This window comes from Halorubrum yunnanense, assembly GCF_026586675.1.
GTDB lineage: Archaea > Halobacteriota > Halobacteria > Halobacteriales > Haloferacaceae > Halorubrum > Halorubrum yunnanense.
Genome location: NZ_JAODIX010000006.1, coordinates 1 through 48,952 on the forward strand (window position 1 = coordinate 1; position 48,952 = coordinate 48,952).

The 48,952-nt window shown below is 64.5% G+C and carries 52 protein-coding genes and 4 pseudogenes; 35 read left to right on the forward strand and 21 right to left on the reverse strand.

Annotation, left to right across the window (positions count from 1 at the left end; translation table 11 throughout):
• The first annotated feature begins 413 nt into the window (after nucleotides 1–413).
• Entirely contained in the window at nucleotides 414–1,310 is an 897-nt protein-coding gene (locus tag N5096_RS01350) for a hypothetical protein (RefSeq protein WP_267662547.1), read from the forward strand.
• A gap of 4,061 nt (nucleotides 1,311–5,371) precedes the next feature.
• Nucleotides 5,372–6,043: an HNH endonuclease family protein gene (locus N5096_RS01355; RefSeq protein ID WP_267662548.1), complete on the forward strand. Its 672-nt coding sequence runs from the start codon at nucleotides 5,372–5,374 to the stop codon at nucleotides 6,041–6,043.
• 15 nt (nucleotides 6,044–6,058) lie between these two features.
• Here the strand turns inward: N5096_RS01355 and N5096_RS01360 are convergent, their stop codons facing one another.
• Entirely contained in the window at nucleotides 6,059–6,328 is a 270-nt protein-coding gene (locus N5096_RS01360; protein WP_267662549.1) for an AbrB/MazE/SpoVT family DNA-binding domain-containing protein, read from the reverse strand.
• Between the two features lie 77 nt (nucleotides 6,329–6,405).
• On the opposite strand from N5096_RS01360, the pseudogene N5096_RS16460 reads away from it, so the two are divergent.
• From N5096_RS16460 to N5096_RS01380, 5 genes and pseudogenes are all read left to right on the forward strand, one after another.
• Nucleotides 6,406–6,575: pseudogene (locus N5096_RS16460) on the forward strand (sugar phosphate nucleotidyltransferase); the annotation flags it as partial.
• Between the two features lie 309 nt (nucleotides 6,576–6,884).
• On the forward strand, nucleotides 6,885–8,081 hold the full coding sequence (locus N5096_RS01365) for an orc1/cdc6 family replication initiation protein (protein WP_267662550.1): 1,197 nt from the start codon (nucleotides 6,885–6,887) through the stop codon (nucleotides 8,079–8,081).
• Nucleotides 8,082–8,510: 429 nt separating this feature from the next.
• A complete protein-coding gene (locus N5096_RS01370; RefSeq protein ID WP_267662551.1) occupies nucleotides 8,511–9,101 on the forward strand; it encodes a DUF7342 family protein in 591 nt (196 codons plus the stop codon).
• A gap of 3 nt (nucleotides 9,102–9,104) precedes the next feature.
• A complete protein-coding gene (locus N5096_RS01375; protein WP_379789776.1) occupies nucleotides 9,105–9,587 on the forward strand; it encodes a toxin-antitoxin system TumE family protein in 483 nt (160 codons plus the stop codon).
• Nucleotides 9,588–9,870: 283 nt separating this feature from the next.
• Complete coding sequence (locus N5096_RS01380; RefSeq protein ID WP_267662553.1) at nucleotides 9,871–11,250, forward strand: ATP-binding protein; 1,380 nt, start codon at nucleotides 9,871–9,873, stop codon at nucleotides 11,248–11,250.
• Between the two features lie 41 nt (nucleotides 11,251–11,291).
• Here the strand turns inward: N5096_RS01380 and N5096_RS01385 are convergent, their stop codons facing one another.
• Genes N5096_RS01385 through N5096_RS01395 form a run of 3 tightly spaced genes read right to left on the reverse strand, consistent with a single transcriptional unit; the run spans nucleotide 11,292 to nucleotide 12,929 of the window.
• A complete protein-coding gene (locus N5096_RS01385) occupies nucleotides 11,292–12,365 on the reverse strand; it encodes an RNA ligase family protein (protein WP_267662554.1) in 1,074 nt (357 codons plus the stop codon).
• Between the two features lie 27 nt (nucleotides 12,366–12,392).
• Nucleotides 12,393–12,662 carry a hypothetical protein gene (locus tag N5096_RS01390; protein WP_267662555.1) on the reverse strand — a complete coding sequence of 90 codons (270 nt, stop codon included), beginning with the start codon at nucleotides 12,660–12,662 and terminating at the stop codon, nucleotides 12,393–12,395.
• A 15-nt stretch (nucleotides 12,663–12,677) separates the two neighbouring features.
• Nucleotides 12,678–12,929: a hypothetical protein gene (locus N5096_RS01395; RefSeq protein ID WP_267662556.1), complete on the reverse strand. Its 252-nt coding sequence runs from the start codon at nucleotides 12,927–12,929 to the stop codon at nucleotides 12,678–12,680.
• A gap of 413 nt (nucleotides 12,930–13,342) precedes the next feature.
• Between N5096_RS01395 and N5096_RS01400 the strand changes: the two genes are divergently transcribed.
• From N5096_RS01400 to N5096_RS01430, 7 genes are all read left to right on the forward strand, one after another.
• A complete protein-coding gene (locus tag N5096_RS01400; protein WP_267662557.1) occupies nucleotides 13,343–13,876 on the forward strand; it encodes a DUF7342 family protein in 534 nt (177 codons plus the stop codon).
• Nucleotides 13,877–13,884: 8 nt separating this feature from the next.
• Entirely contained in the window at nucleotides 13,885–14,319 is a 435-nt protein-coding gene (locus tag N5096_RS01405) for a toxin-antitoxin system TumE family protein (protein WP_267662558.1), read from the forward strand.
• Between the two features lie 86 nt (nucleotides 14,320–14,405).
• On the forward strand, nucleotides 14,406–15,236 hold the full coding sequence (locus tag N5096_RS01410; protein ID WP_267662559.1) for an IS5 family transposase: 831 nt from the start codon (nucleotides 14,406–14,408) through the stop codon (nucleotides 15,234–15,236).
• Nucleotides 15,237–15,406: 170 nt separating this feature from the next.
• Nucleotides 15,407–16,231 carry an SWIM zinc finger family protein gene (locus N5096_RS01415; RefSeq protein ID WP_267662560.1) on the forward strand — a complete coding sequence of 275 codons (825 nt, stop codon included), beginning with the start codon at nucleotides 15,407–15,409 and terminating at the stop codon, nucleotides 16,229–16,231.
• A 69-nt stretch (nucleotides 16,232–16,300) separates the two neighbouring features.
• Complete coding sequence (locus N5096_RS01420; RefSeq protein WP_267662561.1) at nucleotides 16,301–16,576, forward strand: hypothetical protein; 276 nt, start codon at nucleotides 16,301–16,303, stop codon at nucleotides 16,574–16,576.
• Nucleotides 16,573–17,016, forward strand: coding sequence for a type II toxin-antitoxin system VapC family toxin (locus N5096_RS01425; RefSeq protein ID WP_267662562.1), 444 nt, complete (start codon nucleotides 16,573–16,575; stop codon nucleotides 17,014–17,016). The genes N5096_RS01420 and N5096_RS01425 overlap by 4 nt, the downstream gene beginning before the upstream one ends.
• Nucleotides 17,017–17,098: 82 nt before the next feature.
• Nucleotides 17,099–18,010, forward strand: a complete 912-nt coding sequence (locus N5096_RS01430; RefSeq protein WP_267662563.1) for an NAD-dependent epimerase/dehydratase family protein — start codon at nucleotides 17,099–17,101, stop codon at nucleotides 18,008–18,010.
• 1 nt (nucleotide 18,011) lies between these two features.
• Here N5096_RS01430 and N5096_RS01435 read toward each other — a convergent pair whose 3' ends face one another.
• Both N5096_RS01435 and N5096_RS01440 read right to left on the reverse strand, forming a co-directional pair.
• Nucleotides 18,012–18,338, reverse strand: a complete 327-nt coding sequence (locus N5096_RS01435) for a DUF5615 family PIN-like protein (protein ID WP_267662564.1) — start codon at nucleotides 18,336–18,338, stop codon at nucleotides 18,012–18,014.
• Nucleotides 18,338–18,613: a DUF433 domain-containing protein gene (locus tag N5096_RS01440; protein ID WP_267662565.1), complete on the reverse strand. Its 276-nt coding sequence runs from the start codon at nucleotides 18,611–18,613 to the stop codon at nucleotides 18,338–18,340. Before N5096_RS01440 ends, N5096_RS01435 begins: the two co-directional genes overlap by 1 nt.
• 166 nt (nucleotides 18,614–18,779) lie before the next feature.
• Here N5096_RS01440 and N5096_RS01445 point away from each other — a divergent pair.
• A pseudogene (locus tag N5096_RS01445) lies at nucleotides 18,780–18,944 on the forward strand (NAD-dependent epimerase/dehydratase family protein); the annotation flags it as partial.
• 120 nt (nucleotides 18,945–19,064) lie between these two features.
• Nucleotides 19,065–20,327: a saccharopine dehydrogenase family protein gene (locus N5096_RS01450; RefSeq protein ID WP_267662566.1), complete on the forward strand. Its 1,263-nt coding sequence runs from the start codon at nucleotides 19,065–19,067 to the stop codon at nucleotides 20,325–20,327.
• A 92-nt stretch (nucleotides 20,328–20,419) separates the two neighbouring features.
• Here N5096_RS01450 and N5096_RS01455 read toward each other — a convergent pair whose 3' ends face one another.
• Nucleotides 20,420–21,391 (reverse strand): phosphoadenosine phosphosulfate reductase family protein, encoded by a 972-nt coding sequence (locus N5096_RS01455; protein WP_267662567.1) that lies wholly within the window; start codon nucleotides 21,389–21,391, stop codon nucleotides 20,420–20,422.
• A 126-nt stretch (nucleotides 21,392–21,517) separates the two neighbouring features.
• Here N5096_RS01455 and N5096_RS01460 point away from each other — a divergent pair, with 126 nt between their 5' ends.
• Nucleotides 21,518–22,864: an alkaline phosphatase family protein gene (locus N5096_RS01460; protein WP_267662568.1), complete on the forward strand. Its 1,347-nt coding sequence runs from the start codon at nucleotides 21,518–21,520 to the stop codon at nucleotides 22,862–22,864.
• 70 nt (nucleotides 22,865–22,934) lie between these two features.
• Here the strand turns inward: N5096_RS01460 and N5096_RS01465 are convergent, their stop codons facing one another.
• The 3 genes from N5096_RS01465 to N5096_RS01480 form a co-directional block, all read right to left on the reverse strand.
• Nucleotides 22,935–23,702, reverse strand: a complete 768-nt coding sequence (locus N5096_RS01465; RefSeq protein WP_267662569.1) for a hypothetical protein — start codon at nucleotides 23,700–23,702, stop codon at nucleotides 22,935–22,937.
• Between the two features lie 46 nt (nucleotides 23,703–23,748).
• Nucleotides 23,749–24,594 (reverse strand): DUF7847 domain-containing protein, encoded by an 846-nt coding sequence (locus tag N5096_RS01470; protein WP_267662570.1) that lies wholly within the window; start codon nucleotides 24,592–24,594, stop codon nucleotides 23,749–23,751.
• 148 nt (nucleotides 24,595–24,742) lie between these two features.
• Nucleotides 24,743–27,484: a nucleotide sugar dehydrogenase gene (locus tag N5096_RS01480; RefSeq protein WP_465261737.1), complete on the reverse strand. Its 2,742-nt coding sequence runs from the start codon at nucleotides 27,482–27,484 to the stop codon at nucleotides 24,743–24,745.
• Between the two features lie 121 nt (nucleotides 27,485–27,605).
• On the opposite strand from N5096_RS01480, the gene N5096_RS01485 reads away from it, so the two are divergent.
• The 5 genes from N5096_RS01485 (at nucleotide 27,606) to N5096_RS01505 (ending at nucleotide 30,278) form a co-directional block, all read left to right on the forward strand.
• The gene (locus tag N5096_RS01485; RefSeq protein WP_465261738.1) at nucleotides 27,606–28,262 is read left to right on the forward strand and encodes a TIGR04206 family protein; all 657 of its coding nucleotides are present in this window, start codon (nucleotides 27,606–27,608) and stop codon (nucleotides 28,260–28,262) included.
• A gap of 47 nt (nucleotides 28,263–28,309) precedes the next feature.
• Nucleotides 28,310–29,218 (forward strand): ZIP family metal transporter, encoded by a 909-nt coding sequence (locus N5096_RS01490; RefSeq protein WP_267662571.1) that lies wholly within the window; start codon nucleotides 28,310–28,312, stop codon nucleotides 29,216–29,218.
• Between the two features lie 51 nt (nucleotides 29,219–29,269).
• Nucleotides 29,270–29,479 carry a hypothetical protein gene (locus N5096_RS01495; protein ID WP_267662572.1) on the forward strand — a complete coding sequence of 70 codons (210 nt, stop codon included), beginning with the start codon at nucleotides 29,270–29,272 and terminating at the stop codon, nucleotides 29,477–29,479.
• Between the two features lie 77 nt (nucleotides 29,480–29,556).
• Entirely contained in the window at nucleotides 29,557–29,808 is a 252-nt protein-coding gene (locus tag N5096_RS01500) for a hypothetical protein (RefSeq protein ID WP_267662573.1), read from the forward strand.
• Nucleotides 29,805–30,278, forward strand: coding sequence for a PIN domain-containing protein (locus N5096_RS01505; protein ID WP_267662574.1), 474 nt, complete (start codon nucleotides 29,805–29,807; stop codon nucleotides 30,276–30,278). The genes N5096_RS01500 and N5096_RS01505 overlap by 4 nt, the downstream gene beginning before the upstream one ends.
• 64 nt (nucleotides 30,279–30,342) lie before the next feature.
• Here N5096_RS01505 and aroC read toward each other — a convergent pair whose 3' ends face one another.
• Nucleotides 30,343–31,530 (reverse strand): chorismate synthase, encoded by a 1,188-nt coding sequence (gene aroC / locus N5096_RS01510; RefSeq protein ID WP_267662575.1) that lies wholly within the window; start codon nucleotides 31,528–31,530, stop codon nucleotides 30,343–30,345.
• Nucleotides 31,531–31,682: 152 nt separating this feature from the next.
• Here aroC and N5096_RS01515 point away from each other — a divergent pair, with 152 nt between their 5' ends.
• From N5096_RS01515 to N5096_RS01530, 4 genes are all read left to right on the forward strand, one after another.
• The gene (locus tag N5096_RS01515; protein ID WP_267662576.1) at nucleotides 31,683–31,904 is read left to right on the forward strand and encodes a hypothetical protein; all 222 of its coding nucleotides are present in this window, start codon (nucleotides 31,683–31,685) and stop codon (nucleotides 31,902–31,904) included.
• Between the two features lie 59 nt (nucleotides 31,905–31,963).
• Complete coding sequence (locus N5096_RS01520; RefSeq protein WP_267662577.1) at nucleotides 31,964–32,743, forward strand: enoyl-CoA hydratase/isomerase family protein; 780 nt, start codon at nucleotides 31,964–31,966, stop codon at nucleotides 32,741–32,743.
• A gap of 676 nt (nucleotides 32,744–33,419) precedes the next feature.
• A complete protein-coding gene (gene hpt, locus N5096_RS01525) occupies nucleotides 33,420–33,989 on the forward strand; it encodes a hypoxanthine/guanine phosphoribosyltransferase (RefSeq protein WP_267662578.1) in 570 nt (189 codons plus the stop codon).
• A 483-nt stretch (nucleotides 33,990–34,472) separates the two neighbouring features.
• Complete coding sequence (locus tag N5096_RS01530; protein WP_267662579.1) at nucleotides 34,473–35,150, forward strand: DJ-1/PfpI family protein; 678 nt, start codon at nucleotides 34,473–34,475, stop codon at nucleotides 35,148–35,150.
• Nucleotides 35,151–35,177: 27 nt separating this feature from the next.
• Here the strand turns inward: N5096_RS01530 and N5096_RS01535 are convergent, their stop codons facing one another.
• The 3 genes from N5096_RS01535 to N5096_RS01545 all read right to left on the reverse strand — a co-directional run bounded on the left by N5096_RS01535 (nucleotide 35,178) and on the right by N5096_RS01545 (nucleotide 36,532).
• Entirely contained in the window at nucleotides 35,178–35,462 is a 285-nt protein-coding gene (locus N5096_RS01535; protein ID WP_267662580.1) for a transcriptional regulator, read from the reverse strand.
• A gap of 56 nt (nucleotides 35,463–35,518) precedes the next feature.
• Complete coding sequence (locus N5096_RS01540; RefSeq protein ID WP_267662581.1) at nucleotides 35,519–36,067, reverse strand: DUF2249 domain-containing protein; 549 nt, start codon at nucleotides 36,065–36,067, stop codon at nucleotides 35,519–35,521.
• A gap of 99 nt (nucleotides 36,068–36,166) precedes the next feature.
• Entirely contained in the window at nucleotides 36,167–36,532 is a 366-nt protein-coding gene (locus N5096_RS01545) for a DUF5658 family protein (protein WP_267662582.1), read from the reverse strand.
• Nucleotides 36,533–36,666: 134 nt separating this feature from the next.
• On the opposite strand from N5096_RS01545, the gene nth reads away from it, so the two are divergent.
• Complete coding sequence (gene nth, locus N5096_RS01550; protein ID WP_267662583.1) at nucleotides 36,667–37,350, forward strand: endonuclease III; 684 nt, start codon at nucleotides 36,667–36,669, stop codon at nucleotides 37,348–37,350.
• 83 nt (nucleotides 37,351–37,433) lie between these two features.
• Here nth and N5096_RS01555 read toward each other — a convergent pair whose 3' ends face one another.
• Nucleotides 37,434–38,642 (reverse strand): threonine synthase, encoded by a 1,209-nt coding sequence (locus tag N5096_RS01555; protein WP_267662584.1) that lies wholly within the window; start codon nucleotides 38,640–38,642, stop codon nucleotides 37,434–37,436.
• Nucleotides 38,643–38,753: 111 nt separating this feature from the next.
• Here N5096_RS01555 and N5096_RS01560 point away from each other — a divergent pair, with 111 nt between their 5' ends.
• From N5096_RS01560 to N5096_RS01575, 4 genes are all read left to right on the forward strand, one after another.
• Nucleotides 38,754–39,833, forward strand: coding sequence for a glutamate--cysteine ligase (locus tag N5096_RS01560; protein WP_267662585.1), 1,080 nt, complete (start codon nucleotides 38,754–38,756; stop codon nucleotides 39,831–39,833).
• Nucleotides 39,834–39,957: 124 nt separating this feature from the next.
• A complete protein-coding gene (locus tag N5096_RS01565; RefSeq protein WP_267662586.1) occupies nucleotides 39,958–40,569 on the forward strand; it encodes a winged helix-turn-helix domain-containing protein in 612 nt (203 codons plus the stop codon).
• 87 nt (nucleotides 40,570–40,656) lie between these two features.
• Nucleotides 40,657–41,151, forward strand: a complete 495-nt coding sequence (locus N5096_RS01570; RefSeq protein ID WP_267662587.1) for a phosphopantetheine adenylyltransferase — start codon at nucleotides 40,657–40,659, stop codon at nucleotides 41,149–41,151.
• A complete protein-coding gene (locus N5096_RS01575) occupies nucleotides 41,148–41,645 on the forward strand; it encodes a hypothetical protein (RefSeq protein ID WP_267662588.1) in 498 nt (165 codons plus the stop codon). The genes N5096_RS01570 and N5096_RS01575 overlap by 4 nt, the downstream gene beginning before the upstream one ends.
• Nucleotides 41,646–41,660: 15 nt before the next feature.
• On the opposite strand, the gene N5096_RS01580 is transcribed toward N5096_RS01575, so the two are convergent.
• The 5 genes and pseudogenes from N5096_RS01580 to N5096_RS01600 form a co-directional block, all read right to left on the reverse strand.
• Complete coding sequence (locus tag N5096_RS01580; protein WP_267662589.1) at nucleotides 41,661–43,118, reverse strand: FAD-dependent oxidoreductase; 1,458 nt, start codon at nucleotides 43,116–43,118, stop codon at nucleotides 41,661–41,663.
• A 191-nt stretch (nucleotides 43,119–43,309) separates the two neighbouring features.
• Nucleotides 43,310–43,741: pseudogene (locus N5096_RS01585) on the reverse strand (RNA-binding protein); the annotation flags it as partial.
• 21 nt (nucleotides 43,742–43,762) lie between these two features.
• Nucleotides 43,763–43,951: a DUF1918 domain-containing protein gene (locus tag N5096_RS01590; protein ID WP_267662591.1), complete on the reverse strand. Its 189-nt coding sequence runs from the start codon at nucleotides 43,949–43,951 to the stop codon at nucleotides 43,763–43,765.
• Between the two features lie 88 nt (nucleotides 43,952–44,039).
• Nucleotides 44,040–44,621, reverse strand: coding sequence for a DUF7524 family protein (locus tag N5096_RS01595; RefSeq protein ID WP_267662592.1), 582 nt, complete (start codon nucleotides 44,619–44,621; stop codon nucleotides 44,040–44,042).
• A 69-nt stretch (nucleotides 44,622–44,690) separates the two neighbouring features.
• Entirely contained in the window at nucleotides 44,691–44,885 is a 195-nt protein-coding gene (locus N5096_RS01600) for a methytransferase partner Trm112 (protein WP_267662593.1), read from the reverse strand.
• Between the two features lie 128 nt (nucleotides 44,886–45,013).
• Between N5096_RS01600 and N5096_RS01605 the strand changes: the two genes are divergently transcribed.
• Together N5096_RS01605 and N5096_RS01610 are read left to right on the forward strand one after the other, a co-directional pair.
• Complete coding sequence (locus N5096_RS01605) at nucleotides 45,014–45,292, forward strand: ribonuclease P protein component 4 (protein WP_267662594.1); 279 nt, start codon at nucleotides 45,014–45,016, stop codon at nucleotides 45,290–45,292.
• Nucleotides 45,293–45,338: 46 nt separating this feature from the next.
• Nucleotides 45,339–46,364 (forward strand): aldo/keto reductase, encoded by a 1,026-nt coding sequence (locus N5096_RS01610; protein ID WP_267662595.1) that lies wholly within the window; start codon nucleotides 45,339–45,341, stop codon nucleotides 46,362–46,364.
• A 39-nt stretch (nucleotides 46,365–46,403) separates the two neighbouring features.
• On the opposite strand, the pseudogene N5096_RS01615 reads toward N5096_RS01610, so the two are convergent.
• A pseudogene (locus N5096_RS01615) lies at nucleotides 46,404–46,625 on the reverse strand (DUF7992 family protein); the annotation flags it as partial.
• A gap of 116 nt (nucleotides 46,626–46,741) precedes the next feature.
• On the opposite strand from N5096_RS01615, the gene N5096_RS01620 reads away from it, so the two are divergent.
• Together N5096_RS01620 and N5096_RS01625 are read left to right on the forward strand one after the other, a co-directional pair.
• The gene (locus N5096_RS01620; RefSeq protein ID WP_267662596.1) at nucleotides 46,742–47,620 is read left to right on the forward strand and encodes a site-specific integrase; all 879 of its coding nucleotides are present in this window, start codon (nucleotides 46,742–46,744) and stop codon (nucleotides 47,618–47,620) included.
• A gap of 515 nt (nucleotides 47,621–48,135) precedes the next feature.
• Nucleotides 48,136–48,597: a site-specific integrase gene (locus N5096_RS01625; RefSeq protein WP_267662597.1), complete on the forward strand. Its 462-nt coding sequence runs from the start codon at nucleotides 48,136–48,138 to the stop codon at nucleotides 48,595–48,597.
• Nucleotides 48,598–48,952: the final 355 nt, after the last annotated feature.

Consider the following 48,952-nt stretch of genomic DNA (forward strand, 5'->3'; position numbering starts at 1 on the left):
CGGGTTAATCTGGCGGAATATTACAGTAAGAGCGTCCGAGACCGTCGTCACTAGGCGGTAAAACAAGGCAACCGACGTTCAATTCGGTCGAACCGATCAACGTCGACACCCCCGCAGAGTTCGGATACGGCGAGGGCCGTGACGACGCTGCCACCGAGACAACCGTCGAAAACGAGGGCGGCCCTGCCCATGATGCGCTCGGTCAGTTCTCCCGGCGCGTCTTCACTGAAGGTGGCGACGACATTGAAGAGGTCGAACAGACGACTGAGAATCTCCCAGACAATCGTCTCACCACATTAAACGGGACCATCGACACACTCGGCATCGAAGCCGATTCAGAAATCGCTCCTGTCGAGGTGGAAAGCAAAAATGCCACCAAAGCGGCGAATACCCTCCGGAACGCTGAACGAGGGATGGCTGCCGACCGGCACGTCATCTTCGTGTATAACCAATCTGACGTTGAGCGTGGGTACAATCACCTCGATGAGCCGTACAAAAAACGGCTCGAAGACAGAGTATCCCTCTACAACGGGACCGATCGCGCAACAGCCATCGATGGCCGGCCCCTCGTCCGCCGTGGCGACGGCGCCACTACCTACCATCTCAAATCGCAGACGCTCATCGCAAGCGATGATCAGGGTGAACTTACGCGGGGGCCAGCCCCCGACGACGTTGGAACCTTCGACTGGCCGATCATCGGCGAGAGCGACTCGATGGCGACCGAGGACGCACCGTCGAACCGGTGTGGCTACTACCGGAAGACCGACGACGGTGACCATCGTGTCGAAACAGCCGACGGCGACGCGATCGCAACGTACAGCGAAAAACAGGCATTTCTCGCCGACTGGACGTGGATTCGTGAACCGCACGTCCCGGTGGCACCGAGTTACCTGAACCACGTGACCATCACGTACCGCGACGAGGAGACGAATCAGCTCCACGTGTACGATCCATCCCCAGAGTGGGAGACGCACGATCGGACGGACTCGCAGGAGGCTGGTGTCCTCGCTTTCCATGACCGCCTCATCGTCGAGCGGAATGGCCCAGAGTTGACCTACGAGGAACTTGACGACACGTTTAGCTCGTGGTTTGAGGGCCAGTCGCAGTTTGACGCCCCGGTGCGGTCGGTGCTTGGCGGGTATCTCCCCGATCCGTTCAAAGACGCGAAAACGGGCGGGACAGGCAACGACTATCGCTACTTCGATGGGTACGACTGGCTGTTTGCCCCTGGGATCGACTCGCCCCATCAAGCAGGACCGCCCGCTGATTACGATCCGGACGATACGGAAGCACAATCCGAGACTGAGTAACAGAGCTTCGCCGCGTGAAGCACGACCACCGTTGCGGAGTCGACTTTCGACCCACGGAGGAACCGACATCCCATTTTTCGACCGCACTGTGAATTCCACACCAACCGAGACCAATAACATCATTAACGCCCATTATGTACAATACAGACCACACGTGGCAAGCGCTCGAGATTGTCCGCGATCCGCGAGCGTCGCGGCCCCGCCACGCCACAGCACTCCAGACAACGCTCGCCACGATCGTCCATAACGCGATTTGGACGTACGATTGTGGACCAGTCACCTACCTCTCGCTCCCCGGCGTTACTCGCCAGCGGACGCTGCTGCGGGCCGGCACACCCCCCGACCGGTCACCACCGCCACTCGCGGAGGTCGACACGAGCGACATCGCACCCGGGACACAGACCCTTGCGGCGCTTGCCGATCAGCATACCGCTGGTGACATCGGGCTTGCAATTGCCGATGTCGAAACGGCCCCAATTGGCCAAACGAGCGCGTACACCCAACGGCTACTCGCAGCAGACGCGAGCGCACCCGACTCATTCTCGACAACCCCAGCAGCGCTGGCGCCAGTCCTCGACAGCGTCAGCAGCCAGCCGCATGCGTTCAGTGTCGTCGCCGAGCGTGGCTCAGACGATCAGATCGAACTAGCGATTCGACTCGGTGAGTTTCCACCAGCTCGCCAGATTTACTCTCGAAAACGGCTGGCCCAGACAGAGCCCGGATCGCTCAGCAACGTGATTGACGCCCCCGGTCTCCTCACTAATTGGGACCTCCCAGCCCGAGCCGGGTGGACGCAACGGCACGAAGATCGACTCGCAACTGACCGCCCACTACTGCGACAGCGCCGTCACTCTCGGTTCACTGACACCCCGACGAAGCAAGCACTTGCCCAGACTGCGTCATTCCACGAGTACGCCCAACTGTGGCCCCGGGTACCCGCAGATCCCCTCGAACAAGTGTACACCAAGTGTGGGGTTACCGGGCGATTGACAGCGACAACGAGCCAGCTTCCAGCCGTCTATCCCGTTGTAGGCCGGCTTTACCCGACATCCGTCTGGGAGCAGGTGGATGGGCGCGCTCCCATCCGGATAACCCCCGTCACAACGATTGCGGTCCCACACGGGATGCGCATCGCAGAGACCGATCCGACCGCCCATGCAACGCGATCAACACCAGTGTCAGAGACAACATCGACGTTCGAACAGGCGGTGCGACGGTGGTGTCTCGAACATGGTGAAACGATCGCGTCGGTAGAAACGGCCCCGCCAGGCGGCGCGTTTCTCCGAACTGCAGCCGATGGCACCCGGACGCTCGCGTATCTTGCGACGACGGAGTCGCTTGCTCCGGGACGACTCCTTGCCGCCGTGTGGTGGGCATACCACGAATCAACTGTCGCAGGCGTGAGCGTCTTTGCCCCGTCACAGGCCCGCGCGACGGCAGCGGCGAGGATCATCGGCCGGCCATTCAAACCGGCCAGTCCGGACGCGTTGACCGAGCTATATCGCCAGCCAACGGCGCTCTCAAGGGGGGAAACGGTTGCAGTCCGTCCACTCGAACTCCCACCAGAACGATGGCACCTGACCCCGGACAACGACCTTCGCTGTGTGATCGATGGGACGGTTGTTGCACGGGGATCGCTGACGGCGCCGCTTGAGACGTTTCTCAAGCAGGTGACCCGCGTGACTCCAACCGACAAACACATCACCCTCACGTACCCTGACGGCTCAACACGGACCTATGAGAGCCGCGACGCGGTCCAGGACGTTGCGGCCCCACTCCGCGCTCCGGCCCGGCCCGTCCACCTCGCTATGGGGCGTGAATCAGCCAGTGTCTTCGCACAGGACGGACCGAATTTTACCGGGGTGCGATATCCGCCGACCGCCCGTGCGCTCTCGAACCGTGATCGGCAGGCCATCGCTACCGCGTTTTGGGAGACGTACACTGTTCCAGACACAACCAGCACCCTACAGCGGCAGACGATACGACCAGAGATTGTCTCGTACGCTCGTCACCAAACTGACCGGCCGGCTCGGCCGCCGGGATGGGTTCAGCTTCGTGATCAATATGGTGACACGTCCTCGGTGCCTCCGTCCAACTTATCGATCAGCATCGAAGGCCGAAGGCTCCGATATACACCACCTGCTCGCGACGATTGCGAGTAGATGTATCAGTTTTAGAATGTTCTTTCGTGTTGGCGGGACTGCCGTTGATACCGATCCTTCTAGAGGGCTGGCCGACAAAATAAAGGCACATATCGGTTCCGGTCTAATATATTAGTATCTTGGTGGATAGAGGTTAGTAAGTAAGAGATTGGTAGGCTGTTGCAGCGGTGGCGACGCAAATAAGAAGCATGATTGTCGGTTGTCTACGAGTGAGAGGGGGTACAATATGGGTGAGATGGACGGAGGGGGTATCAACGGGAGATCGACATCCCGTCAGCCAATTAGTGGGGTCAATTTCCGACTGATAAGAAGAATAAGCCCCTCCAACGGAATCATACTGAGACCTAACCAGTTGCGGCACGCCAGGGCGGAGCCACGAACATGACTTCCTCAGAGAGATCCCCAACAGAAGGTGGATACTTATTATTGGGTACGTGATGATTCTCCGTATTATTTGGTGTTTTCTCAGTCTCCGATCGGAGGCCCTCCGATCTGAATCGCTTGGTCCGTCCAGCGAGAGCGATCATATCTATCTGATTTTCTATGTATGATGAGTTGCCTGGTCATCGGTGTCGATCGATCTGTAACCGGTGTCTGAGAGGTACCGAAGCGCATTCGTCTTTAGTTAAGAGCAAAATCGCGGTACAGCGACGGGATTAGTTAGCAGAGAGCAGTCTTCTATTCGCCTAAGGCGGTGCCGATATTAACACAGTCAATTTGCGATTTCGGATAACGCTCTAAGAAGTTCGTGCACCGAGTGCACGGACTTCTCTACGAGTCAGATCGTTTCCGATTGCGGATAACCAGCTCTCGGGTCTTTTCTATTCTCTCTTCGTCATTCTGCAAATATGCTGTGAGGATCGCTTCAACGACCTCGGAGCGGCTTGCTCCGAGATCTGAGCATTCATCCACGAGTGTATCGAGCTCTTCGACGAGTTCAGTTCGTACGGAGACACCCATTTTGGTTCGAGCCATAATATTAGACGCTCTTAGAAACACGTGCACCAAGTGCACGGTAAGCTTATCGGCTTATCGCAATTCAGATCAAAATATTATCATAATAAATCTCAGCCGCTACTTGCACAGCAAAGTAATCGTGCTGCTGTCTTACGATTCCTTAACTAAAGACGAATGGTACCGAAGCGCGCCGTGTCGGATAGCGACTTCTTTCTGATCGAACGGGTGGTCGTCGGTCTCGCCTCCGCGCTGGACAGTGTCCCTGTACTCACACAGTCGGGGCTTTTTTGATCTGATCTTGTTCTTCTTATCAGCCGTATCTATACCCCTCTAACCGGCCCCCGTACGCGGGTTTGTCGTGATATCCCCTATCTCTTGATGGACTTCATCTAACTGGGGATCTAACTCTCTGACTAGTCGATTATCTTTCGAGAGTAGATCGGAAAGTGGTCAATAAGCCCGCTACACTGCTGTGAGCATGGGTAGTAGCCAACCTCATGTGTCTCCTTCAGAGAGATTTCTGCTTGTTCTCCCCGTAAACCTCTGGGTTGATGGCTTCGTCACAACCCGGTCCGGTGAGTGGGATTGTTATCTCGTATTCAATCGGCCACAGATAGTGTGAAGCACCCCATCATTGAGATTTAGCCTACTATCTGCATATCCGTGGATATCCCGTATTTTGAGATCGGTCCAGCCGATCTGTTTGTATCCCTCGCTAGGAGTGAGAGGGCGAAAGAGAGGGGAAGCAAAGCCTCCCGTTCGTCCGCTCAGTGCAATTATGAGTTGGAACACCCAGCAAGTCACGCCTCAAATCGACAGCGAGCCCTCTGTATCGTTTCGCTTGTCGATTCCGGGCGTGCCATGGACACCTGAATCGACATCAACCAACGCGACCGGTACCGTGTGGAGCTCAGATCTGAACGGCTCACTATCTCGATCACGATGACAGACGAATTCCGACAAGCAGTGTATGATGCATGGGGTCGTGAGTGCTTGATCTGCGGGCGGTCGCCGGAAGGTTGGCTCCAAGCGGCTGTCGGCGGTGGGCACCAGGACAAACTCTCGTTACACCACCTCAACGGCGACGATACAGACGATCGAGTCGCGAACGCCATCCCGCTGTGTCAGAGTTGTCATGTCCACATCCACCGGGTAGACGAGCCGCCGTACCGGCAGTGGCACCGCCAGCTCCCAATCGCGGATCGGCATGCGTGGAACGCCCACCGGGAAGAATACGCCGAGACACCACAGCTAACGGCAAAAGAAGCTTCGTGGCGGTACGGAGACGACGACGGCACCCCGCGGAGTACGTCGTATCTCCGGTACGAACGAGACGTCACTGACTCCGATGACGGGTTCAATACGGAGGCAATCTGGAGTGACGGCGGCCACCGTGAACAGCCAGCAGATATCCAGGAAGCCACCATCGAGTACACACTCGAAGACTCCGGACGCTACCGAATACGGTTCGTTGAACGTCACGACGGCCCCGGGTGGTGGCGTGTCGTCGATAAATGGACCGACAGTGTCTGGCACCCCGTCGACCGTAAACCGATCGCTGATGTCGACGTCATCCTCGAGTACGGCGCTAACGATGGCAAGCGATCGAACTGAACAGTAGGATAGTCATCAGTTGGTCTCCGAGAAGACGGGATCGTCCTCGTGACCTGCGAGGTCATGGGTTTCAGACCCACCGCCCTCCATCGAGACTGGATCGAAGTCGTCGAACGCGCCGTACCGCTGCTTGACGATTTCCACAGAGAGGTTCCCTTTTTCATCAGCGTTCCACCGGAGTTTGTCGCCCGGCTCGATGTCGAGCCGTCGACGGAGGTCCGCTGGGATCGTGACCATCCCTCGATCGCTGACCTTGGTTTCTGTGGGAGTTTCTTCAGTTGCCATACTCAGCGGTATACGTTCACGCACAATACATATTGCGCCGCATGTGGATGTTTGGAGAACGGTCAGACCTCGCTCCCATGCAAGCAGTCGTCCTCGCCGCGAGCAAGAGTACGCGCCTCCAGCCCTCACGGAAGACAAGCCGAGGGTGCTCGTCGAAGGTATCGGAACGTCCCTGATAGAGGATATCTTCGAGAGCCTGATCGACTCGGAAGCCACCGAACTCATCGTCGTCGGCTACGAGGTCGAGTAGAGTATGGAACTTACAAGGCTAAAACCCCGCCTTCAGGGCGGAGAGGATGCCAATTCGTCTGTTTCCGTGTTAGTAACCGAGAGTCGGAGCATGTCGGGCAGACACCCCTCATTTCGTCTGTTCTCGCAGTAGAGCGATGGGCGCTCCATGGGTAGCTATCGACCACACCCCTCATTTCGTCTGTTCTGTATCACATAGTTCGGGTACTGATCCTCCCGCCGGCTGCAACGAGAAAACAGACGAAACATAGTAAACAGACGAACGTTACTTTTAAGTTAGTAAGTAGTGTTACTCAAAATATCAACGATGTCTAAAGATCTCTTTGCGGAGATGACTGAGACGCTCTTTGAGGACAAAGCCATTCTCTCGGAGGAGTATCGTCCGGACGTTATCGTCGAACGAGACGACGAAATCGATGCGTATCGATCGGCGCTCAAAGACGTACTTTTCGGCCGGAATCCCGCGAACGTGTTTATTTATGGAAAAACTGGTGTCGGAAAGACGGCCGTCACGGAGTACATGATGAACGCTCTCCAGACGGAAGTACAACGACGGGACGAAGCCGAAGAACTCCACGTTCATTTCCGGAACTGTAACGACGACAGCGTCTACAGAACGGTTCGATCGCTCATAAATAGCATCCGTGAGGACGACGGAGAGACGTTTCCGGAAACCGGCCTCTCGACATCGCATGCCCTCGAAACGTTATACGAAGAAATGGAGACACGTGGCGGTACATTTCTGTTCATTCTTGACGAAATCGACCACCTTTCTGACCCTGATACACTACTGTACGAGCTCCCGCGCGCCCGAGCAAACGGTCATCTTGACGCTTCCCGAGTCGGCGTGATCGGGATCAGCAACAACTACACGTTCCGTTCGTCACTGAGCCCGAAAGTCAAAGACACGCTGATGGAGAAGGAACTGGCCTTTTCGCCGTACGACGCAGATGAACTCCAGTCGATTCTCACCGCTAGAGCTGAGAAGGCACTTGTTGATGGAGCATGTGAAGACTCCGCTATTAAGCTCGCAGCCGCGAAGGCCGCGAAAGATACCGGAAGCGCACGGCAGGCGATTGACCTCCTCCGCGAGGGCGGCGATGTCGCCGAAGAACAGGGAGCGACGGCGATCACCGACGACCATATCGAGGTAGCTGCCGCACGCGTTCAGCGAGGTCGTGTCCAAGACAAGCTGCGCGACCAGACCATGCACGGGCAGCTCATCTTAGAGTCGCTCGCACGGATCGAAGTGAATGGGGATGTTCCTGCACGGTCAAAAGAAATTCAGGCGGCGTACGAACGCGTCGCACGAAACTGGGGTCACGATCCACTAACCACGTTAAAAAGTATCCAGAACCATCTCGCGGATCTCACGATGCTCGGGTTTCTCGAACGGACCGAACAGAACGAGGGACGCGCAGGTGGTGTTCACTACCGATACGAACTCGCGTTGGATCCCGACATTATCTTGGAGACGCGCGAGTCGATCGAGAATCAGCCGTAGCCGTTTAAAACTGAAGAACAGACGAAACGAGGGGTGTGGTTCGAGTGAGACGGAGCCACCACTCACTGTAGAGACCAGAACAGACGAAATGAGGGGTGTCCGAGACCTCGAGACCGCTGTCGATCGGCGGTGGAGTGTCGTATTCTTTGAAAATAAAGTACTCTCTCACTCTTGGGTGACACGTTGTCCAAAGCCGAGAAACACTCCACCTTTGCAAGTGAAGTCAATTCTTCGGGCCCACTCGTCCCAGTTTCACCTGCGAAACTGGTGTGTGTCTAGCTTGTTCTTCCCATGCTGACCGAATTCGATCGAAGCATATCACACGAGTTCTATACGGGAGAACAGACGAAATGAGGGGTGTCCGAGAGCTACTAAAAGAATATAAAACTGCACCAAAATACTATTTTCCTCTATTTTGTATGTACCTGCATGAACGACCGACGCCCACCAGAGGAGTTTACAGATGTTAATGAGGCGGTCGGAGCGGAATGGGAGTCCGAAACGACGCCCTACGAGCGCATTCGACACGTCATTAGACGTAGGTACAGCCCGGTGTCAGCTGATGCGGTCGCTGACGATGCACGGACCGCTCCGAAGACCGCCCGAAAACACCTGAACACACTCGCGGACGAGGGATTCGTCGAGACGACACCCGGCGAGCACGGCAGCACGCTCTATCGTCGCTCACCCGAATCACTCGTCGTCCAACAGGCTGCCGATATCCTTGCGCATGTCTCGACTGATGAACTGGCCACACGTATCCAGGAGATGCGCGAGCAGCTCACCGAGTATCAGGCTGAGTTCGATGTCGATTCCCCTGAGGAGTTAGCCGTCAACCAAACGAACCAGGCTCTCGCCGAGTCTGGGTCGCAACCGGACGAGGTTGATCCAGAGCGGATTCGTGAGTGGAAGACGCTCCGTCGGAATCTCGCATTCGCGAACGCTGCCCTCTCGATCGGCAACGCCGAGCAGTTCGTCGACGGTGACCGTCGTTCGACTGACGAGAACGTCCCGGCCTGAGCGATGGAAGGCCCTCCAGATCAAGCGGAATCCCATACGCTTCGCGGAGCGACGGATCGGCCGGCACTCCTAACGATTCGCGACGTTGTAGAGGAAATGGAGCCGCTTGCGACAGCCGAACTCGATAACTACCTCCATCCGTCTGTCCTCGAAGTTGTGCTTGACGACGGGCTCTGTGCGGCCGAGGAGGCTCGGATTGACATCCAGTGGACGACACGGGCTGACTACAAATTTCACTACACGGACACGGAAGGCGTGAATTTCCGGTGGGGAAAGCATCCACATGCTGGAGACTACATCGACGTCAGTGGGCTCGAACACTATCACCCGCCGCCGACTGCGAGCTCAGATCCAGACGAGGTCGAAGAGTCCCGTATCAGACAATCTCTCGAAGCGTTGGTCACTCGCGCAGTCCTCAAACTCTGGCGGGTCGCCTACCACACGGATTCGTATGCGCCGCTCAATGCTGGCCGCAACCCACCGTGAACTCTTTTAGGGAGCATCCGGTCGTCTGGTTCACTCAGCCTCTAGCCCCCGTTCACACCCGAAGTCGTAGTCGCAGTCACGAGCGTCAATATATGCGCTGTTGCCCGTCCGATCGGGGACTTGACATCCTCCCCGCGCTGAAGCGCGAGGCTTTCTCCTCGATTCTCGGTAACCGGTAGCACTGCCGACCCTGTTCACAGTGTCCTAAAAAAGAAATCGTGAATTCAGAAATCGCAATTTCAAAAATCGTGAGTTCTATTTATGAGGAGATGGAACCGGGTGTATGGAGCACTTTGTTGATCGAGAGACTGAATTCAATCAACTCACGGACTGTTATCAATCTGAGACAGCCGACTTCGTCGTGATCTATGGACGACGCCGTCTAGGAAAGAGCGAACTCGTTCGTCAGTCTATTGCCGATCGGGACGACGCCGTCTACTATCAGGCTGTCGAGTCTACAGCAGAAAATCAGCTTGAACAGTTCGTGGAGACAGCGAGTGCACAGTTCCCTTCGTTGCGGAACGTCCGTCGCGACTGGGAAGCACTTTTCGAAGCACTCGGCGAGCAAGATGCCGTCGTCGTCATTGATGAATTCCCCTTCCTTATCGAAGAAGACGAGTCGCTTCCGTCCCGGCTACAACGAGCGTGGGATCTGAAATTACAGGAGACCGGGATGACGCTCGTGCTTGTCGGGTCCTCGATTAGCGTCATGGAAGACAAGGTACTGTCGGGGAGTGCACCACTGTATGGCCGGCGGACAGCAACTATCGATCTCAAACCTCTCTCAGTAGGTGACGCACGGGAGTTCTTCCCTGACTACGATGCTGAAACTGCAATTACAGCGTGGGCAATCTACGGTGGCACACCGTACTACCTCCAAACAATCGACCCTGGCCAAGAAGTCAGTCAGAACGTCCAAGAGTCAATCCTGTCGGAGCGTGGACTCTTGTATTCTGAACCGGAATTTCTCCTCCGAACTGAACTCCGTCAGCCGAACACGTACTACAGTATTCTCCGGGCACTTGCCCATGGCCGTCGGACGCCGAACGAGATCGCGGGGATGGCTGGCGTCGAGTCAGCCTCACTCAGTACGTATCTCCAGAAACTTCGCCGCCTACGCCTCGTTGAACGCCACATCCCAGTGACCGAGTCAGCAACCGCGTCGAAGCGCGGCCGCTATCGAATCTCAGCCCCGTTGTTCAGGTTTTGGTTCCGGTTCGTCTACGGCAACCAAGATCAGCTCCGCATACTCGGCGAGAAAGCCTACGAGGAGCTTGTTGCGTCTGAGCTAGCGGATTACGTAAGCCCGCTATTCGAACGACTCTGTCAACGAATGCTCCCCACTCTCGTCGATCGACAGTTCCGTGACGTCGGGCAATGGTGGTTTAAAGAACACGAACTGGATGTGCTCGGACTGACAACTGATGGCCTTGTTGCTGGAGAGTGTAAGTTCACGTCAAATCCCGTTGGTGAGGGGGTATTGGCTACTCTTGAGCAGACCGCCACAGAAGTACAATGGTCACAGGCCCCCACCGATGGGAAGCGCCTGTACGTGCTGTTCAGCCGAAGCGGATACACAGATGATCTCCGGCAAACTGCGAACACACGAACTGATGTTCGCCTCTTCGACCTCGACGATCTTTTGATCGCTCCTCACGCCTGAGCGGGATGGCCGAATACCTCAGGGGTCCACCTCAAGGCGGTTCACGAGAGGTGCCGCCAGATTGTCGTCGGATCGGCATCATTCAGTTCTGCGTTCGTCTCCATCTTCCGGAGTTCTGTGACACACCGCTTGGCGACGAGTGGGTAGACATTTGCGGGCGTGAACTCGAACTCGAGTCGCATGATCTCTCGCCAGTGTTCGGCCCAGATATCCTCAACAACGCGAGGATACAGGTCTTCCACGAGGTGAAGCCCGAACTCACGGTTCTCTTCGATGACGAGTGACCGAACCGTCTTGCGAATCCGGGCAGACGTACAGTACATCGCGACGAACTGTTCGGCGCCCATCTCCGCGTCGTCCGGATCACGACCGAACTGCTCGCGATTCAACTCCTCGAACGCGTCGCGGACCACTTTCACGCGGCGGTCCTGGCTGTCACTACGGATGACGACACCCTCCGCACGGAGATCGTCGGCAAGCGACGAACGCGGAATGGCGTAGTTCTCCGGATCCAGCTCAGTCATCTCGTCAAGGATCGTCGCAGGAACGAACGCTCGATCAGGCGACACACTCTCGATTCGGATCCGATCGAAGACACGCCAGGCCGCCTCTGTCGAGAGGAATCCCTCGAAGGTTTCAGCGTATGGACTTCCCGGTGGCGTCATCGAGTCGATGGCTGCGTACGGAAGGACATCGAAGCCGACGAGAGCGGGGAGGTCGCGTTCGGTGTATCCGTAGTCCAGCGTCGAGTACACCAAGTTCTCTGCGTACACGATGAGCGGCCCATCGTGTTCGTCGTGGACCCGACGGAGTGCGTTCGCGTCGATCCCATCACGGAGACACCGGACGGCTCGGTGAAGAGCCCCATCGATTTCCTCGAGATCGTCGCGATGACTCCCCATGATGGAGCGCCGCGTCCCGAAGACCAGACTTCCGTCTCCGTCGGCGGCGTCCACGACGGGATCGGGATACGACGACGCGTGACGCTCGTCATAGAGCGTGAAGCGGAACGAACTCCCGTCGAACTTCTCTAGGACGACCAAATCCTCGGCGTCGAAAAATGACTCGGGGACGACAGGATGATCGTATCGTGGAATTTTGGGATACACTTTCATTGGCTACTGGCAGAGTCCTGTGAGCGGTCAGGTGTCGCCGTTCGGTGTCCACTCAACTCCCTCCCACGTTCGAACGGCGTCGCCGACGACCGTCCGAAACTCATCGAGAGGCAGAGTACGGACATGAGAGGGCATCGGGCCATAGTCGTCCCACTCCGTCGCATAGCGGACGACTCTCGATCGGAGACGGCCGTCTGCCGAGTCCGGATCGTACGTTTCGAAGATGTGGTGAACGCCGAGTACGAGTACGGCTCTACGTTCGTCGTGGCGGTAGATTGTGTTCTCGGTGAGGTGCATGTGCGTTTGATGTGATCATTCGAGTTCCACATCCGGCCGATCGATACCATCTTCGAGATCGGCGAGATCGCGTTCAAGTCGATCGATATGCGTTTCGAGGTCGTCGACGCTCATCAGGGCGAGACGAAGGAACGCCTCGTCTCGGTCTGGCATCAACGGGAGGCGACTCTCCGATGATGGCAGGTCGCCCGATTGTCGTGTACGCTTACGGACGAGTTCTTCGCGAGCGCTTCGCAGTTCTCGACGGAGGAGTTCGTCGTCGTTCATGGGTAGACACACACCGGAGTACAGCCCGCTACGGCCCCGGAAGGGCGGTCGCACGGACCGTCTCACCGAGTGTGTGGCTTTCCGACCAGCGCTCGGAAGTTCATGTTAGCTAGCACCGAGAGCCACGGTAAATGCTTTCTGTGGTTCACACCGCATGTGTCATCCAATTCGATTCCCAATCAGCCATCCAACATGTCACAGTAAGAGTATAACTTCCAGACATGTCGAATGGCTCGGACTCCCGCAATAGGGTGGAATCCACCGTCAACGACAGCTATGGAACGACGATCGCGGTAGAGGTTCATCATGCGCTCGATAGCGTGCTTGAGCCGAGAGATACAGTTCGATGGGTCACTAATCGGGAAACTATTCTGTGAAGAAAGAATTATATCTGTCGTCTTGCAAGAACACGTATGTCCGACATAGCGTCCACGGACGGTCCCCCCGCTTTCGATGATCCGTTTAGCGGGGACGACGTCGAACAGCGTATCTACGGAACTATCCTCCAGATCCGGGACCCAACAACGGCAAGCGCTATCGCCGAGCAGGTAGAGTGTGACCCCAAAACTGCCCGAAAATACCTCCGCTGGTTCGCGGATCTCGGCATCGTCACACGCCATAACGGTCATCCGACCACCTATGAACGCAACGACGCGTACTTCCAGTGGCGACGCATCAACCAGCTCGCCGCAGACCACTCCGTCGAAGAACTACAGGCGCACGTCCGCGAGTTGACGACACGAATTTCGGACTACGAGGACGCGTACGACGCCGCAACACCGGCTGCGGTTGACGCCGTGGCCATGGCTGAGGCGAGTGACGAACGGACGATCGACGCCGTGTACAGTGACTTCGCCGACTGGGCAACCGCACGGGAAGCACGTGGGCGCTACGAACGTGCTCGCCAACAACGTGCCAGTGCCGACGGCGAACAAGCCTCCGGGTAGCTCGCTCGATGGTACCGCCAACAGGCGATGGGGGGAGCCCTGCCCCCATCGATCGCCCGATCCTTGAGTTCCTCCAGACGCGTCTCCGGGCGACAGAACAAGTCGAACAGGCGACTATCACGAACGGCAGTGGCCACCTCGAACTGCAGGTCTCACTCGCACTGCGATACTATCCAGCGACCGTCAGCGAGGCGATTTTGACTGTTCGCTGGTACACGAATGACGACTTCAAAATTCAGTATCGTGAAATACATCCTGAGAACGCCTGGGAGTGCCGGTGGGACCGTCACCCGAATTCCCACAACACACGAACTCACTTCCATCCCCCGCCCGATGCTTCGACGCCCGGAAACGATGCCTCCTGGCCGACCGACTATCGCGACGTGATCTCGCTTGTCCTCGATGAGATTGAAGAACGGATCGCGGCTCTCTGGAATAAATGATTACTGTCGAGACTGCTCTGTTGAATCCGCAGAAGGCGACGGGATAGCGTCGCTCTGAAGGTGAAAGCGAAGCGGAAGAGCCGAATGTGACTAACCTACTCTTCCGCTTCGTTAAGCAAGCCGCGTCGCTGGCTCAAAAGCGCTGTGCCGCCAGTCCAACGGCGGTAAGTGATCCGACTGGCCACGGATTTCCCGGCTGGAAGCATGTGACGCTGCACTTTTTGCGGGTTCACATGGATGCGACGTACCGCGAAATCGTGGACTGGGCGAGTGAAATGGATCGAGTTCGTGGTCTGTTACAGCTGTCGCGGACGGCATTTCCCGCACCCTCAACGCTGTACCGGTCGTTTGAGAGGGTGCCCATGTCCATATGGCGTGGCTTCCTTCGTGAGTCCGCGAACATCTGCGATCCGGGCTCGCACGGTGCCATCGATGCCACATTCTTCGACCGCGAAACGGCATCGAGACACTACCAACACCGCTCGGATCGCCACATACGCACGCTCAAAACGACGGCACTCGTCGATACGGACTCGTGTGCCATTCTCGATCTTCACTGCTCGGCACACTGGCCTCACGACACGCAAACCGGCCGTCGAGTCGCACTTCGTAACACCGAGAAAATCGAGAGTCTCGCCGGTGACAAAGGCTATGACGACCAATCTCTCCGGGACGACCTCCGATCAGAGGACGTCCGGCCCCTGCTGCGTCATCGGTTGTTCGCTGCGTACGATCACGCGCACAACGCACGGTTGGACAGCGGGCTATACGGCCAGCGCTGGATGGCCGAGACCGCCTTTTCGGCCATCAAGCGTCGATTCGGCCCCGCTGTCCAACCTCGCGCATGGTACCGCGAGTTCCGCGAACTCGTGTTGACCGCCGCAGTCTACAACCTCGAACAAGCACTCAAACAGTGACCCCGACGCCGTCATCGGATTCAACAAAGCAGTCGAGACTAACGCCAGTGTAGTGCAGAGAAAACAGCCAGTCGCCGAAGAGGACGTAACAAAGACGACACTGACCGTGGTGGCTGCTGCCGATCCAAGCGCAGATTTTTCGGAGTACCGACGAAAGGCTTCGTCCATCCATGGACGTGACAGAGGACGGGGTCCAAGACATCTGCACGAACGCGGTCTTCGAGCGCGGCGAGAGCTACCTCTCCGAGAACCGTATCCGCGAGATCCACCGCGTCGACAGCATCGTAAGCGCTGTCGTGAGCGGCAGTCGCCAGTACGACGTTCACGTCGACCTCGCGGCCGACGGGTTCGACCCGTGGTGCGATTGTCCGTACGACGGACCGGGAGCGTGCAAGCACGTCGTCGCCGTGCTGCTTCAGTGTCTCGACGAGGTCCCGGCGGACGAAGGCGACCGGCTCGACGCCGCACTCAACGCCGCCGACGCGGACGATCTACGAGCGTTCCTGCGCGACACGCTGGCGACCGACGCCGCCCTCCGCGAGCAGTTTTTCGCCCGGTTCGGCGAATCCTCGACGCGCTCTGTCGACGAGCTACGCGCCGCCATCGACCGGCGGTTCGAGGAGACGAACCCGGAGTACTACGTCGTCTTCGAGCCGATCGACTTTTCGGAGTGGTTCGACCTCGCGACCGAGTACCGCGAGCAGGGTCGGAACGCGTCGGCCGCCGCGGTCTACCGGGCACTCGCCGAGTCGCTCGACGACAACATGGAGCGCGTCGACGGCGCGTACGACAACTTCTCACAGGCGTTCACGCGAGCGCTCGACGGATACGTTGACTGCGCCGCGGCCGCAGACCATCAGGCCGACGGAGCCACAGACGCTGTCGACTTCCTTGAAGAACGGGTGGAGTCGGGAACGCCGTATCTCGCCGGCCAGTTCGAGCGGGCAGCGTCCGAACTGCAAGAGGAACTGACAACAGGATCGGATGGTGAGTGAATACGTTTGACGAGGTCAACGCTCGGATCAGTGGAAAAGTTAACTACGTTAGAGGAGAAACCATCGTGTATGTCGACGGCCGTGAAAATGGACGAGGAGGCGAAATCGAAACTAGAAGAGCTTCAGGCAGAAATTCGGCTGAAGACCGGGAAGAAAGTCACACAACAGGCGATTCTCACGCAGCTGATCGAATCGGCCGTCGATTCCCGGACAGAATTCGTCGACTCGTTTCGCGACGGGAAGACGAGTTTGAGCGAGACAGAGATTCAGCAGTTCAATGAGGGGACGATCGCGTCCGGCGTGGAGACGGACGAAGAGGACATCGACGACGTGCTGTACGGATGAGCATCTTCGTCGATACCGGAGTGTTTTACGCGCACCATGACACCGATGCCAGCCGACACGGGACCGCGACGGCAGCACTGAACACCGTTCTCAAATCGCCCGAGTACGGCCACGTAATGACGAGCGATTATATCTACGACGAGACGGTAACGCTGACCCAGCGACGAACGGGTGACGTTGACGCCAGGCTCGAGATCGGCCGGCGAATCCGAGGTGAGGGATACCCGTCGGCTATCGAGCTCCTCCACTCGTCCGCGTCACTTTTTGACCGTGCGGTGACGATACAGGAGGAATATGCCGAACACCGGCTGAGCTTCACCGACGCGATGAGTGTGGCCCACGTCGAACACCACGAGATCGACTCCGTGTTGAGTTTCGACGACGATTTCGACGGCATCGTCACCCGACTCGTGCCGAACACGCCCTCTTCCGGGAAGTAACAGCTGATGACCTTCAGTCGAGAGGATCTATCGGCGACGGCGAACCGAAGCCATAATCCTCCCGCCCTGACGACACATCCCCATGCAGAACAAACGCGTCCTCGTCACGGGCGGCGCGGGCTTCATCGGCTCAAACCTCGCGAACCGCCTCGCGGCCGACAACGACGTGATCGCCGTCGACGACACCTACCTCGGCACGCCCGAGAACCTCGACGACGACGTCGAGTTCGTCGAGGCGTCCGTCCTCGACGACGACTTCCCCGCCGACGTCGACGTGCTCTTTCACCTCGCCGCGCTCTCCTCGCGGAACATGCACGAGACCGACCCCCAGCGCGGCTGCCGCGTCAACGTCGAGGGGTTCGTCAACGCCGTCGAGCGCGCCCGCCAAGAGGGCTGTGAGACCGTCGTCTACGCCTCTACCTCCTCGATCTACGGCAGCCGCACCGAACCCTCCCCCGTCGACATGGACGTCGAAGCGCACACCGCCTACGAGGCCTCGAAGCTCGCCCGCGAGCGCTACGCCGAGTACTACGCCAACCACCACGAGATGAACATGGCGGGCCTGCGCTTCTTTTCCGTCTACCAGGGCTTCGGCGGCAACGAGGAACACAAAGGCGAGTACGCGAACACGGTCGCGCAGTTCGCGGACAAAATTGCCAGCGGCGAGGCGCCCGAGCTGTTCGGCGACGGCACCCAGACCCGCGACTTCACCCACGTCTCCGACGTCGCCCGCGCCTGCGAGCTCGCCGCCGACCACGAGATCACCGGCGTCTACAACGTCGGCACCGAGGAGGCGTACACGTTCAACGAGATGGTCGCGATGATCAACGACGCGCTCGGCACCGACGTCGACCCCGTGTACATCGAGTGTCCCTTCGACGGCTACGTCCACGACACGATGGCCGACTACTCGACGTTCCACGAGGCGACCGGCTGGGAGCCAGAGGTTAGCTTCGAGGAGGGCGTCGAACTGGTATGTGAGCCGTACAAGTAGATCAAATCCACCCGTCCGGGACGACCTCAACGATCTCCGTTCGGTCGGCGTACGCCTCGTCGATCCGGCGGATCGCAGTTAATACGTCACCGACAGGCGGCTGATCGAGCTGATGGAAGTACAGACAGCCACATCGATTTGAGAGTTCGAAGAAGTCATCGTCCGCGGTCAACACGACGTACCCGTTTTTGCGAGCGTACGCCGCGATGTCGGGATCGGTCGCACGCGGATCGAGCGCGTCACGAACGGTAACTGCCTGAATATCGGGCGCTTGAATGCAAGCGTCGATATAGCGGCGTGCGACGTTCTGGTCGCAGAGCAGCCGCATCACTGCGGCGCGCGACTCACGTCGGCCAGCCGGTCACGAGTCGCTACCGCTTCTTCGGCGATCGTTTCCATCTCGTCGGGGTTCGATTCGTAGTATTCGAGAGCGGCGTCAATCTCGTCGGCCGTCAGACCGAACTCCTCGGCCACGGCCGCCGTCGACCAACCGTGCTCGCGGACCAGCGATCCCATGTGGTAGACGCCGACGCGTGTCCCCTCCACTCGCGGCTTCCCACCGAGCACGTTCGGCGTCGAAACCACGGGAATGGTCACGCTCATAGCTGTACTTCTCCGTGAAGCGTCATAACGCTTTGGCGAAGGTCTCGTTCACCCGGGGTGATCTGCTCTGCATATCTATGGTCCTCCAACTGCGTGACCAAATTCGCTGAAACTCGGTGAATGTTTCTACGATCGGTGGTGGAGTCTCATCAAGTGGGTCATGTCGGTGAACAACGCGCTCGGCACCGACATCGACCCCGAGTACATCGAGTGCCACTTCGACGGCTACGTCCACGACACGATGGCCGACTACTCGACGTTCCACGGGGCGACCGGCTGGGAGCCCGAAATCGGCTTCGAGGAGGGCGTTGAGTTGGTGTGTGAGCCGTACTCCGAGGACGCTCCCGAAGAGGCGTGGCTCCCGCCCAGCGGGGAGGAGTGGATCCACCGACCGACGGGGGCTCCGCTGGACCCCACCGGTTTACCGCGTCGCCCCCGTAGCGGCACCTGAATGACCGACGCCGACCGGACACACGATATCGTGGTGTGGGGCGCGACGGGCGTCGCCGGACGCTTCGTGGCGGAGTACCTGACCGAACGGTACGCCCCGGACGAGCTCTCGCTGGCCGCCGGCGGGCGGAGCCCGGAGCGACTCGACGACGTCGTCAGCGACCTTACCGCCCGCAGCGACGCGTGGGACGACGTACCCGTCGTCGTGGGGGACGCGACCGATCCCGAGAGCCTGCGCGCTATCGCTCGGGACACCCGGGTCGTCTGCACGACCGTCGGCCCGTACACGACGTACGGGACCCCGCTGGTCGAGGCCTGCGTCGAGGCCGGCACGGACTACTGCGATCTCACCGGCGAGGTAAACTGGGTGCGCGAGATCGTCGACCGGTACCACGAGGCGGCGGTCGACGCCGACGCGCGGATCGTCCACAGCTGCGGGTTTGACTCCGTGCCCGCGGACCTCGGAACGCTCCTCGCCCAGTCGTTCGCGGCGGAGACGTTCGACGCGCCCTGTCAGACGGTCCGGATCTACCTCGAAGACGGGAGCGGGAGCGTCAGCGGCGGCACCCTCGCGAGCTTCGGCGAGCTGTTCGACGCGGCCGACGCCGACCCGCTGGCCCGGCAGACTCTCCAGAACCCCTACTCGCTGGCGCCGCCCGGCGAGCGGAGCGGCGTCGACCCCGGCGAGCAGCGACGCCCGCGGAAGGACTCCCTGCGCTCGGCGTGGACGGCGCCCTCGCCGATGGCGGCGGTGAACGAACGGGTGGTGCGACGGAGCAACGCGCTCCTCGAGTACCCGTGGGGACGCGAGTTCCGATGCACGGAGGTCGTGCCGACCGGAGACGGGCTCACCGGAGCGGTCACCGCCGGCCTCGTTGCCGGCGGGCTCGGCGCGTTCACGGCCGCCATGTCCGTCGGACCGCTGCGCTCGGCGCTCCGCGAGTACGTCTTCCCGGACCCTGGTGAGGGACCGACGAGAGCGGAGACCGAAGCCGGGCACTTCCTGATTCGCGTGCTCGGGCGGGGGATGGCTGCGGACGGCCCGTTTACCGTCGAGGTCGAGTTCGGCGCCGACCGGGACCCCGGGTACGGGGCCACCGCGCGGATGCTCGGCGAGGCGGCGACGTGTCTGGCGACCGGCGACGTTGACTCGCCGCTCGACGGCGGCGTGTTGACGCCGGCGTCGGGGATCGGACGCCCGCTCGCGGACCGGCTCCGCGACGTCGGCTTCACCGTGTCGGTCGGCGAGCCGTCCGACGACTGACGCGGAGGCTAAAGCCGAGACTGGGGCTAAGACCGGACAGGGAATCGAAACGGACTGCGAAACCGACTCGGAAGAGAGGTCCGAGGCCCGCCTTACATGTAGCCGAGGTCGCGCAGCCGCTCCATCAGGTCCTCCTTGTCCTGGGCGCGGCCGGCGCGCTCGGTCGTGCCCTCGAGGTCCTGTAACCACGCGGGCTCCTCGGTCGTCTTGTCGGTCGAGACCTCGCTGCCGAGCGAGCGGAACCCGGCGAAGTACTTCGGCGAGATGGGGACGTCTTCCTGCTCGACGCCCTCGGGCAGGTCGTCGTCGCTCTGCGGGACGTAGCCGTCGTCGGGGAAGGCGTCGACGGTGTCCGGGACGACGTAGTTCCAGAACGCTTCCCACACGTCGGCCTCGGCGAACTGCAGGATGGGCTGGATGCGGTCGTGCGGCGGGAACAGGTCGGGGTCGTGGCGCGGCGAGAAGAACGTCTCGTCGGCGCGCGCCTCCTGCTCGTCCCAACGGACCCCCGAAATGACGCCGTCGATGTCGTGGGCCTCGAGGGCGTTGTTGAGCGCGACCGTCTTCAGCAGGTGGTTCCCGACGTAGGTGTCGAGCAGGAACGGGAAGGTGTCCTCCTCGAACTCGAGGATGTCGCGGATGTGGTGCTGGTTCTGCTCGCCCAGCTCCGCGACCGGGATGTCGTCGCCCGGCTCCAGGCCGTGTTCCTCGACGTACGCGCCGACGTCGTCGTTGCGGGCGTACACGAGGTCGATATCCCACTCGTCGGCCCAGTGCTCGACGAAGTCAGTGATGTCGTCGAAGTGCTGGAAGTGGTCGATGAAGACGGCGGTCGGCTTCTCGTAGCCGTACTCCTCGGCCACCTGGTTGATGAAGTACAGCGTCAGCGTGGAGTCTTTGCCGCCCGTCCACATCACCGCGGGGTTGTCGTACTGTTCGAGGCCCTGGCGGGTGACCTCGATCGCCTTCTCGAGTTTGTGTTGCAGCGACGGGTAGTCCGCCGGATCCTCGCCCTCGCCGTCGGCGTAGTCGACGTCGACGCTCGCTGGGAAGTCGTCGGTCATACGCCGGATATGTTTCCGCCGATGGGAATAGGCCTTCTGAATCGGTGCGGTTTGCCAGGACCCACGGATAGCGGCGTCACTCGCCAGAACGCAAGGGATATGTCGGCGGCACCGGACGTTCCGCTTATGGGACTGTTCGACCGGCTGCGCGGCGACGACGACGAGCGCGTCGTCTTCCTCGGCATCGACGGCGTACCGTACGACCTCGTCCAAGACCACCCCGAGGTCTTCGAGACCCTCACCGACATCGCCGAGACCGGGTCGGCCGGACGCTTGGAGAGCATCGTGCCGCCCGAGTCGAGCGCGTGCTGGCCGAGCCTCACCACCGGCGTCAACCCCGGCGAGACGGGGGTCTACGGCTTCCAAGACCGCGAGGTCGACTCCTACGAGACGTACGTCCCGATGGGGAAACACGTGAAGGCGACGCGGCTGTGGGACCGCGTCACCGACGCGGGGCGAGACGCGACCGTCCTCAACGTCCCCGTCACCTTCCCGCCGTCGACGCGGATCCAGCGACAGGTCTCCGGCTTCCTCTCGCCCGGCCTCGACGCGGCCGCGAGCGACGACGCGGTCGAAGGCGTGCTCCGCGACCGCGACTACCGCATCGACGTGAACGCGAAGCTGGGCCACGACGACGACAAGAGCGACTTCGTCGAGAACGCCCACGCCACCCTCGACGCCCGCTACGACGTGTTCACGCACTACCTCGCCGAGGACGACTGGGGCCTCTTTTTCGGCGTCTTCATGAGCACCGACCGCGTCAACCACTTCCTGTTCGGCGACTACGCGAACGACGGGGAGTACGCCGAGGAGTTCCTCGAGTTCTACCGCACGCTCGACGGGTACATCGGCGAGATCCGCGACTCGCTCGACGACGATACGACGCTGATCGTCGCCTCCGACCACGGCTTCACCGAGCTGGAGTGGGAGGCGAACTGCAATCAGTTCCTCGCCGACGAGGGGTGGCTCTCCTACGAGGCCGACGACCCCGACTCGCTCGAGAACATCGACGACGAGACGCGGGCGTACTCGCTCATCCCCGGGCGCTTCTACCTCAACCTGGAGGGCCGCGAGCCCGAGGGAGTCGTCCCCGAGTCGGAGTACGAGGCGGTCCGCGACGAGCTCAGGAGCGACCTCGAGTCGCTCACCGGCCCCGACGGCCGGCAGGTGTGCAAGCGGATCGTGGACGGCGAGGACGCCTTCGACGGCGCCCACGACGAGATCGCGCCGGACCTCGTCGTCATCCCGGCCGACGGCTTCGACCTGAAGTCCGGCTTCGGCGGGAAGGAGGCCGTCTTCACCGAGGGCCCGCGCAACGGGATGCACAAGTTCGAGAACTCGCTTCTGTACACCACCGACCCCGCTATCGACGTCGCGGGCTCGAACCTTTTCGACGTGACCCCGACGATCCTCGACCTGCTGGACGTCGACGCCGACGCCCAGTTTGACGGCGAGAGCCTCCTCGCTGAGTAGCGCGGTCGGCGTCGTCGGCGGTCGGAATCAGGGGCAGCCGGAGTCGCCGGCGGTCGGCGTCGACCCCGAATCAGCGGGTTTCGGTCGGCGTCGAACAGCGCATACAGAGGACGTCGGTGCCCGCCCAGTTGACGTCGTTCGACCCGCAGTTCGGACACCGGTGCGTCTCGTTGCCGTACTCGGTCGTCCCCCGCGGCGCCGCGAGGTGGCCGTCCGCGACCGCCTTCTCGAGGAGCCCTGCGAACCGCTGTTTCTTAAACCGGGCGCGGTGCGCGAGGAAGTCGCCCGGGCGCGACGGGTCCGACCCGTGGAGGTCCTCCCACTCGATCGCGATCTCGCCGTTCGCCTGCCCGCGGGCGACCTGCTTGATCGTCGCGGCCGCGGCGCCGAACAGCGGGGTCGTCGCGAGCGCCTGCGGCGAGTCGATCGCGTCGCCGGCGGCCGCGTACCGCTCCGCGGCGTCGTCGTACGCCGCCTCGGCGCCGTCGAGCCCGCCGGCGACCCGGAAGTCGGCGACGAACTCCGCGAGGCAAGCGCCCTGTCCGGGCGCGTCGAGGACACGCTGGAAGTCGCGCGTCGCGGCGATTCCCTCGACCGCGCGCTGGGTGGCGCGGGCGTCGATATCGGCGACCCGATAGGCGACGGTCGCCGCGAGGAGCTGTTGGAGCCCCTGGCCGATCCAGCCCTTCTCGTCCGCCGCGAAGGGGTCCAAGTCCCGGCGGGGGTCGGCGAGCACTCGCCGCCCGCCGCGGGTGTATCGGTTCCCGGCCGTCTCGTACTCGCGAGCCGCGAGCGCGTCGACCGCGGCGTCGTGGTGACCGCCGTCCTGCGTGTTCATACCAATTCGAGGGCCTACGGCGGATTAGGGGTGGCGGTCGCGGCTGTTAACCGGGGCCGGCTTCCGGCCGAGTCGACTCGTAGAACGCGACCGAGTAGGTCGCGTAGAACGCGGCGAACGCGCTCGTTAAGAGGAGGTACGCGACCCCGGCGACGACGAGGACGGGGAGGGTCGGCTCGACCGACGCGAGGTCGGCGAACGGCGTCGCGGCCGCCCCCGCCGGCCGGGGGGCCAAGAGTATCGACGCGACCGCGGCCAGCGTCCCGAAGACGACGCTGCCGACCAGGAGGATCAGCGTGTAGCCGAGGACGCTCAGGAGGTTCGACCGGACGAGGCCGACGCTGCGACGGAACCCGTCGACCAGCTCCGCGTCGTCGAGGACGATGGCGTGGGCGTAGAACTGGACCAAGAAGGTGACGAGGAGGTACGCGAGGAGCAGCCCGCCCCCCACGACCGCGAGGAGACCGAGCAGCGTCGGATCGATACCGGCCCCGGGCGCGCCCGTGGGCATGGACGCGGCGCCGCCGACGACGACGACCAGGCCGCCCACGAACGCGACGAACCCGAAGGCGAGGTTGATCGCGAGCAGGACGAAGTACGCGAGCAGCAGCGCCAGGTAGTTGTCCGTCCCCTCGGCGACGAGCGTGCCGAGCCGGGTCCGGCCCGCGACCGCCTCGCTCGCCATCCCGAGCAGCCCGCCCTGGACGAAGGGGAGCGCGAGGACGACGACACCGAACGTGGCGAGCGAGACGATCGCCGACAGGATCGGCTGCGTCGGGGGCACGAAGAAGCTCGGAGCCTGCGCGAGCCCGTACAGCGCCGTAACGAGCAGGAGGACCGGGTTGCGAGCGATGCCGCCGACTGCCGGACGGAGGGCGTGGAGGGCCGCCATGGGCGCATATTTCACCCCTGATATATAAATTGGACTGTACGTCTCTCGACGCGTCGCCGGCGGCGTGGGCAGGAGTGGCGAAGTGTGCGGGAGCGGCGGCGTGTCCGAGATCGGCGTACCGGCGATCGGGACGGGGCCGGAGACGGCCCTACCAAGTCAGTCCTTCGTACGTCAGCCCGTCGCGCCGCTCGATGATCCGCCGGCCGTCGATCACGACGGGCTCGGCCATGGCGTCGAACGCGTCGTCGAGCGCCGCGAACTCGTCCCAGTCGGTGACGACGAGCGCGGCGCTCGCCCCGTCGAGCGCGGCGGCCGCGGACTCGGCGTACGCGACGTCGGCGAAGCGCTCGTGCATGTTGTCGGTCGCGACGGGGTCGTACCCCACGACGTCGGCGCCGCGCGCCTGCAGCCCCTCGATGATCGGGATGGCCCGGGAGTTCCGGACGTCGTCGGTGCCGGGTTTAAAAGCGAGGCCGAGTACGGCGACGCGCTCGTCCGCGACGTCGACGTGGGCGTCGAGGAGCTCCAGCATGCGCTCCGGCTGGCCGTCGTTCACCGCGACCGCGGCGTCGAGGAGGGCGGGCTCGTAGCCGGCCTCGCGGGCCGCGGCGCGGATGGCGTCGACATCTTTGGGGAAGCAGTTGTGCACCGCGAGCCCATCGGTCGTGACGAACGTGTGGTCATCGGCAACTTCGAGAGAGTAGACGGGTACCGACTCGTCCGGATCGAGCGTCTCAATGTCTCGAACGCGAACCGTCGTGTGCGTCCCGCCGTCGGTGTGCCCCGTGGGGGCGACTTGCCTCGCGTAGCTGTCGAGTCGGCGGTCGATCTTCGCGGTGTCGGCGTCCAAGAACAGCTCTTTGAGCTGGTCGATCTGCTCGCTGGAACTCACTCTGAGGAAGTGCGCCGGCTTGGTGGATTTCTCGGACGTCGAGGTCTTGTAGCTGGGGATGACACCGATGCTGTGCAACAGCAGCTGCATTCCCGCGATCAGATCTTCGCTCACTGAGCCGTAGTCGTACACGACCGCGTTCGAGTGACTCGGATACTCAATATGGCCGTCACCGCGGAACAGTCCAGACAGTACGGCTTTCCGGTGCGACTCCGGCTCTTGGTAGACGGCGTCGGGGAGCGCTGCGGTGTACGACCCCGTTCCGCAACCCAGAGACTCGAGGAACCGTGCGAAGATTCGGCTCGACACTTCAATCTGCATCGCGGTCTCCTGCTGCCGCGTTGTGTGCCGGATCCCCAGTGACTCAAAGTACGACTCCACGTCTGAGACGTATTCCGGTTCGTCCGTCGGGTGGAAGCTCAAGGCAACGCGTCGCCGCGTCGTCGACCCGTGTCCGGACTCGTCATCGTTGACGTGTCCCTCGCTGAGATAGTAGCCGATGAACCGCCAGAAGGCTTCATCAGCGGAAACGATCGCCGGGACGTAGGTCTGGCCGCCGCCTCTCGTCGTGTACAACGACACGTCTGTTCGACTGATCTCGAGTTCGTCCTCGAATTCGAGGAAGACGTCGAGTGAGAGGTAGTTGTTCCGAGCGAATTCGTGCACGCGGTCGTAGCTATGCCGCCGGTTGTAGCCGTCGAGTACGTTCCGCAGGTGATCTTTCCGGTCAGAGAGGTCGATGTCGGGTTTAAGATACACCTCGTCAGTCGGAAAGTCCGGATCGTCGACGACGAGATCGATCAGATCGAAGTGCCCGACCGGATCGACGGTGACCTCAGTTTGTACGGGAAGCCGATCCGTTTCTGTAAGCGATCCCGCTTCTCGAACGGCGAGGTCACCGTCTTCGACGACGAGCATCGGGTGGTCGTCAGTGACCGTCACCTCCTTGCTCATCTTGGTCTGGATGCGACGCAGTTCGCCGTCGTACTCACGGCGGGTCGCACCGAGCACTGATTTGAACGTGCTGTTCCCGTTGTCGTCATAGCTGAGCACGGCGACGTCGTCGACGAGCGCCGCATCCTCGTCCACGTATCGGTCGAAAAACGCCTCGAACGTCAGGAACCGCGTCCCCTCATCGTCCTTCGCCAGCACTCGCTGATCTCCGGTGAGACAACTCCCGCCCCAGCCGACCCCCGAGCGCAGGAATTTCGCCCCGATCCGGTCGTCGAGTCCGACCGCGTCCATCACCTCGTAAGCGTCGATCCCGAACTGCTTGCAGATGTTCCCCAAGTCGTTCGCCAGCGAGATCTTCGACGCGAGGAAGGCGTTGTTGGCGTACTTGATCATCACGGCGGTTTCGGGGTCGGTGCGGATGACCGAGACGTCGCCGTCGGTCGCGGCGACGAGCGGCTCGTAGAGGATCTCCAGCCGCTCCGTCGCCCACTCGGAGTCGGTTCCGAACACGAGCTTGTCCGGGCGTTGGAAGTCGTCGACGGCCGAGCCCTCGCGGAGGAACTCCGGGTTGGTCGCGAGCTCGACGCGATCCGCCGCGTCGCCGGCGCCCGCGCGGAGCGCCTCCCCGATCTCGCCGACGCCCGGCGGCGTGATCGTGCTCTTGACGACGACGGGGTGGCGGTCGTCGGGGGTCGCTCCCGAACCGCTCCCCCCGCCCGCCAGCGCCTCGCCGGTCATCTCGGCGGCGGCCGTGAGCGGCCCGAGGTCGATGCTCCCGTCCTCGCGGGAGGGAGTGCCGATCGCGAGGAACGTCACGTCGGCGTCGGGGACGCTGTCGTACTCGGTCGTCGCGCGGAGGCGGTCGTCGACGTGCTCGGCCAAGAGGTCGTCGAGGCCCGGTTCGTGGATCGCCGCGCGGCCGTCGTTCAGCGCGTCGACGACGTCCCGGTCGATGTCGATCGCGGTGACGTCGTGGCCCGCGTCCGCGAGGCAGGCCGCGAGGGTCGTTCCGACGTATCCGCTGCCGACGACGGTGACTCGCATACCGAGGCAAGCGCCCCCCGACACAAAGAGCGTTGCGCGTCCAGCCGCCGCCGAGTGCGTCGCGGGGACACGGCGGGCCCGTCCCGGGCGATTCTTACCGCCGCGACCCGGAGAGGTCGATATGTCGACGGGGCCATCGCGGGAGTCCGACGCGGGGCGATCCGACGTCAACGCGGGGCGATCCGACGTCAACGCGGGGCGATCCGACGCCAACGCGGGGCGATCCGACGCCAACGCGGGGCGATCCGACGCTGACGCGACCATGAGCACGCGCGGTTCGGTCGGGCGGTTCGGGTGGCTCCTGGCCCTCGGGCTCCTCGCAGTCCCGATGGCCGTCATTCCCGCCGACGGCGACGTCACGATCGTGAGTCTGTGGGGGTTCCTGAGCACGTCTGGGCCCGGTCTCGGCGCCGGCGGATACCCGGTTTGGGACTACTTCCTCGACCAGTCGCGGCCGTTCTCGGCGCTCCCGGCGTCGATCCGGGCGTGGCCGCTCGCAGTCGGCTTCCACCTCCTTGCGGCGACCAGCGCCGTCGCGGGCGCGGCGCTTGGCCGCGAGGACCGCCGCGTCACCGGCGGGCTCCTCGTGCTCGCGGCGACCGCGAGCCTGTGGGTCTCCGTCGGGCTCGCGACGCGGTTCGGGGTCGGAACCACGTCGGGGCTGCTCACCGTGCTCCCGACGGGCGCGGTCGCGACCCTCGCCGTCGCCGTCGCCGCCTACGGCCGCGACCTCCGGGCGGTGTTCGAGCGCGGCCCGGGACGTCGCCGACGCGAGTGACGCCGTCGGCGGGCGCATTTATGTATCGGTGGGGGAAACCGCGTTCCATGACGACGCTCTCGACCGTCGTGACCGTCAGCGGCGTGACGGGGCTCGCGACGGGTCTCGGGGCGCTCCCGGTGTTGCTCCGCGGTCGCGTCACGCACCGCGTCTACGACGCCGCGCTGGGGCTCGCGGCCGGGCTGATGGTCGCGGCCAGCGTCTTCGGCCTGATCATCCCCGGCATGGAAGAGGGGACGCTCACGGCGGTGATGGCCGGGCTCCTCCTCGGCGGTCTCGGCCTGCTCGCCGGCAACTACGCCGTCCCCCACCTCCACGCGCAGTACCGCGAGTGGCTCCCCGAGGGCGGCGCGACCGGCGGCGACGCCGCGGCGATACCGGTCGCCGACGGGAGCGAGGGACGGGACCGGGAGCTCTCGGAGTTCGCCGACCCGGTCGGGGGCGCCGGCACCGCAGAGTCCGCGGACTCCACCGAGTCCGCCGACGCGGCCGCGGAGCGAGCGGTGACGCTCCGAAAAGCGCTGCTCATCGGCACCGCGATCACCCTCCACAACGCCCCAGAGGGGCTGGCGATCGGTGTCGCCTTCGCCTCGGGGTTAGAGGAGATCGCGCTGGTTCTCGCGGTCGTGATCGGCCTCCAGAACGTGCCGGACGGGTTCGCGTTCGCGGTGCCGATGGTGGACACCGGGATGTCGAACCTACGGGTGATTTGGTACACCACGCTTTCGGGGGTCGTCCCGCAGGTCGCCGCGTCCGTCTTCGGCTTCCTGCTCGTCTCGGTCGCGGCCGGGCTGTTCCCCGTCGCCTCCGGGTTCGCCGCGGGCGCGATGCTCGCGGTCGTCTTCCGGGAGCTGATCCCCTCCTCGCACGGCCACGGGCACGCCGACGCCGCGACCGCGGCGTTCCTCCTCGGGTTCGTCCTCCTGGTCGTCGTCGACGCCGTCGTCGTGGCGTGAGTCGCGCGGACCCGCGACAGCTTTTCGAGCCGCGACCCGCGTGATCCGACCATGTCCACGACCGTTTCCACGCCGGACGCCGACGAGACGTGCGCGTACTGCGGCTCGCGGATCTTCGATCACGACCCGGTCTGCGTGCGCGACTGCGACGACGGCTGCGGCTCGCCCGTCTACTTCTGCAACTACGCGTGCCTCTCCGCCCACGTCGACGAGAACGACCTCACCGCGGGGAACGCCTGCGAGTGGTCGCCGGGGGAGTAAGTCGGCGATCCGCTAGGGATAGCGTGCTTCCCCCGTGCGGACATGCATTTAAGAACGTTGCCAAGCAACTCATCACCATGGCCGCAGAGATATCGGATCGAGTCCGAGAGATCGCGGAGGAGAACGATCTTCCGGAGTCCGAAGTGTTCGAACGCGCGCTTGAACGCGGTCTCGAAACCCTGTGGGAGGATGTCGTCCTGAAGCGATACCTCGATGGGGGGATCGATCGCGAGGAAGCGATCGAGCAGGTCGGGCGAGCGAAAGTCGAACGCGCGGAACGGGAGCAGCAGATCGTAGAGGAAGACACCGACTGGGGATTGAACGCGTGACACTCGCGGCCGTTTCGGATTCCGGCCCACTCATTCACCTCGCCGAGATCGACTCACTCGAACTCCTCTCCGCGTTCGACACCCTCCTCGTTCCGGAAACGGTGTACGCCGAGATCGAGGCGGGCGGCGTTCCGAGCGGGCTGGCCGATGTCTCGTACGAACTCGTCGACGTCGACGGCGAAGCGAGCGCGAAGGAGGAATTAGACGCCGGTGAGAGCGCGGCGATAGCAGTCGCGGCAGAGCGTGATATCGTCCTGTTAACCGATGATCTCGCGGCTCGCAGGTTCGCGTCGGACGGCGGCATCGAGGTTCACGGATCGATCGGCGTCATCGCGCTCGCTCACGGACGTGGACGCCTGGACGCCGACGAGGCGGCTGCCCGCATGCGAGCGCTTCAACGGGAGACGAGTCTGTTCGTCACGGAGGCGGTGATCGAGCGGGGTATCGAGCTGCTGAACGAGGAACGATAGCGCGACGAGGGAGCGGTCAAATCCGCGCGGCGTCGCTCGCCGCTCCGCTGTGAGCAGCAGTCCCCTACTCGTTATCCGGACTGCTCGGGTGGTAGTCGGTGTCGTACTGTCCGGGGTTGCCGTCGACGCGGTCGGGGTTGATCCGGCCGGCGAGCAGCATGAAGTCGAGGACGGTGCAGTACAGCATCGCCTCGACGACGGGGACGGCCCGCGGCGGGAGGACGGGGTCGTGGCGGCCGACGACCTGCACGTCCTTCTCCTCGTCCGTCTCCCAGTCGGCGGAGCGCTGCTTCTTCGGGATCGACGTGGGGGCGTGCCACGTCGCCTCGCCGTAGATCGGCTCGCCGGTGGTGATCCCACCCTGAAGCCCGCCGTGGTCGTTGCCGACGGGGACCGGGTCGCCCTCCTCGCTCTCGACGTGGTCGAACGACTCCCCGTCGTCGAACGTCCAGTCCTCGTTGCGCTCGCTGCCGGCGACGTCCGTCGTGTCCTTACCGAGTCCGTACTCGACGCCGGTCGTCGCCGGGATGGAGAACATCGCCTGGCCGAGCCGCGCCGGGAAGCTGTCGAAGCGGGGCGCGCCGAGCCCGCGGGGGACGCCGCGGCACTCGAAGTAGATGGAGCCGCCGATGGAGTCACCTCGCTCTTGGTACTCCTCGATCAGCTCCTGCATCTCGGCGGCGGCCTCGGGGTCGGCACAGCGCACGTCGTTCTCCTCGCTGTGTTCGAGGAGCTGGTCGAAGCTCACCTCGTCGGCCTCGACGTCGCCGATGCGGTTGACGTGCGCTTTGATCTCCACGTCGTGGTCGGAGGCGTCGAGCACCTGCTCGGCGACGGCGCCGGCCGCGACCCAGTTCACCGTCTCGCGCGCGGAGGAGCGCCCGCCGCCGCCCCAGTTGCGCGTGCCGAACTTCGCGGAGTAGGTGTAGTCGCCGTGGGAGGGGCGCGGCGCGGTGACGAACGGCTCGTACTTCCCCGAGCGCGCGTCCTTGTTCTGGATCACCATGCCGATCGGCGTCCCGGTGGTGTAGCCGTCCTGGACCCCGGAGTTGACGACGACCTCGTCCGGCTCGCCCCGCGAGGTGGTGATCATCGACTGCCCCGGCTTGCGCCGGTCGAGCTGCGCCTGGATCGCTTCCTCGTCGAGCTCGACGCCGGCGGGCACGCCCGAGACCGTCACGCCCATCGCGTCGCCGTGGCTCTCGCCGTACGTCGTCAGCTGGAAGAGTCGACCGAACCGGTTCCCGTTCATACTCTCACCTATGGCCGGGGGCATATATGGGTTGCAATCCGCGCAACCGGGCGTCGGGGCGGTCGGTCGCGTCCCCGCGATCGAACTCGGGGCGATTCCGCCCCCTCGCCGGGATCGATGGGCGTTAATAAACGGATCCCGTTGATGGGGGCGTGCGCGAACGTCTCACCGCCGACCTGGGCGTCTACGCCCTCTCGGGCCTGTTCTCGCTGGTCGTGTTCGCCGTGGCGCTCGGGATCCTCTCGCGGACGCTGCCGGACGGGCTCGGCTCCCGCCAGCTCGTCGGGCTCGTGGTCGGCTACCTGCTGTTCCTCGGCGCGTACACCACCGCGTGGTTCATCTACAGCGAGATCGACAGCCGCGAACAGATCTGACGCCGTCACGCGGCTTCCGCCTGCCGAACGACTTTCACCCCGGCCGCCGAGGGGCCGGTATGACCTGGGACACCATCACGCTCGATGTCGATACGGAGAGCGGCGTCGCGACGCTCACAATCGACCGCCCCGACCGGCTCAACGCGCTCACCGTCGACACGCTCGAAGCGATCGAGGCGGCGTTAGCGGAGGCCGAGGCGGACGGCGCCCGCGCGCTCGTGCTGGCCGGCGCGGGCGACGAGGCGTTCGTCGCGGGCGCTGACATCTCCTACATGGTCGAGCTGTCGACGCCGGCGGCGCAGGCGTACGCCGAGCTCGGCCACCGCGTCGCCGACGCGATCGAGTCGTTCCCGGCGCCGACGGTCGCGGCCATCGACGGCTACGCCTTCGGCGGGGGGTGCGAGCTGGCGCTGGCGTGCGACCTCCGGGTAGCCGGCGAGAGCGCCGTCGTCGGCCAGACCGAGATCGACCTCGGGATCGTTCCGGGGTGGGGCGGCACCCAGCGCCTCTCGCGGCTCGTCGGCGACGAGACGGCCAAGCGGCTCGTCTTCCTCGGCGAGCGGATCGACGCGACCGAGGCCGCCGAGGTCGGCGTCGTCGGCGAGGTGGTTGCAGACGACGACTTCGACGACCGGATCGACGAGCTGGCCGGGGAGCTGGCCGCGAAGCCGGCGTTCGCGATGCGCGCCGCCAAGGAGGCGCTCAACGCGGTCCACGACGGGACCCAGCGCGGCGGGCTCGCCTTAGAGCGCCGGGCGTGGTCCGGGCTGTTCGGCACGCACGACCAGCAGGAGGGGATGCGGGCGTTCTTAGAGAAGCGCGACCCCGAGTTCGAGTAGGGGCGAGCGCGGGATGGATTGGCATTGTAAGTGCGGTGGCGCGTGCCTCTGAGCGCCCATCGGGCGCGAGGAGCACGCGCGAGGTCGTCGGGCGAAGCCCGACTGCCAGAGGGACCTCCGGTCCCTCGCTGGAGTCGGTGGTCCGGAGCGACGCGGAGGACCACCGACAGGGCGAGAGCGAAGCTCTCGCTTGCAACCGGCGCGTAGCGCCGGTGACGAGGCTGGGGAGGCGTGAGGTGCGGGTGCTGTTGTGGTCGGGTGGGACTCAAAGGGGCAGTCGCCGGCGGCTTTGCCGCCGGCTGCCAGAGGCGCGAAGCGCCTCGCTGCCGCGAGGACGACGCACGGCGACGTAAGTGCCACAGGGAGCGAACGGAGTGAGCGACCGAGGAACGCAACGAGCCGCGCGAGTCGTCGCGGCTGGGGCTTTGGAACTGTTCGTCGTCGATCCATCAGCAACCATTTCTAACCGAGCGGCCGGGACTTTGGAGGGGTTCCCTGCCGATCCGCAATCATCTATTTATAAATGAGCGGCAAGCGTTTCGGCGGGAGCCGCACCCGATCGGGTGTCGGTTCGAAACGAGTCGCGACGGTACACGCAGCCGACCGCTGCGTGGTATCGGTCCGCATCGGCCGACGCAACCGCCACGCTTTATTAATCCGCCCGAGTACCGGCGACATGGACCAGTTGCGGCAGTCGCTCCTCGACGCGCCGATTATCGAGAAGGGCGAGTACGAGTACTTCGTCCACCCGATCAGCGACGGCGTCCCGATGCTCGAACCAGAGCTGCTCCGGGAGATCGTCATCCGACTGATCCGGAAGGCGGACCTGGAGAACGTCGACAAGATCGTCACCCCCGCCGCGATGGGGATCCACATCTCCACCGCGCTCTCCCTGATGACCGACATCCCGCTGGTCGTCATCCGCAAGCGTCAGTACGGCCTCGACGGCGAGGTCCCGCTGTTCCAGGAGACCGGCTACTCCGAGTCGGAGATGTACATCAACGACGTGGAGGCGGGCGACCGCGTGCTCGTGCTCGACGACGTGCTCTCGACGGGCGGCACCATGAAGGCGATCTTAGACGCGCTGACGAATGAGGTCGGCGCGGAGGTCGTCGACGTCGTCGCCGTGATCAAGAAGGCCGGAGACAACGAGCTCGACGACACCGACTACAACGTGAAGACGCTGATCAACGTCACCGTCGAGGACGGCGAGGTCGTGATCGTCGACGCGCAGGGCGACGAATAATACGTTCGCGCTTTTTCTGGGAAGGTAGCTGGACGCTCACGATTCGCTGCCGGCGGTGACACCGGTGAACACTTCTAAAGCCCCAGCCACGAGGCGGGCGCACGCTCGCTGCGCGCTTCAGTCGCTCACTACGTTCGCTCCTTGCAGTGCTTGCATCGCCTGCGCCCGCCTCGTGGCTGCCCCTTTGAATCCCGCCCGATCGCACCGCAACCGCACCTCACACCTCCCCAGCCTCGTCGCCGGCGCTACGCGCCGGCTGCCAGAGGCGCTTCGCGCCTCGCTGCCGCTCGCTCGGGGCTCCCTTCGGTCACCCACGTCGCTCGCGGCGTCCCTCGCGCGTGCTGGCTCACGGCCGCCAGAGGCGGCCGCTCGCAGGCACGCGCCACCGCACGTCCGTGAGCCATTTATAAACCCCGCGCCCGCCTAGCGTCGCTGCCGGGCGCGGACGCCTTTTATGTCGGGGTCATGAAGCGAGGGGTACACATGAGTAGCGCGCTATTCGTCGTGAGCGAGGAAGGGTACTGGGCCGAGGAGTGCATCGAACCGCTGACGACCCTGGAGTCGGAGGGCGTCGACGTGACGATCGCGACGCCGTCGGGGTCGCCGCCGGTCGTCGACGAGCGCTCGCTCGACCCCGAGGCCGCGGGCGGCGAGGAGCGCGTCGCGGAGCTCCGCGAGGTCGACGAGGAGCATCCGGGGCTCAACGATCCGGAGCCGATCGCGACCGTCGAGGCCGAGGGGTACGACGCGGTCGTCTTCCCCGGCGGCCACGGCACCGTCTGGGACGTGAACCAGGACCGACACGCCCGGCAGCTGCTGCTCGACGCGGTCGCGGGCGACGAGGCCGTCGCGCTCGTCGTCTGTCACGCGGCCGGGATCCTGGCGTTCACCCGCGAGGCCGACGGAACCCCTCTCGTGGAGGGCCGCTCCGTCACCGGCTTCCCGAACGACTGGGAGGACGGGATCGTCGACGACCACGACCGGATGCCGGACGGCCGGAAGCTCCCGTACTGGGTGGAAGACGAGGTCGTCCTCGCCGGCGCCGACTGGGACGCCGAACTCGACGCCGACACCAGCGTCACGGTCGACGGCGACCTGATCACCGCGCGCGGTCCGGGCTCGTCCGCGGCCGCGGCGGCGACGCTGCTTGACGAGCTGTAGAGCGTAGTTAGATAGAGCCGACGGTACTCACCGAATCACGAACGCCGGCTCGTCGATCCGCTCACTCTTACATTTCGGACACCGCGACGGCTCGTTGACCGGGTCGTCGAAGCGGTCGAAGCCGCAGTCGCGGCACTCCGGCGGCGCGACCAGGAACTCCTCGTCGGCGCCGTCGTCGGCGATCGACCGTGAGACGTGTTCTACGTGTTCGTACACGGCCGGCGTCGGAAGCGACAGGGACTCGCCGAGGTCGGTCGCGGTCGCCGGGCCCTCGCGGAGGGTCTCGGCGATCCGCTCGCGCGTCGTCTCCATGGCGGGCGTTCGACGGCGGTATATAAAACGGCAGCGGGGGATTCCCGCGGCCCTCCTCACTCCGCGGGCCGCGGCGACAACACCACCAGCGCGACGCTGTCCTCCCGCGCGGTCGGTTCGACCGCCGACTCGCCCTCGAACCGGAGGATCTCCCCGCCCTCGACGCGGTGCGGGTCGCCGTCGAGCGCGACGTCGACCGCGCCCTCCAACACGTGGAACAGGCCGGTTCGGTCCGGATGGTCGTGTTCGGGCACGCGCTCGCCCGCCTCCAGCGAGAGCCGGATCGCCTTCGGCTCCCGCCCGGGGAACGCGTCCGCGTGCGGTTCGCCGTCGAGGTCGGCGATACGGGCCAGCTCGGCCGCGGGAGAGCCGTCGCCGTCGGCCTTCGGGAACTCGGCGACGAACCGGGAGGGGCCTTCCCGCTCCATCGCGTAACTCGCTTCGTCGAACGCGGGCGTCTCGGCCGCCATCTCGTGGTACAGCGGCTTCGGGTCGTGGTCGTTGACGATCGTCAGCGTCTCGCCCGGCGCGAGCGCTGCGAACGCGTCGTGAATCCGTCCGTGTCGCTCGCTCGGCGGGAGGTCTCGAACGTCGAGTTCGGTCATGGTTCCGGGTCGTCCGCCGAGCGCCATGTGCGATGTCGCGAACACGTTCGGCTCGTGAGCGGGCGATCGCGTCGGCCGGGGCGCTGGCGGGCGAGCCCCTCAGGAGAGCCATAGGAGCCGGAGGTTGCTCGCGGTGAGGTAGCTCCCGACGAGCGTCAGGAGGACGGGCGGGAAGTAGTAGAGGAGCGCGTCGCCGTCGCGGGCGCCCGAGACGCTGATCCACAGCATCACGAGGTAGACGGCGATCTTCAGGAGGACGAGCCCGGAGAGCCCGAGCGAGTCGAGCGCGAGCGCGACGACCGGGTTCGCCTCGTCGATCGTCGGGACGTACTCCAGGAAGGCGATAGTGGAGACGACGTCGCCGACCCCGTACGTCGCCGTCGCGGCGATCCACAGCCAGTAGAACTCCTGAGTTCGGCGGCTGTACGCCGGGCGTCGCCGCCGCCGATCGCGGGACCGGGACACGTCTCGACGTGTCGGGGTACCGACGTGAATCTGCCGGTTCGGTGCCGCCCTCGTCGCCGCGGGGACCGACCGTCTCGGGAGCGCGAGCGCGTCGCTTCCGGATCGTTCAATGTCGGTCGGTCGGAGTTATTCCCATGGGCACGCCACTAGAGCCGCGGGACGAGCAGGTCGCCGAGGTCCTTGACCGACTGTACGAGGAGTACCCGGACTCGGCGATCTCGCTGAACTACTCGAACCGACTGGAGCTGCTCATCGCCGTGATCCTCTCCGCGCAGTGCACCGACGAGCGCGTGAACAAGGTGTGTGCCGACCTCTTCGAGGCGTACGAGACGCCCGAGGAGTACGCGGACGCCCCGCAAGAAGAGATGGCCGAGGCGATCAACTCCATCACCTACTACAACAACAAGGCGGAGTACATCCGCTCGGCCTGCGCGGACATCGCCGAGGAGCACGACGGCGAGGTGCCGGACACGATGTCCGAGCTGACCGACCTGATGGGCGTTGGCCGCAAGACCGCCAACGTCGTCCTCCAACACGGCCACGACGTCGTCGAGGGGATCGTCGTCGACACCCACGTCCAGCGGATCACCCGCCGGCTGGGCATTACGGAGGAGGAGCGTCCCGAGGCGATCGAGCGGGACCTCCTCGACGTCGTCCCCGAGAGCGACTGGCAACAGTTCACGCATCTCATGATCGACCACGGACGCGCCACCTGCACCGCGATCAACCCGGACTGCGACGACTGCGCGCTCGCGGACGTCTGCCCCTCCGAGAAGGGGGACAGCGACGTGGATCTGGCGAGCGGCGAGGCGTGGTGAGCCGGGGGAAAACGCGGCCGTCTCGTCGTGCACCGGCGACGGAGCGGTACCGAGGGGAGAGACGGAACCGACGCGACGCGGGGTCAGCTGACGCCGAGCAGCGAAGCGAGCCGCTCCGGGAGCGCCGCCCTGCTCGTCCGTTCGGTCGCAACCGACGCGTCGCCGGCGCCGAGCTCTTTGAATCCCGTCCCGGTCGGGAGAAGGACGACGGCGTCGTCGTCGTCGACCTCCCCGCGCTCCGACAGGCGAGCCACGCCCGCGAGCGACGCGGCCGACGCCGGCTCGACGCAGAAGCCGCCGTCGACGGCGAACCGCCGCTGCGCCGCCCGTATCTCGTCGTCGGTGACCGAGACGACGGCGCCGCCGGTGTCGCGGACCGCCGCGAGCGCGCGACCGCCGCTCGGCGGGTCCGGGTTCCCGATCGAATGAGCGATCGTCTCGCCGGTCTCCTCGGGTGAGAGCGGCGTCGGGTCGACCGCGCCGGCGTCGAACGCCCGGGTTATCGGGTCGGACGCGGCGGTCTGAACGAGGTAGAGCCGCGGGGGGTCGTCGAGCAGCCCGGCAGCCTCGAGGTCGCGGATCCCGCGCCAGAGCCCCGAGGCGAACCCCCCGGAGCTCGTCGGCAGCGCGAGCGCGTCCGGCGCGTCCGGGGCGAACGCCTCACAGATCTCGAAGAGAGCGGTCTTGTACCCGCTGATCCGAGCCGGGTCGTCACTGACGAGGAACCGGACCGGAAGCGCCGCGGACAGCTCGAGCGCGTCGCCGTAGAGGGCCCCGTAATCGCCGTCGACCCGCACGATCGTGGGCCCGTACTGGTCGATGAGCTCCAGCCGGACCGGCGAGATGTCGTCGGGCACGAGCACGACGCACTCGCGGCCCAAACTCGCGGCGTGCGCGGCCGTGCTCATCGCCATGTTGCCGTACGAGACGGTGCCGACGGCGCCGTCGCCCGCCGCGGTCGCGTGCGGGACGGCCGCGGCGCTGCCCCGGTCCTTGTACGCGCCGGTCGGGTGTTCGCCCTCGTCTTTGACGCACACGCGACAGCCCGCGGCGTCGTCGAGCCCCTCGCTCCTAACCAGCGGGGTGCCGCCCGCGGCCCAAGCGAGGCCGTCGGGCCCGTCGATCGGCAGGAGAGGCTCGTAGCGCCACATGCCCTCGTGGCTTCGGCGGTCCGCCCAGGTGAACGCCGCCGCGTCGGTCTCGAACCAGAGCGGCTCCCCGCACCCGCAGCGGACGCGGGTCGCGTCCTCGTATCGTTCCCCACACCGGTGACACCGCAACGCGGGAGACATGTCGCGTCCTGCGGCGCGCGGTCACCTATACTCTCCGACCGGGCGGGGGACACCGACGCTCCGTTTCGGGTTTCAATTCATATAAGAACGCGGGGGCGAAACGGAGCGGTAATGGATATCGGTTCGCGGAACGCGTTCACCCGGATGGGAACGCTCGGCATCGAGGAGGAGTTCTACATCGCCGATGCCGACGGCCGTCCGACGTCCGGAACCGACGACCTCGTCTACGGCCGGGACCCGCCGAGCGAGGTGCCGGAGGGGTTCGACCACGAGCTGTTCAAGTGCACTATCGAGGCGCAGACGGCGGTGATCGAGGACCCGGCTACCGCCGACGAGGCCCTGTCGACGGTGCGGGAGGCGCTCGTCGACCACGCCGCGGCCGACGGCTACCGGATCGCCGCCGCGGGGCTCCACCCGGCGGCGAAGTGGCGCGAGCTGGACCACGTCGAGAAGCCGCGCTACCAGGCGCAGCTGGATCGGATCCAGTACCCGCAACACCGCAACACCACGGCCGGGCTCCACGTCCACGTCGGCGTCGATGACGCGGACAAGGCGGTGTGGATCGCGAACCGGCTCCGGTGGCACTGCCTGGTCCTCCTCGCCCTGTCGGCGAACTCCCCGTTCTGGAACGGTTTCGACACCGGGCTCGCGTCGGCCCGGGCGAAGGTGTTCGAGAACCTGCCGAACACCGGGATCCCCTCCGCGTTCGACGACTTCGAGGCCTTCCAGCGCTACGAGCGGCGAATGGTCGAGCGGGGCTCCATCGCCGACCGCGGCGAGCTCTGGTTCGACGTCCGCCCGCACACCGGCCACGGCACGGTCGAGGTGCGCGCGCCCGACGCCCAGCGCGACCCCGCGGTCACCCTCGCCTTCGTCGAGTACGTCCACGCGCTCGTGGTCGACTACGCCGAGCGCTACGCGGACGGCGAGTCCGGGCCCGCGCTCCGGCGCGAGCTCCTCGACGAGAACAAGTGGCGCGCGATCCGTCACGGTCACGACGCCTCGTTCGTCGCCCGGAGCGGCGAGGAGACGGTCTCGCTCGGCGAGGTCGTCGACCGCGAGTGCGACCGGCTCGGGATCGGGGGGATCCGCGACGTGTACGACGCCGAGAGCGGCGCCGAGCGCCAGCGGCGGCTCCGCGAGGAGTCCGGGCTCGACGCGGTGTGCGAGGACCTGATCCTGTCGCCGTAGGGCGCGAGAGCGGGGACGGTCGGGCGGCGACGGCGGCGGAGTCGCCCCTGGCTCGGGGCACCGAGTTCCGTCGGAACGAAAGCGACGAGAAACCCTTTTGAGCGCGCGGGCCCCACGATACGCCATGACGAGCGACGAGTTCGACGCCGACCCCGCCGCCGACCCCGACGATGGCCTCGCCCTCGACCCGGGGGAGGGGGACGACGAGTCGGCGACCGAGCGAACCCGCGAGGAGCTCCGCAAGACCAGAGAGCGGCTCGGCGAGGGCGCCGGCAAGGCGGTCAAGGGGTTCGACGACAACGTCGTCGACCTGTTGGCGTGGCTCCTCGACACCGAGACGCGCGCCCGGATCTACGTCTACCTGCGGGACGACCCGCGGAGTACGAGCGACGAGGTCGCCGACGGTACCGGGCTCTACCCGAGCACGGTCCGCGAGGCGCTCGCGGAGCTCCACGACGAGGGAACGGTCGAGCGCGACAAGCGCGAGTCGAGCGGCGCCGGCAACAACCCCTACGAGTACGAGGCGATCGCGCCGAGCGATCTGGTCCGGGGCGTCGTCGGGGACGTCCAGGAGGAGCTGAACGCCGTCTTCAACCTCGACCGCCGGCTCGGGGGCGAGTCGCCCGACGGCGACGCGGAGCCGGTCCAGATCTCCGTCGGCGGCGGCGAGGAGAACGGGAAGGGCGGCGAGGAGGGCGACGCGGCCGCGGAGAGCGACGAGGACGGCGATCGGTAGCGACCGCGCGCCGAGCGCGGCCGACTCGATTCCTGCGTCGGTTCCGAGTTCGGGACAATTTAAGTTCCGCCCGCGCAAGCGACTGGCATGAACGTCGCGCTTGGTGGCACGTTCGATCCCGTTCACGACGGCCACCGGAAGCTGTTCGAACGGGCGTTCGAGCTGGGGGACGTCACCGTCGGCCTCACGTCCGACGAGCTCGCGCCGGAGACCCGCCACGTCGAGCGGTACGTCCGCCCGTACGACCGCCGTAAGCGCGACTTGGAGGCCGAACTGGAGCCGCGGGCCGAGGAGTACGGCCGGGAGTTCGCGGTCCGCGAGCTCACCGAGCCGACCGGCATCGCCGTCGAGCCCGAGTTCGACGCCCTGATCGTCTCCCCGGAGACGAGGGACGGCGGCGAGCGCATCAACGACATCCGCCGCGAGCGGGGCCGCGACCCGCTCGAGCTGGTCGTCGTCGACCACGTCCAGGCCGAGGACGGCGAGCGCATCTCCTCGACGCGGATCGTCGCGGGCGAGATCGACGAACACGGCGCCCTCACGCCCGAGCGCGAGGGGCGCGGCGCGACCCGCCCGGAATGACGGCGGACGACGACCCCGGGCGACTCACCCGCGTCGCCGTCGGAGAAACGGGGTTCGAGCGCGCGGCCGTCTGGAGCGCGGTCGGCTTCGCGGTCTCGTACGTCGCCTTCGACGCGGTCGCGCTCGTCGGGTCGATTGCGGGTCTCGCTGCCGACGCCTCCGGCGCGGTCGCCGCGGTCCTCGCGGCGCTGATCGGGGTCGGTGCGGCCGCGTTCGCCGCGGTCGGGGCCGGCGCGCTCCCCGCGGTGCTGCTCGCGTACGGTCCCCTCGCGGCGGTTCTCCTGCGGTCGGTCGGACCGACGCCCTACGCGGTCGGCCTCGCCGACCCGCTCTCCTTCGCGGTCGCGGTCGCCGAACCGCTCGGGCTCGCCCTCGCGGCCGCGGTGGCGGTCGGGCTCGCCGGCTACGCGGTCGGACGAGTCGCCGCCGGGACCGGCGGCGAGGAGGGGGACGGGGCGGCCGCGGCGGACGGAGACGCGAACGCGAGCGACTGACGACGACGGCGCCCCTTACTCCTCTTCCTCGAGCGTCCCGTTGAGCACCTTCGCCGCGACGAGGATCGGGTCCCACACCGGGCTGAAGGGGGGCGCGTACGCCAGGTCGAGCCGCTCGACCTCCGGGACGGTCATGTCGGCTTCCAGCGCGGTCGCGAGCGTGTCGATCCGGATCGCGGCGCGGTCGGGACCGGCGATGCTCCCGCCGATCAGGCGCCCGGTGTCGCGGTCGGCGACGAGCGTCACGTCGGTCGGCGCCGCGCCCGGGTAGTAGCCCGACCGGGAGCCGGCGGTGACGGTCTCACGGACCGGGTCGAAGCCGGCCGCGCGGGCCGCCGCGTCCTCGACGAGGCCGACCCGGCCGGCCTCCATCTCGAACGCCTTCACGACCGCGGTGCCCGCGATGTCGCCCACCGGCGAGGGGTCGCCGGCGACGGTGGCGCCGATCGCCCGCCCGGCGCGGTTCGCGGTGAGGCCGAGCGGCATCCACGCCGGCTCGCCGGTCACGGCGTGGAACGCGGTCGCGCAGTCGCCGGCGGCGTACACGTCCGGGAGGCTCGTTCGGCCGTGCTCGTCGGTCAGGACCGCGCCGCCCTCGCCGAGCTCGACGCCGGTCCCGTCGAGCAGCTCCGTGTTCGGGCGGATCCCGACGCCGACGACCGCGAGGTCAACCGGGAGCGTCTCGGCGTCCTCGCCGTCGGCGTCCCCGTCGGCGAACCGGATCGCCTCGATCCGGTCGTCGGCGACGAGCGCCTCGACGGGGGTGCCGGTGTGGACCGTCACGCCCTCCCCGGTCAGCGCCTCCTCGACGCGCTCGCCGACCGCCTCGCCGAAGTCCGAGAGGAGGTGCCCGGACCGATGGAAGAGGTGGACGTCGAGGCCGCGGCCGGAGAGCGCCTCCGCCATCTCGACGCCGACGTAGCCGCCACCAACGATCGCCGCCGTCTCCGGGGCGGACATGGCGGCGTTGCGCTCGACGCGTTCGCGGTCGACCGCGCTCACGTCGGCGCGGTCCGGGTCGTAGGCGTCCGGCTCGGCGATGTACGCGTCGATGGCGGCCGCGGCGTCCATGTCGTGGAGCGTGAAGGCGCCGTCGATCCCGCGCACGTCGAACGGGCCGGTCGACGCGCGGCCGCCGGTCGCCACGAGCAGGTCGCCGTAGGGCTGCTCGAAGGCGTCGCCGTCGGGGGTCTCGACGGCCACCCGCTTTTCGTCCGGGTCGACGCCGACGACCTCGCGGCCGCGCCGGAGGTCGATCCCCCGATCGTCGACCTCGGTCGGGGACAGCGAGAGGAGGTTCGACATGCGCTCGACGCGTCCCTCGATGAAGTAGGGCATCCCGCAGTAGGCGTACGAGATCCATCGGCCCTTCTCGAAGACGACGACCTCACGGTCGAGCGCCTCGCGGCGGAACTTGCTGGCCGCGCTCAGTCCGGCCGCGTCGGCGCCGACAACGACGAAGGGGTCGCTCATGCTCGGTCCGACGGGGTGACGAGACAAAAAGCCACGCCGGGGGTGCGGCCCGGGCGCGCGGCCCCCGTGCCCGCGTCGGGTTACGCTTCGTCGGCGGCGGCGTCGTTATCGTCGTCGCTGACGCCGTCGCCTTCGCCGGCGTCATCGTCGGCGGTGTCCTCGCCGTCGTTATCGTTATCGGCGCCGTCTTTGTCGTCTACCAGCCGCGAGAGCGTCTCGCGGGCGTTCTCGACGGCCGCCTCCTGCTTCGCCGGATACGCCTCCACCTTCGCGCGGACGGTGATCCCGGGGCCGAGCCGGACCTCGCCGCGGAACGCGGCCTGCTTGTCGACGCGGAGAAACAGCGCGCAGTTGTCGTCGACGCGCTGGTCGAGTTCGTCTAGCACGCGGTCGACGTCGTCGAGGTCGGCCAGCGCGTCGAGCACGTGGCGCATCCCGTCGGCGTTCTCGATCCGCGCGGAGAGGACGACGATCCGGTCCCCGTGGTGGCCGACGTTCTCGACGCGGTCGATCTCGGTATCCTCGGGGAGGAACCTGCGGAGGGCGTCCGCGACCCGCTTCTCGTCCTCGGTGGCGTACGAGAACGCCCGGAGGTCGACGTAGTGGAAGGGGACTTTGGCCATCGGGTCGGAAAAGGAGGGCGGTTACTCCTCGCTCTCGACGGCGTCGAGCGCGTCCTCGGGGACGCCCGTCTCCTGGCCGTCCTCGAAGCTGATCGTGTAGGTCGCGTCGTCGAACATCGTCTCCATCACCTGCGTGATCGTGCCCGTCTCGCCGTCGTACTCGCTGTGTTTGTCGTGGAGCACGACCTCGTCTTCCTTCTCGAAGCTCATGGCCGTTCGTACCGGTGGGACGCTTAAAAGCGCGCGGATCCGGACCGGCGGAACGGTCACGCGGCCGAGGCAGCTCAGCGACCGCCGGTCACACGGCTCCGAGCAGCACGGCGGCCAGCGACACCGTCAGGACCACGCCGACCGCGACCGAGACCACGACGCTCTCGACGGTGAGCGCGAAGGCGACGCCGGCGACGACGGCCAGGAGACCGAGGGCGGCCGCCGGCAGTCCCCCGCGCTCCACGACCCCGACGACCGCGTTCGCGGCGCGCTGCCGGGGCGGGGGGTCCGGCGGCCGTTCCGGCGGTTCCGCGAACGCCTCGTCGACGACGATCTCGTCGGCCTCGGCGGCCGGCGGCGGGTCGACCCTGACGTCGACGTACCGGGTGTTCGAGCCGTAGCCGGTGACGATCTTCAGCTTCCCCGTGATCGACTCCTCGACGTCGTCGGCGGTGACGTGGACCCGTCTGGTCGACTCGTCGTCGACGTAGTGGTTCGTCTCGCCGATCGAGCAGACCCGGTCGAGCTCGTCGTCGAAGTGCAGGTGGACGTGCGTCGACCGACCGAGGTTCTCGAGAGCGACCGAGAAGGGACCGCTCGCCTCGAACCGGTCCGGCGCCCGGATCGAGTGGACGGCGTCCCCGTTCAGTTCGACGGAGAGTGTCGGCACGTTCGGGACGACGGACGCACACTAAAAAAAGATGCAGTACGATTCGGACCGGGCGCGGGTCGATTCGGGCTAAGCGGACGCCTCCTCGCGCATGTCCGGCGGGAGGAGGTTCGGGATCCCGTCTTCGATGGGGTACGCCTCCCCGCACTCGGTGCAGGTGAGCGTGCCGGCGAGGATCTCCTCCTCGTCCCGATCGTCGGCGTCGAGTTCGAGGTCGGCCTTGTCGAGCGGGCAGCAGACGACGTCCATCAGAGACTCCTTCATACCACACACTTCGCGTGGACCGATAAAAAAGCGTGCGGGTCCGGCGCGTCGGGAGGGCGGGGCCGGACCTGTTGCGTGAGTGCCCCTCAATGGCAACGACTTTGCCGGTCCGTCACGCCCGGCGAGATATGGGGATCCCGTCGGAACGCATCGAGCGCCTGTCGACGCTCGCCCGCGAGGCGGTCGTCGACGGCGAGTACGACCGCTCTCGCGAGTACGTCGCGCTCGCGCGCCGGATCGCGGAGCGGAACCGCTGCGGGCTCCCGGCCGAGTTCTCCCGGCGGACCTGCGACGACTGCGACGTGTACCTCCGACCCGGGAAGACGGGCCGCGTCCGGCTCCGTCCCGGCCGCGTCGTCGTGCGCTGCCGCGAGTGCGGGTCGACGGCGCGCTACCCGTTCGACTGATTTCGAGGTCGCCACGGTTTATAAATCGCCGCCGAGAGAGACGGGTATGGACTACCGACGGCTCGGCAACACGGGACTCAGCGTCTCGGAGCTCTGTCTCGGGACGTGGCGGTTCGGACGGGAGACGAACGACGTGGTCGAGACGGGCCGGGAGGAGGCCCACGAGCTGCTCGACGCCGCGGCGGACCACGGGATCAACTTCATCGACACCGCCAACGTGTACGGGACCCCGAACGGGGAAAGCGAGGAGTACGTCGGCGAGTGGCTCGCGGAGCGCGAGCGCGAGGACTACGTGGTCGCCTCAAAGGTGTACTTCCCGTTCGACGGGCGCGGCGAGCCCGGCCCCAACGACTCGGGGCTCGGCCGCAAGCACATCCGCGCGCAGGTCGAGGGGACGCTCGACCGGCTCGACACCGATTACCTCGACATCTACTACATCCACCGCTGGGACGAGGAGACGCCCATCGAGGAGACGATGCGCGTCCTCGACGAACTCGTCTCGGAGGGGAAGGTGCACTACCTCGGCGCGTCGACGATGGCGGCGTGGCAGCTGACGAAGGCGCTGTGGACGTCCGACGTCAACGACTACGCGAGCTTCGACGTCGTCCAGCCGCTCCACCACGCCGGCTACTACGAGGACGTGAGCGAGTACCTCGACGTCTGTATCGATCAGGGGATCGCCGTCTGCCCGTACTCCCCGCTCGCGGGCGGGTTCCTCACCGGGAAGTACGAGCGCGCCGACCCCGACGACCCCGAGCAGGTGATCGCGCCGGACGGCTCGCGCGCCAGCTTCGACGACCGGTTCGAGCGCTTCTACCTCTCCGAGCGCGGCTGGGAGGTGCTCGACGCGGTGCGCGAGGTCGCCGACGAGCTCGACGCGACGCCCGCACAGACCGCGCTCGCGTGGCTGGCCGGGTGGGACGAGTTCACCTGCGTCCCCATCGTCGGCGCGCGGACGACCGACCAGTTGGCCGAGAACGTCGCCGCGGCCGACCTTGAGCTGTCCGACGCGCAGTGGGACCGGATCATGGACGCGCGGTACGCCCCGGACGGGACCCTCTGGGGACACTGAGCGGGCGAGAGGGGAAGCGATCGAAACGAACGCCGGCCGCTACTCCTCGAAGTCGGGGAGGTCGTCGGGCGCGTCGAACTCCGCCTCCCAGTCGATGTACTCCGATTTGAGCGTCTCGCAGACGATCTGCCCGAGCTCCGTGAGCCCCGCGTTGATCGCGGAGACGGTCCCCCACGAGTCGAGGTCGGGGTGGAGGTCGCGTTCCTTCCAGTCCTCCGGCAGCCCGGGCGCGTGGTAGCCGACGCGGTCGGCGAAGTCGTCTCAGTTTAACTAGACAACCCGTTCGTTATTCTCTGAATATATAGGTGCTACTCGACGTATGACATGACAAGCACCCACTAATACGCGAAAAGTGGGTGTGGCGGAGGCTCTAACCTATGACCGACACACCCGAAGAAAAGTACGCATCGATACAGCAAACCGTTTGGGGTGATGAGGACACCTTTGAGATTGACGGCTACGTTGATACTGGAAAATTAACCCAAGCCGAAGCCGAGCGGATCCAAGATCTGTGTGACGCCTTTGACGGCGAGAAGTTTGATCGTCAGAACCACACCCAAAAGAAACAGTACTTCGAGCCCGACAAGCGGAAGGACAAGAGCTATTCGACATTGTGGGGATGGATGTATCGCCTTTCGCGGATGGGGAGAGATCTAAAGAACGCCGATTTCACTATGGATACGTTGATCGAAGCCGATACAACGGACCTCAACGACTTGATGGAACGGGGCTACTACAAAGCGGAGGTTCCAAACTGTAACGGCATGAGCAAGGGGACTATCCGGACCTATCAGTTTGCTCTCCGCATTTTCTACCGATATCACTCCGATCTCGGCGTTGACCCGGAGCAAATAGCCATTTACAGCGAAGATGATGATAGCTCCGTGGACCCCGATGATATGCTCACACGGGACAAAATAGAACGGCTCAAAGACGCTGCGGACCACCCGCGTGACAAGATGATCCTGACGTTGCTTTTGTACACCGGGATGCGGAGCAACGCGCTCCGTACGCTCCGTGTGAAGGACGTGAAACACCTCAACGACGAGAATAAGACGGGCCGCTATCGCTTCAATCCCAGCGTGGACCACGGCCTGAAAGGTGCCGACGACAGGAACGGGTGGCGGCCACTCCTATTAGCCGAGGGGGCGGTTCGGCAGTGGGTGAATAACTACCACCCGGCAAGAGGGGATGACGATTTTGAAGAGTGTTACGGAGAATCGAGGAGAAAGCCCCGTGCTTTAGCGCGCGGATGAATCCGACAATTGATAACGCAATCCACCGCCGATAGCCGTTTGAGTTTGATTCTCAGCATTTATGTGGTGTTCGACCGTATTACATGGTGATGGTCTTCCTCACCCACGGGACAACGGCTTCGCCGTCTACTGGTTTTCGACCAGTGACCGAGGTGGGTAACAAAACCAGAACCAGTCCGCCACGTCCTCCATATGGAGACGCGAATGGCGGTACCCAAGAGGCTGAATACCCTCTCGTGGAGGGAATCGGTATTCCCGTCGAAGCGTCCAGTGCGTCTGGATGGGAAGGCCTTGTTGACAGGGCTGTACCCGTTGTAATGCACGTCCTCGGTCACAATTGGACGGCTACCGTTGACGGGGCACGCGAAAGCGTCTTTGAACCCCGAGGAAACACGGAACCTCAAACTCCACTTCGTGGAATCCTCGCCCTTTAGGGCGGGGAGGATGTCAATGGGAAACCGAACTACGGGAAGTCGAACCCAAGAAGCCCGGTCGGGAATAACTGTCTTCGGTACGTGTTGAACACGCTCCAAGATGAGACGGGTATTGAGAAGCCGCTCAACCCGCACTCACTTCGTCACAACTTCGTGACGATCTGCAAGCGCGATTACGACATGGACAATGATACGATCAAGTGGTTGATCGGACACACCAAAGACAGTCGGGTAATGGAAACAACCTATAGCCACCTGTCAGATATGGATTTTCGGGAGAAGGCCGAACAAAAGGCCGGATTGATTGACGAAACCAGCCGGAGCACGCTCACACCCAAGCAGTGTAGTTGTGGCGAGAAAGTCGCACCAACCGCGAAGGCGTGCCCAAACTGTGGGATGCTGTTCAGCCCCGATGCGCGGGCGGTTAAAGAGGAAACGGAACAGCAGGTCAAGGACACCTACAAAGAAGCAGGAAGGCCGGCGACGTTCAAGCCATTAACGACATTAACGACGTGGATGAACTACTTGAGAACCCCGCCGTAAAGAAAGCGCTAATCGAAAAGCTCCAAGAAGATTAGTCCTCTAGGGATACAATTCCTCAAGCCGATCAACGTCGGACAATTCTATTGATACCGACACGCCAGCCACTAGGTTATGCTTTTCCGCGAGATACTTTGAAACACCGTCTTCTAGCGCGTCAGAGAGATTATCGAACGCGGGTTGATTCGCTTGATATGGTGGGTAGATCATTTCATCATCGACGTTCAAGGCCCATGTTAAGAAGAGGGTGTCATAGAAGACTTCCCACACCCAACACCGATCGCTCAGTCGTAGTGTTCAGATAAGCTGATTCCATGCGAAAGCGAATGATCTGAGCCACTCGTCAGCAGTTTCTGCT

Bases quoted from the DNA above. Each gene is read 5' to 3' on its own strand.
- N5096_RS01600 (WP_267662593.1), bottom strand. From the start codon at position 44,885: ATGAAGGAGTCTCTGATGGACGTCGTCTGCTGCCCGCTCGACAAGGCC.
- N5096_RS01405 (WP_267662558.1), top strand. From the start codon at position 13,885: ATGGTACCGCCAACAGGCGATGGGGGGAGCCCTGCCCCCATCGATCGC.
- N5096_RS01605 (WP_267662594.1), top strand. From the start codon at position 45,014: ATGGGGATCCCGTCGGAACGCATCGAGCGCCTGTCGACGCTCGCCCGC.
- nth (WP_267662583.1), top strand. From the start codon at position 36,667: ATGGGCACGCCACTAGAGCCGCGGGACGAGCAGGTCGCCGAGGTCCTT.
- N5096_RS01590 (WP_267662591.1), bottom strand. From the start codon at position 43,951: ATGAGCTTCGAGAAGGAAGACGAGGTCGTGCTCCACGACAAACACAGC.
- N5096_RS01490 (WP_267662571.1), top strand. From the start codon at position 28,310: ATGACGACGCTCTCGACCGTCGTGACCGTCAGCGGCGTGACGGGGCTC.
- N5096_RS01390 (WP_267662555.1), bottom strand. From the start codon at position 12,662: ATGCACCTCACCGAGAACACAATCTACCGCCACGACGAACGTAGAGCC.
- N5096_RS01455 (WP_267662567.1), bottom strand. From the start codon at position 21,391: ATGACCGACGACTTCCCAGCGAGCGTCGACGTCGACTACGCCGACGGC.
- N5096_RS01470 (WP_267662570.1), bottom strand. From the start codon at position 24,594: ATGGCGGCCCTCCACGCCCTCCGTCCGGCAGTCGGCGGCATCGCTCGC.
- N5096_RS01395 (WP_267662556.1), bottom strand. From the start codon at position 12,929: ATGAACGACGACGAACTCCTCCGTCGAGAACTGCGAAGCGCTCGCGAA.
- N5096_RS01450 (WP_267662566.1), top strand. From the start codon at position 19,065: ATGACCGACGCCGACCGGACACACGATATCGTGGTGTGGGGCGCGACG.
- N5096_RS01575 (WP_267662588.1), top strand. From the start codon at position 41,148: ATGACGGCGGACGACGACCCCGGGCGACTCACCCGCGTCGCCGTCGGA.
- N5096_RS01610 (WP_267662595.1), top strand. From the start codon at position 45,339: ATGGACTACCGACGGCTCGGCAACACGGGACTCAGCGTCTCGGAGCTC.
- N5096_RS01355 (WP_267662548.1), top strand. From the start codon at position 5,372: ATGACAGACGAATTCCGACAAGCAGTGTATGATGCATGGGGTCGTGAG.
- N5096_RS01535 (WP_267662580.1), bottom strand. From the start codon at position 35,462: ATGGAGACGACGCGCGAGCGGATCGCCGAGACCCTCCGCGAGGGCCCG.
- N5096_RS01530 (WP_267662579.1), top strand. From the start codon at position 34,473: ATGAGTAGCGCGCTATTCGTCGTGAGCGAGGAAGGGTACTGGGCCGAG.
- N5096_RS01380 (WP_267662553.1), top strand. From the start codon at position 9,871: ATGGAGCACTTTGTTGATCGAGAGACTGAATTCAATCAACTCACGGAC.
- N5096_RS01365 (WP_267662550.1), top strand. From the start codon at position 6,885: ATGTCTAAAGATCTCTTTGCGGAGATGACTGAGACGCTCTTTGAGGAC.
- N5096_RS01555 (WP_267662584.1), bottom strand. From the start codon at position 38,642: ATGTCTCCCGCGTTGCGGTGTCACCGGTGTGGGGAACGATACGAGGAC.
- N5096_RS01465 (WP_267662569.1), bottom strand. From the start codon at position 23,702: ATGAACACGCAGGACGGCGGTCACCACGACGCCGCGGTCGACGCGCTC.
- N5096_RS01580 (WP_267662589.1), bottom strand. From the start codon at position 43,118: ATGAGCGACCCCTTCGTCGTTGTCGGCGCCGACGCGGCCGGACTGAGC.
- N5096_RS01375 (WP_379789776.1), top strand. From the start codon at position 9,105: ATGGAAGGCCCTCCAGATCAAGCGGAATCCCATACGCTTCGCGGAGCG.
- N5096_RS01430 (WP_267662563.1), top strand. From the start codon at position 17,099: ATGCAGAACAAACGCGTCCTCGTCACGGGCGGCGCGGGCTTCATCGGC.
- N5096_RS01370 (WP_267662551.1), top strand. From the start codon at position 8,511: ATGAACGACCGACGCCCACCAGAGGAGTTTACAGATGTTAATGAGGCG.
- N5096_RS01570 (WP_267662587.1), top strand. From the start codon at position 40,657: ATGAACGTCGCGCTTGGTGGCACGTTCGATCCCGTTCACGACGGCCAC.
- N5096_RS01540 (WP_267662581.1), bottom strand. From the start codon at position 36,067: ATGACCGAACTCGACGTTCGAGACCTCCCGCCGAGCGAGCGACACGGA.
- N5096_RS01420 (WP_267662561.1), top strand. From the start codon at position 16,301: ATGTCGACGGCCGTGAAAATGGACGAGGAGGCGAAATCGAAACTAGAA.
- N5096_RS01425 (WP_267662562.1), top strand. From the start codon at position 16,573: ATGAGCATCTTCGTCGATACCGGAGTGTTTTACGCGCACCATGACACC.
- N5096_RS01560 (WP_267662585.1), top strand. From the start codon at position 38,754: ATGGATATCGGTTCGCGGAACGCGTTCACCCGGATGGGAACGCTCGGC.
- N5096_RS01350 (WP_267662547.1), top strand. From the start codon at position 414: ATGGCTGCCGACCGGCACGTCATCTTCGTGTATAACCAATCTGACGTT.
- N5096_RS01520 (WP_267662577.1), top strand. From the start codon at position 31,964: ATGACCTGGGACACCATCACGCTCGATGTCGATACGGAGAGCGGCGTC.
- N5096_RS01435 (WP_267662564.1), bottom strand. From the start codon at position 18,338: ATGCGGCTGCTCTGCGACCAGAACGTCGCACGCCGCTATATCGACGCT.
- N5096_RS01400 (WP_267662557.1), top strand. From the start codon at position 13,343: ATGTCCGACATAGCGTCCACGGACGGTCCCCCCGCTTTCGATGATCCG.
- N5096_RS01360 (WP_267662549.1), bottom strand. From the start codon at position 6,328: ATGGCAACTGAAGAAACTCCCACAGAAACCAAGGTCAGCGATCGAGGG.
- hpt (WP_267662578.1), top strand. From the start codon at position 33,420: ATGGACCAGTTGCGGCAGTCGCTCCTCGACGCGCCGATTATCGAGAAG.
- N5096_RS01480 (WP_465261737.1), bottom strand. From the start codon at position 27,484: ATGCGAGTCACCGTCGTCGGCAGCGGATACGTCGGAACGACCCTCGCG.
- N5096_RS01565 (WP_267662586.1), top strand. From the start codon at position 39,958: ATGACGAGCGACGAGTTCGACGCCGACCCCGCCGCCGACCCCGACGAT.
- N5096_RS01620 (WP_267662596.1), top strand. From the start codon at position 46,742: ATGACCGACACACCCGAAGAAAAGTACGCATCGATACAGCAAACCGTT.
- N5096_RS01440 (WP_267662565.1), bottom strand. From the start codon at position 18,613: ATGAGCGTGACCATTCCCGTGGTTTCGACGCCGAACGTGCTCGGTGGG.
- N5096_RS01485 (WP_465261738.1), top strand. From the start codon at position 27,606: ATGTCGACGGGGCCATCGCGGGAGTCCGACGCGGGGCGATCCGACGTC.
- aroC (WP_267662575.1), bottom strand. From the start codon at position 31,530: ATGAACGGGAACCGGTTCGGTCGACTCTTCCAGCTGACGACGTACGGC.
- N5096_RS01495 (WP_267662572.1), top strand. From the start codon at position 29,270: ATGTCCACGACCGTTTCCACGCCGGACGCCGACGAGACGTGCGCGTAC.
- N5096_RS01500 (WP_267662573.1), top strand. From the start codon at position 29,557: ATGGCCGCAGAGATATCGGATCGAGTCCGAGAGATCGCGGAGGAGAAC.
- N5096_RS01385 (WP_267662554.1), bottom strand. From the start codon at position 12,365: ATGAAAGTGTATCCCAAAATTCCACGATACGATCATCCTGTCGTCCCC.
- N5096_RS01415 (WP_267662560.1), top strand. From the start codon at position 15,407: ATGGACGTGACAGAGGACGGGGTCCAAGACATCTGCACGAACGCGGTC.
- N5096_RS01460 (WP_267662568.1), top strand. From the start codon at position 21,518: ATGGGACTGTTCGACCGGCTGCGCGGCGACGACGACGAGCGCGTCGTC.